We start from the raw sequence: 41589 nt of genomic DNA on the forward strand, positions 1-41589 counted from the left end.
AGACGTCCACCACCGGGTCGGTGACCTCCGCCAGCACGTAGAGCGTCTGACCCCGCCACAGGGTGCGCACCGTCGCGGTCGCCCCGTCGGTGCCGGATACCTGCTTCGCCGTGGTCACCGTGGCGGCCTGCGCCCAGGCCGCGTCCACCGCGCCGTCGATGACCGGCGCGGTCGCTGCCTGCCGCACCGCCACGTACGACAGCTCCTCCACCAGGGTCAGGGTGCCCACCGCGCCCGGGGTGTTCCAGCCGGAGGTGCTGCCGTCGTCGCTGACCCGCACGTCGAGGGTGACCGCGTCGCTCCGGGTGGCGTCGCTCAGCGGCAGGTGGGCGACCAGGTGGTAGCCGCCGTCACGGCCGGTCGCCACGGCCGGTACGTCCCCGCTGCCCTCGCGGTCGACCCGGTAGGTCTCGCCGTCGAGGACGAAGCTGACCCGGTCGCTCCCGTCGACCGTGCTGTCGTCCACCGTCACGTACGCGGTCAGGTGGTCCGGCGCCCAGCGCAGCTGGAACCGGGCCTTCTCCGCCACCTTGTGCAGCGGCAGCTGGCGCCAGGTCGGATCCTTCGGCGCGGCGGCGGTCAGCGGCACGTCACCGGCGAAGACGTTGGCGGTGCGCAGCCGCGCGGGCAGCTCACCGTCGACCACCCCGTGGTACGCGGGCTTGGCCCGCAGGTTGTCGTCGAAGACCAGCGGGGCGCCGTTGCCGGAGCGCCACGAGCGACCGTCGGTGAGCCCCCAGACCGTGACGGCCAGCAGATCCTCGGCGTACGCCCGGAAGATCCGGAAGGCGTCCCGGTAGTAGTAGCCCTGGTCGATCAGCTTCGCCTGGGTCACCGGGGTACCGGTGGTGACGTCGAGTTCGGTGACCGCCTGGACCACCGGCAGGTCCGCGAAGGACTCCAGCGCGACCTCCAGGTCCCGCACCGGCGTGGCCAACGAGACGTGGAACTGGTGACCCACCCCGTCGACCGGTACGCCGCGCGCCAGCAGCCGCTGCACCAGCGCCTTGTACCGGGACTGCTTGCCGCTCTGCTCGGTGTTGTAGTCGTTGATGAACAGGGTGACCGGACGATCGGCGCCCTCGGCCGCGTAGACGTCGTTGAACGCCTCGTCGGCGTACTCGAACGTCAGGTCGATGAAGTTCTCGCCGAGGATCCGGTACCACTCGCTGCGGCGCAGGCCGTCGGCGTACTCTCCGCTGTCGCTGACCACCTCGTTGATCGCGTCGAACGCGTACAGCGGGTTGGTGGCGGAGCCGAACGCGCCGTACCGCTCGCTGAGCGACCCGGCGACGTCGAAGATGTGGGTGCGCAGCCGTTCGCGCAGCACCTGCTGGTCGGCCGCCGACGTGCCGAGCGGCTGCCCGGCGGCGTTGGTGAAGAACCAGTCCGGAGTCTGGCTGTGCCAGACCAGTACGTGGCCGTAGACCCGCAGGTCGTTGTCCCGGGCGAAGTCCATCATGGCCAGCGCCTGCTCGTGCGGGCGGAAGGTGCCCTCGGCGTCGTACCAGGCCTCGGGCTTCATGTGGTTCTCCGGCGTGATCTGGTTGAAGTGCCGGGTCAGCAACTGGGCGGCGGCGCCGACCGTCTCCCGGCTGTCGATCGCCACACCGACCGGGAAGTCGGTGGTCTCGTGGATGCCGGTGAGGTCCTCGACGACGGGCGGCTCGGGCACCCGCACGACGATGTCGTCGACGAGGAAGTCGCTGGTGTTGCCGACCACGTCCGAGCCCTGCCAGCGGGTCTCGAAGTAGAGTGACGCGCTGTCCGCGGCGGGCATGGTGAAGCGCGCGGTCACCCGCGTCCACCCGGTGTTGGTCACCGTCTCGAACTGGGCGAGGGTGCTGAACGACTGGCTGTCGCCGGTGGCGCTGGCCAGGCTGAGCCAGATCTGGTCGGTCGGCTGGCCCTCGGCGAACCGCAGCCAGGCGTCGAGTTCGTAGCTCACCCCCGCCTCGAACAGCCCGGTCACGTCGCGGCCCAGGCCGGCGCCCTGGTTGACCCGGTCGCTGACCAGCGCGGCGGAGGCGCCACCGTGGGCGACGTCGGTGAGCGTGACGGTCGGGGCGCCGGGGCCGCTGTCGCGTGGGCCCCAACCGTCCAGCCCGGCCTCGAAGTCGGTGTCGACCACGACGGTGCCCGGCGTCGGCCCGCCACCGCCGTCCGGCGCGGTGATCGACACGTCGTCGAGGAGGAACGGGGTGTCGCCCTCGGCCTCGACGTAGAGGGTGGCGGCGCCGAGCCCGTCGGGCAGCGTGTAGTCGCCGCCGATGCGGACCCACCCGTCCGCGGTGGTCGGCACGGCGGCGCCGATCCAGGTGTAGGTGTTGTCGCCACCCGCGGCCGGGGTCGACTCGACGGTGAAGTGCACCCCGGCGCTGCCCGCGGTGCCGGCGGGCAGCTTCACCCAGGCGCTGACCGTGTACCGGACCCCGGGTCGCAGCAGCGTGGTGGCGTTCGTCGCGGGGCCCTGCCAGTTGGCGGTGCGGCCGGTGACCGACAGGCTGTGGTCGCTCTCGTGGCCTTCGTCGGCGATGGCGAGGGTCACGTCACCGCGCGGCCCCCAGGGCGCGTACGAGCCGGCTTCGAAGTCGTTGTCGAGGGCGACCTGCGCGGCGGCCGGTGCGGGGGCGACGGTGATCGCGGCGACGAGGGTGGCGGCGCAGAGCGCGCCGAGAGTTCGTGATCGGCGGCGGGTTCGTGGGGACGGTTTCCAGAAGCGCATCGGCGGATTCCCTGTCGCTGTTCGGCGAATGGCGGAGGCGGTTGGTGCTGGTGACCCGGGACGGATCCAAGCGCGTGCATGTTATGCCGAGCCGAAACGGATGGCTACAACTTCCGGAAGTTTCCGGAAGAGCGGAACCGGGCCGGCGGTGCGGTCGCCTCTGGTAAGCAACCCGTAGCGGGCCGGTCCGGTGCCGGCCCGAACCAGGGACGGGGGAGCGGGTGACCGGTGGTGCCGACCGTGATCGGGGACTGCTGTTGGCCGGGGTGCTGCTGGGCGCGGCGGGGATCTTCGACGCGGTGGCGGGCATCGGTGACCTGACCGCGCCCCGGTACGTCTCGGTCGGTGCCGGCGTGGTGCAGCAGCACCCCATCACCGGCTGGGCCTGGCTGCACCTGGTCGTCGGTGGGTTCACCACGCTGGCCGCGGCGCTGCTGCCGCTACGGCGGCGCTGGTCGGCCGGGCTGGCCCTGGTCGCGGTGGTGGCCTTCGTGGCGGTGCACCTGTTCTTCCTCGCCTACCACCCGATCCAGACGGTGATCTCGCTCGGGCTGGCGTTGGCCGCCGCCCGGCTGGTGGTCAGGCAGCGGCGGGCGCCGCCGGGCATCGAGCGCGCCTGGTAGGGCCGGCGTGCGGAGTCCCGGGCCGGCGGGGGTCAGCGGGTGGGCAGGCAGACCTGGCCGGTGAAGGCCGGATCCGGCTGCCGGAACTCGGCCCAGGCGGGATTGGCCGCGATGGCCAGCGGTGGCGCCTGCCAGGCGGCGCCGAGCCGCTGCAGGAGGCCGTACTCGTCCAACTGATGATGGACCGGTTCGCCGGAGAGGAAGGCGATCAGGCGGTCCTGGACCAGCCCGCGGTCCAGCAGCCCGCCGTGCACGCCGGGCATCTGGAAGACGGGGATGTCGGTGTAGTCGCCCGGTGGTGCCTCGGCCGCGGTGGTGGTGGGGATGAAGGCGACGATCCGTATCCCGGGTACCGGGCACATCAGCTGGTTGCGGTAGAACGGTGCGTTGTCGATCAGGGAGCGGATGAACGGCTCGTCCGGTGTGGTCTGGGGCCCGCCGACCAGGCGCATCAGCCCGAACACAATCCGCAACTGCCACCCCGTCACCACCCCCCATCCGTGGTTCTGCCCTGGCGGCGGGTAGTAGGCGCGTCCGGCGTTGATCAACGGACTGAACATGACCAGGGTGTCGACGGACGGGTGCGGCTCCGACTGGAGGTACGTACGGGCGACCATCGCGCCCTCGCTCTCGCCGATCAGGGCGACCTGTCGGCCGGTGCGCTGGTGCAGCCGGGTCACCTGCTCGTCGAGCAGCCGCACGCTGTCCGCCACCGAGATGCTGGTGTCGGTCGGCCGGTACGGCCGGGGCTGCCCGTCCGGGCCCAGCCCGCGGTAGGAGAAGCGCTCGGCCCGGTCGTCCGGCGGCTGCTCCCCGCCGTAGGCGGAGCCGTAGCCGGCCAGCACGATGACGGCGTGTTCGACCTCCGGTGGCAGCGGCCGGTCGAGCACCACCGCCTCGGTCCGCAGGTCCTTGCCGGGCACCCGGTCCACCAGCACCGGGATGATCAGGGGTACCGCGAGTGCGGCCAGCGTCGCGATGGGGGTTGCGGGCACCCTGGTCCACCGGGTCGAGGGGGCGAGCAGCGCCGAGCGGATCGTCCGGTTCCAGAGCAGTCCGTTGACCACTCCGGCGGTCGTGGCGACCGGCACCGCCCACCAGCCCGGCACGCTCCAGCACAGCGCCCCGGCCAGGGTGAGCACCACGAAGTTCAGCAGCGACCAGCCGACCAGCGAGATCGACGGCAGCCCCCGCCACCAGGGGCCCACCACGGCGGCCCGTTGCAGGAACGGTGCCAGCAGGAACATCGGCAGCAGGGAGGCCAGCAGTACCCAGGACAGCGCCACCACCGAGGCGGCCACCGAGGTCAGGGCCCACGGCGCGATCAGGAACGCGACCAGTACGGCGAGTCCCAGGTTGCGCCGCAGTAACCACCTGCCCGGTGGCCGGGGTACCCCTTCCGGCCACGCCAGCATCACCAGCACCGTGTGGAACGCCCCCCGGGCCGCCACCAGGGCGGCGAACCAGATCAGGAACGCCGGCCACGAGTTGTGGTAGACGAACAACCAGCGGAGATCGTGGTACGTGTCGTACGGCCAGACCGCGGCGGTCTGCGGGGCCAGGCCCTCTGCGGCGACGAAACCCAGGGACACCACGACGATCGCCTCGACCGTCGGGGCCGTGGCCGTCAGCAGCAGTAGTCCACCCAGTCTCCGGTTCGCCCTCCGCACCACGCCTCCTTCGCCGCCGTCTCCCTCGCAGACTTCCGCACCGGGGGCCGTCGCGTCGGCGAGTCCGGCAGGATCGCCGTCGGCCGGGGAGCGCGCCCGTGCGACGCCGCCGGGCGTCGAGAAGCCACCGGCGGTGGCCCTCCGGCCGCTCGCCGGGGACGAGCGGTCGGGTCTCGGCGGCGGTGAGCGGTCCGGGTGCGCCGTTCGTTCGCCAGGTTTGTGCGACCCGCCGGATTTGTTGTTCGGCTGAGAGAAACAGCAGGTCAAGGCTTTGTCTCGAAAAAAGTTACTGAACGGTAGCTCATTGACTAAGGATCAACGCCCGACTTAGCGTTCCCCTCAATCGAACGGCGTACGGCTCAACCGAACGGGATCCGATCGGTGGGGCGTACGTCGTCCAGACGGGAGGCCGCGGGCATGGCCAACGACGGACAGCTTCGATCCCTACTCACCCCGGTAAGCCTGGGTCCGGTGCGACTGCGCAACCGGGTCTTCGTCCCCGGTCACACCACGAACTTCGGGTACCGCAACCAGCCCACCGCGCGGCTGGCCGCGTACCACGCCGAACGGGCCCGCGGCGGCGTCGGAATGATCATCACCGAGGCGATCCGGGTGCACCCCACCAGCGCCGGCCGCAGCATCAGCCTGGGCAGCTTCAGCGACGCGGTCATCCCGGCCTACCGGGCCGTGACCGACGCGGTGCACGAGCACGGCGCGCGGATCTTCGCCCAGATCATGCACGCCGGGCGGCAGGCCAACGGCGACGCCACCCGGACCGCCGCCTGGTCGTCCTCACCGGTGCCCTGGGCGGGCGGAGCACACGTACCGCATGCCATGGGTAGACAGGACATCGCCGTGGTGGTCGAGGCGTTCGCCGCGGCGGCCCGCCGGATGCGCAGCGCCGGCTTCGACGGCCTGGAGGTCCACGCCGGACACGGCCACCTGCTGCAACAGTTCCTCTCGCCACACACCAACCAGCGCACCGACGACTACGGCGGGAGCCTGGACAACCGGCTGCGGCTCACCCGCGAGGTGTTGACCGCGGTGACCGCCGCCGTCGACCTGCCCGTCGGGCTCCGGATCAGCGCCGACGAGTTCCTGCCCGGCGGGCTGGACCCCGACGCGATGGTGGAGATCGTCGCGCGGCTCCGCGCCGACTTCCCGCTCTGCTACGTCCACGTCAGCCACTCCGCCTACCACGGCAGCTTCACCCTGGCCACCCAGATGGCGGACATGAGCTTCGGCCACGCGCCCTTCCGGCACCACGCGGCCCGGTTCAAGCGTGAGTTCCCCGACCTGCCGGTGCTGGCCGTGTGCCGGCTGGACAGCCTGCCGGAGGCGGCCGAACTGGTCGCCGCCGGTGCGGCCGACCTGGTCGGCCTGGCCCGCCCGCACATCGCCGACCCGCACCTGGTCGCCAAGGCCAGCCAGGGACGCCAGCACGAGGTCCGCTCCTGCCTGGCCTGCAACCAGGGCTGCATCGGCCGGCTGGAACAGAGCCTGCCGATCTCCTGCGTGGTCAATCCCGAGGTCGGCGCCGAGCGGGAATGGCGTACCGCCTGGTCCGAGCTGGGCGGCGCGCCGCGCCGCCGGGTGCTGGTCGTAGGCGGCGGACCGGCCGGACTCGCCGCCGCCGTGGCCGCCCGGCGCGCCGGGCACCACGTCGACCTTGCCGAGGCCGGCGACGCCCTCGGCGGGCAGGTCGCCCTCGCCGCCCGGGTACCCGGCCGGGAACGGCTCGGACTGCTCACCCGGGATCTCGCCGCCGAGGCAGACGCGGGCGGGGTGCGGATCCGGCTGGGCTGGCGGCCCGGCCTCGCCGAGGTGCTCGACGGCGGATACCACGCGGTGATCGTGGCGACCGGCGCCCGGGCGGCCCGGCGGCCACTGCCCGGCGGACCACCCGTGCTCGACCTGCCGCAGGCGGTGACGCGGCTGGTCGCACCGGCCGACGACACCCCGCTCACCGGCGCGTACGTCGTGCTCGACGACGAGGGAACCTGGGCCGCCGCCTCGCTCGCCGAGGGCATCGCCCGGCGCGGCGGTCGGGTGCACCTCGTCTCGCCCTCCGCCGGGATCGCCACCCGGATCACCACCTACTCCCGGCTGGCCCTGCTGAAGCGCCTCGCCGACCTGCGGGTCGCGGCGCACCCGATGCGCAGCCTCCGCGTCGTCGACGCCACGACCGTGGCGCTCACCGGCCCGCTGGCCCACGCCGAGGTCACCGTCACCGACGTCACCGCCGTGGTCGACGCCGGCTCGGCGGTCGCCGTGGACGACCTGTACCGGCAACTGGACGCCCTGCCCGAGGGCCCCTCCGTCCACCTGGTCGGCGACGCCAACGCGCCGCGTACCGCCCTGGAGGCGGTGTACGAGGGTCGCCTGGCCGGCGCCTTTCTCGGCCGTCACGACACACCCGCCGCCGAACTGGTGACCCATGCCCACTGACCCGTGCCGTACGCCACCGGCGTACCGGCCCCCCGCGTGAACCGCACCGGAACCCGACCCCGGTCGGGCCGACCCGAAGGAGTGCACTTGCTGGACATCGAGAAACGACTCACGCTGGACGAACGCTCCGCCGTGGACTTCGTCCTCGGCCTGCGCAAGCGCTGGGCGGACACCGTCTACCCGGCCCTCACCCGCGAGTACGCCGCCACCGGCGAGCCGGCCGCGGACATCGCCACCGCCGGCCGCGCGCTGCGCGAGCTTCCGCTGTACCCGTGGTTCTCCCACCTGGAGCGGGTGCAGCAGAAGATGCTGTGGAAGACCGCCGGTGACGCCGTCCTCAGCCGCCGCGACGAGCTGGCCGACCAGCTCGCGACGGTGCCGGCCGAGCCGCTGGGCTCACTGCGCCTGGACCCCGACCTGGAACTGCCGGACTGGTACACCGACTACGACATCCACATCCAGCCGGGCAGCTTCTTCTCCGACGACATGTCCGCCTACGTCTACGAGTTCGGCGCCCGCATCGTGATGCTGCGCGACAACGACGGCTACAAGTTCCACAGCCTGTTCAGCACCACCGCCCTGCCCGACCTGCCGGGGGCGACCCGGGTGGTGGACATCGGCTGCGGGTTCGGCAAGAGCACCCGCCCGCTGGTCGCCCGCTACCCGGACGCCCAGATCATCGGCATCGACCTGGCCGCGCCCGGGCTGCGCCTGGCCCACGCCGAGGCGGAGGCGGCCGGGCTGGCCGTCGACTACCGGCAGGGCGACGGGCGGGCCACCGGCCTGGAGGCGGGCAGCTGCGACGTGGTCACCGGGACGATGGTGCTGCACGAGATGCCGACCGACGCGATCCGGGACACCATCGCCGAGGCCGCCCGACTGCTCAAGCCCGGTGGGGCGCTGCGCTTCCTGGAGTTCCAGCTCACCGGCGACCCGCTGCGCGACGCGACCGTCTACGAGCACGCCGAACGCAACAACGAGCCGTTCTTCCACGCCCTGTTCGGCTCCGACCTGCTGGCGGTCTGCGCCGAGGTGGGGCTGACCGACGCCAGTTGGACGCCGTTCGACGAGCGGCGCAACGGCGTACAGCCGGAGGGCTGGGGCGACCGCGCCGAGTGGCACTTCCCCTGGGCCGTGCTCTCCGCGACCAAGCCGGAGGCATGATGAGCAGCGAGTTCGACTACTTCGGCGACCCTCGCTTCGGCAAGCTGTTCGACCTGGTCCTGCAGCTCTCCACCGAGCTGCACGTGACCCGGCAGCGGCTACGGGTGGTGGAGGCCCTGCTGGTCCGCCGCGACCTGCTCACCGCCGGTGAGGTCGACGGCTTCGACCCGCAGGCCGACGAGGCGCAGCTGCTCGACACCGAGCGCGACGCGTTGCTGGTCCGGCTGATGCGCATCCTCACCGAGGACGGGCCCGCCGAACACCCGCTGCGCAGCCAGTGGGAGGCGGCACTGAACGGCAAGAGCGGCTGATGGACCCGACGCGACCGGCCGGCCTGGTCGACCACTACCTGCAGCTGTGCGAGGACCGGCAGCTCGAGGCGGCCGGCCGGCTGCTCGCCCCCGGTGCCCGACTGGTGTTCCCGGGCGGACGGCGGTTCGGCTCCCTCGCCGAGATGGCCGCGGCGTCGACCGGCACCTACCGGTGGGTCCGCAAGCACCGCGACCGGTACCTGGTCGGCGCCGACGGCGACGACACCACGGTCACCTCGCTCGGCCGGCTGTACGGGCAGTGGCCGGACGGCAGCACGTTCGACGGGATCCGCTACGCCGACGTGTTCCTCCTCCGCGACGGGCTGATCGTCGAACAGCACGTCTTCAACGACCTGGCGATGGCGGTGGCCGACCGGCCGACCGCGATCACCTGAGCAGCACCACCCGCACCACCAGGTGGTGTCCGGACCGCCCACCGGCGCCCGGCCGCCAGTAACCCCGTCCGCCGGCCCGCCGGCGGACCAGCCCACCCGGCGCCGCCGGTGGGACACGTCCTCGACCCGGCCGGCGCCGTCGGCCGGACACTCCTCGACCCGACCGGCTCCGCCGGTCGCAACTTCCTCGACCAGGGCCGACTCCGTCGGCCCGACATTCCTATCCCTGAACTCTTTGACGAGGTGTTCGAGATGAAGCAGAAGTGGGGTTTGCTGCCGGCGGCGCTCGTCGTCGCGGTGGCGCTGGCCGGCTGTGGGGGATCCGGCAACGAGCCGAGCGGCGAGCAGGGCGCACCGGCGGAGTTGACCTTCGCCATCGCCTCCGCCGTGATCGGCCCGAAGGAAGAGGTCGCCATGTTCGCGGTGGCCAAGGAACTCGGGTACTTCGCCGAGGAGAACCTGACCGTCGAGACCATCAACACCGACGGGTCGGTGGCCGCGCTCCAGGCGGTCGCCACCGGCAGCGCCGACGTCACCGCCGCCGACAGCGGATCCATCCTCGGCGCGGTGGAGAAGAACGTGCCGGTCAAGGCGATCGGCGGGCTGGTGCAGAACTGGCCCTGGGTGATGGCGGTGAAGCCGGACAGCACCATCACCGGCGGTGCCGACCTGCGCGGCAAGAAGATCGGCGTGATCAGCCTGGCGTCCGGCTCGGCACCGTACGCCCGGGCCTACGTCGCCGCGGCGGGCCTCGACCCGGCCAAGGACGTGGAACTGCTGCCGGTCGGCGTCGGCGCCCAGGCCGCCGCCGCGCTCAACGACGGTCAGGTCGACGTGCTGGCGCTGTACACCCAGGCGTACGCGGTGATCGAGAACTCCGGCACGACGCTGAAGTACCTGGACAACCCGGACGCCCTCAACGGGATCCGCTCGCTGAGCTTCGCCGTCGGGGCACGCGGCCTCGACGACAAGAAGGACGTGTACACCCGCTTCCTGCGGGCGGCGTACAAGGCGATGTTGTTCTCGGCGAACAACCCGGAGGCCGCCATGCGCATCGGCTACCAGGTCTTCCCGCAGATCCTCGCCGGTAAGTCGGCTGACGAGCAGCTGGCCAACGACGTCCGCAGCCTCCAGGCGTGGCTGAAGACGGCCACCCCGGCCACCGGCGAACCCAAGGACTTCGCCGACTGGGGCGCCATCAGCGAGCAGGAGTGGACCAAGACCCAGGCGTACACGAAGGAGGCCGGGCAGATCACCGGCGACGTGCCACTGGCCGACGTGTGGGAGCCGGGCCTGCTGGCCGGGGCGAACGACTTCGACAAGGCCGCGGTGCTCGACAAGGCCGCGAACTACACCAAGTAGCGGCAGCGGACGCGGAAGGGAAGACGATGGCCATCAAGGCGATGGGTCGCCGGATGCAGCAGCCGGCAGCGGTGTCGGAGGACTCCTGGATCGAGGTAGTCGGTCTGGACAAGCGGTACCAGCCGCGCCGGTCGGCACCGACCCAGGCACTGCGCGACATCAACCTGACCGTGCGGCGCGGGGAGTTCGTCTCCGTCGTCGGACCGTCGGGTTGCGGCAAGACCACCCTGCTGAAGATCCTCGCCGGCCTCAGCCCGAAGACCGACGGTGCCGTGCGCATCGCCGGCCGGGAGGTGAGCAAACCCCTTCCCGAGGTCGGGATGGTGTTCCAGGCACCCACACTGCTGCCCTGGCGCACCATCTTCGACAACATCATGGTGCCGGCGGAGATCCAGAAACTGGACCGCGACAAGCACCGGGAACGCGCCCAGCAACTGCTGGAGCTGGTCGGCCTGACCGGCTTCGAACGGAAGTACCCGCACGAGCTGTCCGGCGGGATGCAGCAGCGGGCCGGCATCTGCCGGGCCCTGGTGCACGACCCGGCCGTGCTGCTGATGGACGAGCCGTTCGGCGCGCTGGACGCGATGACCCGCGAGTACATGAACGTCGAACTGCTGCGGATCTGGCGGGAGAGCGGCCAGACCGTGGTGCTGGTGACCCACTCCATCCCGGAGGCGGTGTTCCTCTCCGACCGGGTGGTGGTGCTCAGCCCGCGCCCCGGCCGGATCGCCGAGATCGTACCCATCGAACTGGACCGCCCACGCGAGCTGAGCGTGATGTCCTCCGACCGGGCCGGGGTCTACGTGGACCGGATCCGCAACCACTTCAACGCCGCCGGCGTCATCGACTGACAGGGGGACCAGATGCCTACCACCGAAGTGGCGGACCAGACCCCGCACACCCGCGCCCCGGCGCCGCAGCAACCCACCCGACGCCGGTTCGACCTGCGGGAACGGCCCCAGCTGTGGCTCGTCCCGGCGGTGTTCGTGGTGGTCGTGCTGGCCTGGGAGTACGGCACCCAACTGCTCGCCGTCGACGAGTACGTGCTGCCCCGCCCGTCGCAGATCGTCGAGGCGCTGCAACGCCAGCTCACCGACGAACAGTTCTGGGGCCACCTCTGGGTGACCACCCAGGAGGCGCTGCTCGGCTTCGTCATCGGTGTCGGCGCGGCCGTCCTGCTCGGCACCTTCATCTCCCAGATCAAGGTCGTCGAGGCGACGCTCATGCCGTACATCGTGGCCTTCCAGACCGTGCCCAAGGTCGCCCTGGCGCCGCTGTTCGTCCTCTGGTTCGGCTTCGGCCTGACCAGCAAGGTGGTGATGGCCGCGGTCATCTCGTTCTTCCCGATGCTGGTCAACGTCATCGAGGGACTACGGGCCGCCGACGCCGACCGGATCCAGATGCTCACCGTCTTCGGCGCCAGCAAGACGCAGATCTTCCGGATGGTGCGGCTGCCCAGCGCCCTGCCGTTCATTTTCGCCGGACTGGACATCGGCATCGTCTTCGCCATCCTCGGCGCGGTCGTCGGCGAGTTCATCGGCGCCAAGGAGGGCCTGGGCTACCTGCTCCTACAGACCAACTACAACTTCGACATCGCCGGCATGTTCGCCGTGCTGGTGGTGCTGTCGGTGATGGGCCTGCTCGCCCACTTCGTGATCCGACTGCTGCAACGCCGCCTGGCGTTCTGGGCCGAGGACACCAAGGTGATCGGGGCATGAACCCGAACCGGTTCGACGGTCGGGTGGCGCTGGTCACCGGCGCGGCCCGGGGCATCGGCGCCCGGATCGCCGCCACCCTCGCCGAACGGGGCGCCACCGTCGCCGGGGCCGACATCGCCGACGACTGGACCCACGAGCCGGCGGGAGCGGCGCACAGCAGGCACCGCGTCGACGTCCGCTCCGCCGGCTCGTGTCAGGACCTGGTGGCCGAGGTGCTGGACCGGCACGGCCGGCTGGACCTGCTGGTCAACAACGCCGGCATCGTCCGGCGCGGACCGGCGGCCACCATGTCCGAACGCGACTTCACCACCGTCCTGGACGTCAACCTGACCGGCACGTTCCGGATGTGCCAGGCTGCCTACCCGGCGCTGCGGGCCGCCCGCGGCGCGGTGGTCAACCTCGGCTCCACCAACGGGCACATCGCCGTACTCGACACCGTCGGCTACTGCGTCAGCAAGGCCGGGGTGCTGCACCTGACCCGGGTACTGGCCCTGGAGTGGGCCGCCGACCAGGTCCGGGTCAACGCGGTCGGCCCGACCATCGTGCCCACCGACATGACCACCGACGTCCGCGGCGACGCGGCGTACCTCGCCGACAAGCTGGCCACCATCCCGCTGGGACGGATGGCCGAACCCACCGACGTCGCCAACGCGGTCGCCTACCTGCTCAGCGACGCCGCCGCGATGGTCACCGGCCAGACGATCTTCGTCGACGGCGGCGTGACCATCCACTGACCCGCCATCGTCCCCACCAGCGGGAGGAACCATGACCCGACCCGACACCGCCGCCGCGCTCGCCGCGGTCGACGCCCACTTCGACGAGTTCGTCGAGGAACTGCAACAGCTCTGCCGCATCCGTAGCCGCCGACCCGAACCCGAGGAGATGGTCCGCACCGCCGAGTTCATCGCCGCCTCGGTACGCCGCTGGGGCGGGCAGGCCGACGTCGTCGACTGGGCGCACTCGTACCCGTACGTGCTGGCCGAGGTCCCCGGTGCCGGCGACCGGTCGCTGCTGCACTTCACCCACTACGACGTGGAGGTGGAACCGGCCGGCGACGACGCCGACTGGATCAGCCCCCCGTACGCGGCCGAGATCCACGACGGCCGGCTCTACGCCCGCGGCGTGGCCGACGACAAGGGCGCGCTGATGTCGCGCATCCACGCGGTGGCCGCCTGGCGGCTGGCCGGGCTGACCCCGCCGGTCACCAGCCGGTTCATCTTCGAGGGCAAGAAGTGGCTGCACAGCCCGGGCCTCGGTTCCTTCGTCACCGCCCACGCCGACCGGCTGACCAGCGACGGCACGCTCTGGGAGAACTCCTGGGTGGACGCACAGGACCGGCTGCTGCTCAAGCTCGCCGAGAAGGGCGTGCTCTACCTGCGGCTCACCGCGCGTACCCTGCCCCGGGACCTGACCAGCCAGAACACCGCGCTGCTGCCGGCGGCGACCGCCCGGCTGGCCGCCGCGCTGGCTCGCCTGCAGGAACCCGACGGCACGGTAACCGTGCCGGGCTTCGCCGACGACGTACGACCGCTCACCGACGCCGAACGCGACCTGCTCGCCGACGTGCACTTCGACGGGGACTTCCTGCGCCGCCGCGCCGGAGTGGACACCTTCACCGGTGGCCTGGACGACCAGCAGGCGGCCGAGGCGATCCGCACCGTGCCGACCCTCACCGTCACCGGCATCTCCGGCGGCGACATGCGCGACGACGTCACCCTCGGTATCCCGGCCACCGCCGCCGCGAAGCTGGAGATCCGGCTGGTGCCCGGTCAGGATCCCGACCGGGTGCTGACCGCCATCCGCGAGCACCTGGCCGCCACCGGCTTCGGCGACCTCGAGATCGAGGTGATGGCGACGAGCCACCCCAACCTGACCGACCACCGTGACCCGTTCGTCGCGCTGGTCGCCGACGCGGCCCGCCGGGTGTACGGCACCGAACCGGTGATCGAGCCGTACACCCAGTGGATCGGCAACCAGGGTGTGCTCGCCGGCCGCCCGATCGTCGGGGTCGGGGTGTCCCGGGCCGACTCCGGGGTGGACGGCCCCAACGAGAACATCCGCCTGGACGACTACCGGGCGGGCATCAAACACGTGGTGGAGGTCATGGCGGCGATGGCGGTGCAGGAATGACCCGGGCACGCGGAACCGGCCGACGCGGCTACGTCGACGTGCCGTGGGGCCAGGTGCACTACCGCACGGCCGGCGCGGACGACGCCCCGGTGCTGCTGATCGTCCACCAGTCGCCGCTCTCCTCGGCCACCTACGACGCGGTACTGACGCCGCTGGCCGACCGGGGACTGCGGGTCGTCGCCCTGGACACCCCCGGCTTCGGCATGTCCGACCCGCCGCCGCGCCCCTGGTCGATCCCCGAGTACGCGGCCGGGCTGTGGCAGGCCGCCGACGCCCTCGGCCTGGGCCGGGTGCACCTGCTCGGGCAGCACACCGGCGCGATCGTCGCCGCCGAGGCCACCCTGCGCGACCCGGGCCGGGTGCACCGGCTCCTCCTCCAGGGCCTGCCGCTGTACGACCAGGCCGAACGGCAGCAGAAGAAGACGTCGTACGCCCCGGGCTACCGTCCCGACCGCGACGGCAGCCACCTGCGGGTGATCTGGGAGCGGGTGTACGGCCTCTACCCCCGGCTCACCCCGGCGGAGGCGGACCGGCAGGTCGCCGAGTACCTGCTGACCGGCCCGGACTACGCCACCGCCTACCGGGCGGTCTTCGACCACGAACTGGACACCGACGCGCTGGGCCGCACCGGCGTGCCGACGGCACTGCTGCACGGCGACGTCGACCTGGTGCACCGGTTCACCCCGGTCGTGCGGGCCGCGTTGCCGCACGCACCGCTGGTCACCATCGCCGACGGCACCGACTTCGTCGCCGACGAACAGCCCGAGGCGTTCGCCGACGCCGTCGCCGCCCAACTCGGCGTGCCCGGGGAGCCGGTCCGGTGAGCGGCGCGACGGTCCCGGTCGAGGTGATCTACACCGCGTCGGTGCGGGTCAGCGGCGGACGGGGTGGCCGGGCCGAGTCGCTGACCGGCACCCTCCAGGTCGACCTGACCCGTCCCGCCCAGCGGGGTCCACAGGCGCCCGGCACCGATCCGGAGGAACTCTTCGCCGCCGGCTACGCCGCCTGCTTCGACAGCGCCCTCGCCGTCGCGGCCAGGCTGGAAGGGGTCCGCACCGGCCCGACCAGCGTGACCGCCTCGGTGTCGTTGGGCCCCACCGACGACGGCCGGTACGCCATCGCCGTGACGTTGGTGGTGTCCGCGCCCGACTGCCCACAGGACCAACTGGACCTCGCGGTGGCCGCCGCCGACCGGCTCTGCCCGTACTCCAACGCCCTACGGGGCAACACCACCGTGACGATCCAGGCCGATGGACGGCGCTGACCCGCGCGGGACCGCACTGGTGACGCCGACGGCGCCACCGGGCGGCACCACGCCCACCACACCGCTGGCCCTGGCGACCGGCCTGGTCCTGCTCTACCTGGTGTGGGGGTCCACCTACCTCGGCAACCGGATCGCGCTGGAGACCCTGCCGCCGCTGGCGTCCACCTCGGCCCGGTTCCTGGCCGCCGGTGCGGTGCTGTTCGCGGTGGTCGCGGTGCGGCGTGGGGCAGCCGGGCTGCGGCTGCCCCGCCACGAGTGGGCCGCCGTGGCGGTGACCGGGACGCTGATGGTCGGCGCCGGCAGCGCGCTGCTCGCCATCGGCCAGCAGCACGTCCCCTCCGGACTGACGTCGCTGCTGGTCGCCGGGATGCCGGTCTGGGTACTGCTGATCCGCTTCGGCACCGGGCAGCGTCCGGCGCCGCTGGCCGTCGCCGGGGTGCTCGGCGGGCTGGCCGGGCTGGTGCTGCTGCTGGTCGCCCCGACCGAGCGGTGGCATCTGGCCGGGATGCTCACCATCGTGGCGTCCACCCTGGTGTGGGCCGCCGGCTCGATGCTGGCCCAGCGGCTGGCCATGCCCGCCGACCATCTGGTCGGCACCGGCTGGCAGATGGTCGCCGGCGGTACCGGGGTGGCGATCGCCGGCCTGTGCACCGGCGAGTGGGCCGAGCTGCGGTTGGCCGCCGTGTCCGGCCGGTCCTGGCTGGCCTGGACCTACCTGATGGTGGTCTGCACGGTCCTCGGCTTCAGCGTCTACACCTGGCTGCTGCGCCGCGCGCCGCTGCAACTGGCCGCCACCTACGCCTACGTCAACCCGGTGGTCGCGGTACTGCTCGGCATGGCGGTGCTGGACGAGCGGCTGACCGGCCGGCAACTGCTCGCCGGAGTCGTGGTGCTCTCCGCCGTGGCGCTGGTGGTCGCCCGGGAACGGCCGCGACGATGGGCGGGCCTGCCGCCGGCCACGCCCGCACCGCCGTGAGTCGGCCGCCGGCTCCGCAATCCGGGTACGCAGACAGTGAGGACAGACATGACCACGACGACGCTCGCCGAGCGGGACGACACCCGCGTACGCTCCGGCCTCGGCCGGGCCCTCGACGTCATCAACATCATCGCCGAACGGGCACCGGAGACGCTCGGCGTGTCGACGATCGCCCGGGAACTGTGCCTGCCCAAGGCGGTGGCGTACCGGATCCTGAAGGAACTGGTGGCCGACGACTTCCTCAGCTTCAACGAGGACACCAAGCGTTACCGGCTCGGCGCCGGCGCGCTCGCGGTGGGCCTGGCCGCGCTGCGTGCCCTGGACGTGCCGGACACCGCCCGTCGCTACCTGGTCCGGCTGGTCCGCGACAGCGGCGAGACGGCGACCCTGTCGGTGCGGCAGGGCTGGCTACGGGTCTACATCGACCAGGTGCTCTCACCGCACGAGGTACGCATGTCGGTGTCGCTGGGCACCAGCCACCCGCTGCACTCCGGATCGTCGTCCAAGGCGATCCTGGCCGCGCTGCCCGAGGTCGAGGTCGAGGAGTACCTCGCCCAGCCGATGCGGTCGGTCACCTCGGCCACCATCACCGACCCGCTGGCGTTGCGCGCCGAACTCATCCGGGTCCGGCAGCAGGGTTACGCGGTGAGCATGGGGGAGCGGCAGAGCGGGGCGGGCAGCGTCGCCGCGGCGGTGCGGTACGGCACCGGGCAGATCTTCGGCTCCATCTCACTGTGCGGGCCGCAGGACCGCTTCACCCCACAGGTCTGCGCCGCGCACGGCGCACTGGTCGCGGCGGCGGCGCACGAGATCTCCGCCGAACTGGGTTACCGGGTGCCGGCCGCCCGCAGCCCCGCCGACCAGGACTAGTCAGCCGGAACGACCACACACCGCCGGGCGGGGGAATCCCCGGCCCGCCCGGCGCCGACACCGATTCCGGGGGAAGGGGAGGTGGGTCCGGTGACCGACGGACCGCTCACCGGCGTACGGGTCCTGGACGTCTCGACGATCCTGGCCGGGCCGCTGTGCTGCCAGATCCTCGGCGACTTCGGCGCCGACGTGATCAAGATCGAGCACCCGACCGCCGGCGACAGCATGCGCGGACACGGCAAGGCCAAGGACGGGCACCCGCTGTGGTGGAAGGAGATCTCCCGCAACAAGCGCACCGTCGGGCTGAGCCTGTCCACCCCGGAGGGCGCCGCGCTGCTGCTGCGGCTGGCCGAACACGCCGACGTGCTGGTGGAGAACTTCCGGCCGGGCACCCTGGAGCGCTGGGGCATCGGCCCGGCGGACCTGCACCGGGTCAACCCCGGCCTGGTCATCGCCCGGATCACCGGCTTCGGCCAGACCGGCCCGTACGCCGGCCGGGCCGGCTTCGGCACCCTGGCCGAGGCGATGAGCGGGTTCGCCCACCTCACCGGCACCGCCGACGGGCCACCCACCCTGCCCGCGTTCGGACTGGCCGACAGCATCTGCGGCATCGCCGCCTCGTCGGCGGTGCTGATGGCGCTCTGGCACCGGGAACGCACCGGCGGCACCGGCCAGGTCGTCGACCTCAGCCTGCTGGAACCGATCATGGCGGCGGTCGGTCCCGGTCCCACCGTCTACGACCAGTTGGGCGTCGTCGAACAGCGACACGGCAACCGGTCCACCCACAACGCCCCCCGCAACACCTACCGCACCAGCGACGGCGCCTGGGTGGCGGTGTCGACCAGCGCCCAGGCGATCGCCGAACGGGTACTGCGGCTGGTCGGCCACCCCGAGGTGATCGACGAGCCGTGGTTCCGCACCGGTGTGGGCCGGGCCGCGCACGCCGACGAACTCGACTCGTACGTCGGCGACTGGATCGGCCAGCGGACCCGCGACGAGGTGAGCCGGGCGTTCACCGAGGCGGGCGCCGCCGTCGCCCCGGTCTACGACGCCCGGGACATCGTCGAGGATCCGCACGTCCGGGAGACCGGCATGCTCGCCGTGGTCGACGACCCCGATCTCGGACCGATGCGGATGCACAACGTGATGTGGCGGATGTCGGCCACCCCCGGCCGGATCCGCTTCACCGGGCGCGCCCGTGGCGCCGACACCGACTCCCTGCTGATCGACGAACTCGGCTGCGACCCGGCCGAGATCGCCGACCTCCGAGCCCGCGACATCGTCTCCTGACGTCGCCGACCCTGCTGAAACGCGAGGAACCGTGACCATCACCGCAAGGCCCGCCGATCGCCTGCTCGACGCCGTACGCGGCGGCGCGCAGATCTACGACCTCGGCCGGCTGCTCACCATCGGCATGCCGCAGTCACCGAACCACCCGGCGTACTGGCTCAGCATGCCCCGCCGGCACGGCGACATGGTCCGCGCCGACGGCGGTTCGGCCGCGAACGACCTGCTGGTCATGGGCACCCACGTCGGTACGCACGTGGACGCCCTCGCCCACGTCTCCCAGGACGGTCGGCTGCACGGCGGGGCCGACGCGGCCCAGGCGCAGACCGGCGGCCGGTTCACCGAACTCGGGGTGCACACCGTGGCACCGATGCTGCGCCGCGGGGTGCTGCTCGACATCCCGGCGGTGCTCGGCGAACCCTGCCCGGCCGGGTACGAGATCACCCCGGACGACCTGGCCACCGCGGCGACCCGCCAGGGCACCCCGGTGGAGCCGGGCGACGTGGTGCTGATCCGCAGCGGCTGGGGTCGGCACTTCGACCACGAGGACCGGCGGGTCTACGTCGGACACGACTCCGGGGTGCCGGGTGTCGGCGAGGCCGGGGCGCGGTGGCTCGCCGCGCGGCAGGTGCACGCCGCGGGCGCCGACACCATCGCCTTCGAGTGCCTGCGACCGGGACAGGGCCACACCAGCCTGCCCGCGCACCGGGTGCTGCTGGTCGAGCACGGCATCTACCTGATCGAGACGATGGCCCTGGAGGAGATCGCCCGCGACGCCGTGCACGAGTTCACCTTCGTGATGACCCCGTTGCCGTTGTACGGCGCCACCGGCTCGCCGGTGCGGCCCCTGGCGGTGGTCGGCCGTGGCTGAGCGGACCCTCGGGCAGCAGCTGGCCGCCTTCGCCGTGGACACCCCCGCCGCCGACCTGCCGCCCGAGGTGGTCGACAGCGTCCGCCAGCGGGTGCTGGACGTGGTCGGGCTCTGCGTGGCCGCGTACCCGCTGCCGACCAGCCGGGCCGCCCTGGCCTACGTACGCGAGCAGGGCGGCCGGGGACAGGCCCGGGCGATCGGACTGGCCGAACCGGTACCGGCCGCGCTGGCCGCCTTCGCCAACGGCGTGCTGGCCCACTCGCTCGACTACGACGACACCCACCTGCCGTCGGTGCTGCACCCCAGCGCCTCGGTGGTACCGGCCGCGCTGGCCGCCGCCGAGGCCACCGGGGCCAGCGGTCGGGAGACCGTCGCCGCCATCGCCGTCGGTATCGAGGTCTGTGTCCGGCTCGGCATGGCCGGCTACGACCGCGCCGCCGGCAACTCGGTCTTCTTCGAGCACGGCCAGCACGCCACCTCCATCTGCGGCACCCTCGGCGGCGCGGTCGCCGCCGCCCGGCTGTTCGGGCTGGACGCCGGGCAGGCCCTGGACTCGCTCGGCGTGGCGGCGTCGATGGCCGCCGGCCTGATCGAGGCCAACCGCACCGGCGGCACGGTGAAGCGGATCCACTGCGGCTGGGCCGCGCACGCCGCGGTGAGCGCCGCCGCGCTGGCCCGGCACGGCATCACCGGCCCGCCGACGGTGCTGGAGGGCCGCTTCGGCTTCTTCCAGGCGTTCCTGCGCGGCGAGTTCGACCCGGCGGAGGTCGTCGACGGGCTCGGCACGAAGTGGGCGGTGCCGGGCATCTTCTTCAAGCCGTACCCGGCGAACCACTTCACCCACGCGGCGATCGACGCCGCCATCGCGCTGCGGGAACGGGGACTGGCCGTCGACGAGATCGACACGATCACCCTGGGCGTACCGACCCCGGTGATCCGCACCATCGGCGCGCCGATCGAACGCAAGCAGGCGCCCCGCACCGGTTACGAGGCACAGTTCAGCGGCCCGTACGCGGTGGTCGCCGGACTCTACGGGGGCGGCGTCCTGGGCGTCGGCCCGGACGACTTCACCGACGCCCTCGCCGTCGACCCGGACCGGCGGGCGTTGATGGCGCGGGTGCAGGTAGTACCCGACGAACGGTGCGACGCGATCTTCCCGTACCAGTTCCCGGCGGTGCTGCGGGTACGCACCCGCGACGGCCGGACCTGGACCGAGGAGGTGCTGGCCAACCGGGGCGGGCCACAGCGTCCGCTCTCCACCGCCGAACTGGCCCGCAAGTTCCACCACAACGTCGCCGGACGGCTCGCGCCCGACATCGCCGGCCAGGTCGAGCAGGAGATCGGCCGGCTGGACCGGGCCGCCGACGTGCGCCGGTTGACCGACCTGCTCGCCGTCGTGACCACCACCCCCACCACCCCCACCACCGCCGGTACGCCGGCACCGGCCCGCGCCTGACCGCTTCGAGGAGTGTGACGATGAGTTCCTTCGACCTGTTGCTGCGCAACGTCCGCGTGGTCCGGCACGACCGGCCCGACGCCGAGCCGGCCGACATCGCCGTCGCCGACGGCCGGATCGTGCGGGTGGCGCCCGGTATCGACCCGACACTGGCCAGCACCGTCGTCGACGGCGGCGGCCGGCTCGCCTTCCCCGGTGTGGTCGACGCCCACCAGCACTGGGGCATCTACAACCCGCTGAGCGAGGACACCGGCTCGGAGAGCCGGGCCAGCGCCCAGGGCGGGGTGACCACCGCGCTGACCTACATGCGGACCGGCCAGTACTACCTCAACCGGGGCGGGCGGTACGCCGACTTCTTCCCCGACGTGCTGGCCGCCAGCGCCGGCCGCTCCTACATCGACTACGGCTTCCACCTGGCGCCGATGATGAGCGAGCACATCGACGAGATCCCCGAGCTGGTGGACCGGTTCGGCGTCACCTCGTTCAAGATCTTCATGTTCTACGGCAGTCACGGCCTGCACGGCCGCTCCGCCGACCAGAACTCGTTCCTGATGATCCCGGAGGGCCAGCGGTACGACTACGCGCACTTCGAGTTCGTGATGCGCGGGGTGCAGGCGGCCCGGGAACGCTTCCCCGAACTCGCCTCGGAGATCTCGCTGTCCCTGCACTGCGAGACCGCCGAGATCATGAGCGCCTACACCCGGAAGGTGGAGCAGGAGGGCAAGCTCAGCGGGCTGGAGGCGTACCACGCCTCCCGGCCGCCGCACTCCGAGGGCCTCGCCGTCTCGATCGCCTCCTACCTGGCCCACGAGACCGGCCTGCCCACCATCAACCTGCTGCACCTCTCCTCGGCCAAGGCCCTGGACGCGGCGCTGCGGATGGCGCAGGCGTTCCCGCACATCGACTTCCGCCGCGAGGTCACCATCGGGCACCTGCTCGCCGACATCACCACCGCGCACGGCCTCGGCGGCAAGGTCAACCCGCCGCTGCGCCCGCGCGAGGACGTCGAGGCGCTCTGGGGGCACCTGCTCCAGGGCCGGGTGGACTGGGTCGTCAGCGACCACGCCTGCTGCCGCGACGAGCTGAAGTTCGGCAACCCGCGCGACGACGTGTTCCTCGCCAAGTCCGGCTTCGGCGGCGCCGAGTACCTGCTGCCCGGGCTGCTCACCGAGGGCCGCCGTCGCGGTCTGCCGCTCTCCGCCGCCGCCGCGCTCACCTCCTGGAACCCGGCCCGGCGGTTCGGCCTGGCCAGCAAGGGCGCCATCGCCGAGGGCTACGACGCCGACGTCTGCCTGGTCGACCCGGACCACACCTGGACGGTACGCGCGCAGGACTCCGAGTCGACCCAGGAGTACACGCCGTTCGAGGGGTTCGAGCTGACCGCCCGGGTCACCGACACCTTCGTCCGGGGCGAGCACGTGCTGGTCGACGGCAAGGTGACCGGCGAACCGCAGGGCCGGTACGTGCCCCGGGCCGGCCGGTAGGCCAGCGGTGTCCCACGTCGCCCGCAGCTACCTGTACGTCCCCGGTGACCGCGACGAGCTGCTCGGCAAGGCGGCCGGGCGGGGCGCCGACGCCCTCGTGCTCGACCTGGAGGACGCGGTCGCCCTACCGGCCAAGCAGCAGGCCCGGGACACGGTCGCCGGATACCTGCGCGCCGCGCCGGCCGGGGCGACCCACTGGGTACGCGTCAACAGCGACCAGTTCGAGCGGGACCTGACGGTCCTCGACGCGTCGACCGCCGGAGTCTGGGTACCGAAGGCCGAACCGGAGCTGCTGCACGAGGTCGACCGGGCGCTGCTGGCCACGGAGGCCCGACTCGGCCTGCCGGAGCGGACGTTGCGGGTGGTGCCGCTGGTCGAGACGGCCCGGGGCGTGCTGAGCTGCGCGCAGCTCGCCGCCGCGCCCCGGGTGCTGCGGCTGGGCATCGGCGAGGCCGATCTGGCCGGCGAACTCGGCCTGCAACCGGACGCCGACCGCACCGAGTTCGCCGCGATCCGCTCGCAGGTCGTGGTGGCCTCGGCGGCCGCCCGGATCATCCCACCCGTGGGTCCGGTCGAGACCACCCTGCGTGACCTCGACCGGCTGGACCGGACCAGCCGTGCCCTGCTGCGGCAGGGTTTCCGGGCCCGCACCGCCGTGCACCCCGGCCAACTCGCCACCATCAACGCCGTGTTCACACCCGACGCCGGGGAGGTGGCGACCGCCCGCCGGGTGCTCGACGCGATGGCCCGGGCCGAGCGGGACGGCTCGGGGGTGGCCGTGGACGACGACGGTCGGCTGCTCGACCGGGCGGTGGTCCGGGGCGCGGCGGAGGTGCTCAGCCGAGCCGACGGGCAGCGATAGCCCGCCGGGGTCGAGGCAGCCCACGGCCCCGCGCACGCCGCCGGCCGTGGCGGTCAGGCGGGCCGGCGCAGGATGCTCACGGCGAAGTCGGCGTCGGCGCGCCACGGGCGCAGGTCCCAGGTGGCGAAGCGGTGCTCCAACAGCAGCCCGGCACCGGCCGCGTCGGCGTCGAAGTCGACCAGCGGGTAACCCCGCTCGGTGCCGAAGCCGACCGCGACCACGCCGTCGGGTCGCAGCTGGGCGGCCACCCGGCCCAACACCGCGCGCTCGGTACCGGCGGCGACGAAGGCCATCACGTTGCCGGCCAGCACGGCCGCGTCGAAGGGTTCCGGGTGGCCGGCCGCCGCCAGGTCCAACTCCGCCAGGTCGGCGACCAGCCAGCGGGGCCCAGGGTGGTCGGCACGGGCCGCCTCGATCAGCACCGGGTCGGCGTCGACCCCGACCACCGTGTGGCCCCGGGCGGCCAGCTCGGCGCCGACCCGGCCGGTACCGCAGCCGGCGTCCAGGATCCGCGAGCGCGGCGGCACCAGCGTGTCGAGCAGTCGTGCCTCCCCGGCCAGGTCGGCGCCCTCGGCCGCCAACTGCCGGAACCGGTCGACGTACCACTGGGAGTGGTCGGGACCGGTGTCGGTGGCCCAGCGGGTCGGGTTGCCGGCGGCGGTGCGGTGCTCACTCATCGGACCACCGTAGCCAGCGACGTTCAGGGCAGCCGGGCCACCGTCACGAACTCGTTGTAGGTGAACACCCGGCCGGTGACGCGCGGGAACGGGAACGAGTACTGACGCAGCACGGTCAGGCCGAGTGCCCGGCAGTCCTGCGCCGCCTCGGCGAAGCCGACGAACCGCACGTGGGACGCGTCGCTGCGGTAGCCGCGTTCCTGCGGGGTGATGAAGACCGCCCGGCCGCCGGAGCGGACGAAGGGCAGATACCCGGCGACCACCTCGCGGGCCTGTTCGGCCGGCATGTGTTCCAGCAGGTGCGCGGCGAGCAGCGAGTCGAAGGCGTCCGGGCGGGCGTACTCGGAGGCGAGGAACTCCTGCGTGGTGTACGCCCGAAGGCCCAACGCCCGGCTGTGCGCCACCGAGGTCGGGTTGTGGTCCACCCCGACCGCCCCCTCGCCGAGGTTGACCAGGTTGCGGCCGAGACCGGAACCCACGTCGAGGGCGCGCCCCAGTCGCAGCCGCCGCAGATGCCACCGGTACGGCGCCTGCACGTCCAGGATCCGCTTCCACCGCGCGCCACCGAGCTGCTGCAACCGTTGGGTGTAGTCCTCGCCCTCGGTGCCGGTGGGACCCTGTCGCGCCTGCCTCATCCGGGGCTCCTTCGCCTCGTCGTGCCACTCGACCCGCGGCGCCCCCGTACGCATGGACGGCGCGGTCGATCGAACGCCTTCGACCGATATGCGCCGGTTCCTAGCCTATCCCGTGATCGACGTCACCGGGAGACGGCAACCGGACCGGTACCGGTGCGACCCGACCGGCGTCGCCGTCGACCTCGACCGGCACGCCGTCCGGCGGCGCCGCCATCGCCTCCCGGACCCCAGTACGACGGGCAGACCCAGGGGCCGCCAGGAGAACGCCAGCAGCCTGGCCGTGGAGCTGGCGCAGACCGGCGCCCGGGTGCTGGCCGAACTCGGTGACCTGGCCGGCGAACTGGTGCCGCTGACCGCGGCGCTGACCCGGTTCGGCGGGTACGCCGAGCGGTTCGCGGCGGCCCTGGACCGCGCCCGGGCCGGGCAGCGGCAGTGGGTGGCCGGCGTCGGTGTCGCCTCCTGCCACGCCGTGTGGATGGAACTGCACGAGGACCTACTGGCCACGCTCGGCCTGGCCCGTGGCGGGCGACCGGAGAGTCGGTAGGTTCCCTGGGTGGCCACTCGACACCTCTACCTGGTACGGCACGGTGCCGCCGACGAGTTCGGCGAACTCCGGGAAGCCGGCTACCGACAGGCGGACCTGCTCGGCCGGCGGCTCGCCGGGCTGCCGATCGACACCGTCTGGCACTCGCCGCTGCCGCGCGCCGCGGCGAGCGCCCGCACCCTGGCCCGGCACCTGCCCGGCGTGCCCGTCGCCGAGGCCGCCGAACTCGTCGACCACGTGCCCTACGTACCCGGCCCGGCCGAGACACCCCCGGCCTGGGTCGACTTCTTCACCGGGTTCGACCCGGCCGAGGCCGCGGCGGGCCGCCGCCTCGCCGAGGCGTTGCTGGCGCGGTTCACCGAGGCACCCGAGGCGGGGCAGGCCGACACGTACGAGGTGCTGGTCACGCACGCCTTCCAGATCGCCTGGCTGGTCCGGGACGCGCTGGCCTGCCCACCGGTCCGGTGGCTCAGCCTGGGCAGCGCCAACACCGGACTCACGGTGCTCGAGTACCGCACCGGCCGGGCACCCCACCTGATGATGTTCAACGACCTGAGCCACCTCCCCGGTGAGCTGCGCTGGACCGGCTTCCCGACCGCCGTACGGCCCTGACCAGCATCAGCCGGGCGGTGGGGCGGGCGCGGCGAGGGCCGGACCGGCCGGGTCCTATCCTGGAGCCCAGCGCTACCGGGATGTGACACATGGTGAAACAGGTTGTTCCGTCGGTCGGGCCGGGGGAGAACCCGACCGTCGAGTCCGCACCGCGGGACCGCGCCGCGCTCGTCGCGCTGGCCCGGGCCACGCTCGACGGCAACTGGGAGCACGACCACACGGTGCCCTCCCGCACCCTCTACCCGCACCAGTGGAGTTGGGACTCGGCGTTCATCGCGATCGGCTGGGCCCACGCCCGTCCTGAGCGCGTCTGGTCGGAGCTGACCAGCCTGTTCGACGCCCAGTGGCGCGACGGGCGGGTGCCGCACATCGTCTTCAACCCCGCCGTCTCCGACGCCGCCTACTTCCCCGGGCCGGGTTTCTGGGCCACCGGATCGGTCGACGCGGCGCCGCCGACGGCCACCTCCGGGCTGGTCCAGCCGCCGGTGCACGCCCTGGCCGCCTGGCACGCCTACCGCCGGGCACCGTCCGATCAGGCGCGTGCCGCGCTGGCCCGGCTCTACCCCCGACTGGTGGCCCAACAGCACTACCTGGCCAGCCACCGTGACGTGGGCGGCGCCGGGCTGGTCAGCATCGTGCATCCGTGGGAGTCCGGACTGGACAACAGCCCGGCCTGGGACGATCCGATGGCCGCCGTGCCGGCCGAGGCGGCGGTGCTGCGGGCGTACCGGCGCCGCGACATCGTGCACGCCGCCGCCGCGCACCGGCCCACGGACCTGGACTACGCGCGGTACGTCGCGATCGTCACCGCCTACCGCGCGGCCGGCTACCGCGACGGCGACCTGGCGCACCGGCATCCGTTCCTGGTGGAGTGCCCGTTGTTCAACGCGGCGCTGGGCGCCGCGGAACACGCCCTGGCCGGCATCGCCGGTGAGATCGGCGCCGATCCGGGGCCGCACCGGGAGCGCGCGGCCCGGATCACCGCGGCCGTGGTGGACCGCCTGTACGACCCGACGACCGGTACCTTCCACCCGCGTGACCTTCGTACCGGTCGGCTGACCGCGGCCCGCACGGTGCTCGGGCTGACGCCGCTGATCCTGCCCGACCTGCCGGCGCGGCAGGTCGAGGCGGTTCTCGTCGAGGCCCGCTCGGCCCGGTTCGGGCTGGCCACGGCGATGCCCCGACCGCTGCCCAGTCACGACCGCACCGCCGTCGACTTCGAGCCGCAGCGCTACTGGCGCGGCCCCAGCTGGATGAACATCAACTGGCTGGTCCGGCAGGGGCTGCTCGGGCACGGGCACGCCGCGCTGGCCGCCGGACTGGGTGCGTCGATGGTGCAACTGGCCGCCGTCGCCGGATGCCACGAGTACTTCCATCCGGACACCGGCGCCGGCCTCGGCTCCCCGGCGTTCAGTTGGACCGCCGCCCTCCTGCTGGACATCCTCGCCGAGGACTGAGCAAGGGCACCTTGGTTAACGCCCGGTGCACAGCCGGGGCCCCCGGCTGACACCTTGACCGAGCAGTGTCGCGGACCACGGGCGGGATGCGCCCGGCAGGTAGGTTGCTGGCCAGGGGCGGCCCCGCGCGGCGCGACGGCGCCGCAACGACCCGGATGGACGGAGGGGTGATGAGTCGGGACAGCTACGACGAGCAGCTCGACCGACTCACCGGCATGCTGGCGACGATGAGCCGAGACGCCGGTGCGGCGATCCGGGGTGCCAGCGCCGCCCTGCTCGACGTCGACCGGGGCGCGGCCGAGGCGGTGCTGGCCGGCGACGCGGTGCTGGACCGGCGGCGGGCCGAGGCGGAGGCGATGATCCCCGAGCTGCTCGTCCGGCACCAGCCGGTCGCCTCCGACCTGCGCCTGGTGGTGTGCGCGCTGCGGATCGCCGGCGCCCTGGGGCGGATGGGCGACCTTGCCGGACACATCGCGAAGGTGGTCCTGATGCGGTACCCGGTGGGGGTCGTCCCGCAGCCGGCGGTACCCGTGCTCACCGAGATGGCCGACGCGGCGGCGCGGATCGCCGACAAGACCGCGCTGGTGCTGGCCACCCGCGACCAGCTCGACGCGATGCAACTCGGGCTGGACGACGACGAGGTCGACGCCGCCCAGGAACGCCTCCTGGCGATGCTCGTCGCCGGCTGGCCGTACGGGGTGGAGTCGGCGATCGACCTGGCCCTGGTCGGCCGCTACTACGAGCGGTACGCCGACCAGGCCGTCAACGTCGCCCGCCAGGTGGTGTACCTGGTGACCGGGACCATCCGGCTCTGACGCGACCGGCTGGGTGACCCGTGCCGCCGCGCCGAGGGCCGGCTGGACTGCGCCGGGAGCGGGGCGGTACGCGCCGCGACGGGTGGCGCATTCCGGGCATCCGGTGCGCTCGGCCGGAGAACGTCACATCCCGTCGCCGGTCGGCCACCACCGGAGCCGCCAAGTTCATGTTTCGTTCACCTGGTTCCGGGGGGCCGGCTACCTGGGCCTCCTAACTTGACTCGCGTACGGCCCGGACGGGCTGATGCACCCCGATAGAGAGGCTTACCTGGTGAACCGCAACGTGCTCTCGCGGCGCGTCCTCGCCGGCGTCGCGCTTGCCGCGCTCGCGCTTACCGGCTGTGCAAGCAACGACAACAGCACGGAGCCGGGCGGCAGCGGCGGCGACAGCGCTTACGCGAACCTGTCCGGCGAGTTGAAGGCGTCCGGCGCCAGCTTCCCCGACGCGTACTACCAAGAGGTCATCGAGGAGTTCAAGGGCGCGGCCGCCAACGTGACGGTCACCTACAACGCGACCGGGTCGGGCACCGGAAAGAAGCAGTTCGGTGAGGGCCTGGTCGACTTCGCCGGCACCGACAGCCTGGTCAAGGACACCGACGGGGTGACCGCCGGTTCGTTCCTCTACGTACCGACGGTGGCCGCGCCGATCACGGTCTCGTTCAACCTGCAGGGCGTCGACAAGCTTCAGCTCAGCCCGGAGACGCTCGCCAAGATCTTCCAGGCCGACATCAAGACCTGGGACGACGCGGCGATCAAGGCCGACAACCCGGGCGTCGAACTGCCCAGTACCCCGGTCGTCGTCGCGCACCGCTCGGACGGCTCCGGCACCACCAACAACTTCACCAAGTACCTGGACGCGGCCGCGGCCGGCACCTGGAAGCTCGGCAGCGGTGACACGGTCAACTGGCCGGCCAGCACCCAGGGCGGCGAGAAGAACACCGGTGTCGCGCAGATCGTGCAGCAGACCAACGGCGCCGTGGGCTACGTCGACCTGAGCGACGCCAAGGCCACCGGCCTGAAGTTCGCCGCCATCAAGAACAAGGACGGCCAGTTCGTCGAGCCGACGCTCGACGGTACGACCGCCGGCCTGGAGGGTGCCGAGATCGCCGCCGACCTGAGCTACAACCCGCTCAACGCCGCCGGTGCCACCGCGTACCCGATCACCGCGCCGACCTTCATCATCGTGAAGACCTCGTACGGCGACGCCGCCAAGGCCGAACTGGTCAAGGGCTTCCTCAAGTACCTGCTCAACGACGGCCAGGAGTTGGCCAAGGAGATCGACTTCGCGCCGCTGCCCGCCTCCCTCAAGGAGAAGGCGCTGGCCCAGGTCGACAAGATCCAGGGCTGATCAGGATCGAGATCGCTAGGGCGGTCCAGCTGGGGACGGGATCACACGATCCCGTCCCTAGCGGAGTACCTGAGCTGGAGTGAAGATGACCTTGACGAACAAGTCCCCCGCCTCCCCCTCGACGCTGACCCGGCGCGGCAGCAGCGCCGTGGGCGACCGCGTCTTCTCCTGGTGGACGCTCGGCACCGGGCTGCTGGTGCTGGCGGTCCTCGGACTGATCCTCATCACCACCGTCCGGGAGGCCTGGCCCGCGCTCGACGCGATGGGCCTGCGCTTCCTCACCGAGCGCACCTGGGATCCGAACCCGGCGACCGGTGACGCCGTCTTCGGCGCGCTGTCGTTCGCCTACGGCACCGCCATCTCGTCGTTGATCGCCCTGCTGTTCGCCGTGCCGATCTCGATCGGTATCGCGTTGTTCCTCACCGAGCTGGCGCCGCGCCGGCTGCGCGCCCCGGCGGTGACCGTGATCGACCTGCTCGCCGCCGTACCATCGGTGGTCTTCGGCCTCTGGGGCATCCTGGTCGTCGCCCCCGCCCTGGTGCCGGTCTACCAGTGGTGCCACGACGTCCTCGGTGGCGTTCCGGTGCTCGGCAACCTGTTCGGCCCGGTGGTCAGCGGGCGCAACTACATGACCGCGGGCCTGATCCTGGCGATCATGGTCACGCCGATCATCACGTCGATCACCCGCGAGGTGTTCAGCACCGTCCCACGGGCCGACAAGGACGCCGCGCTCGCGCTCGGCGCCACCCGCTGGGAGATGATCCGCGGCGCCGTGTTCCCGCACAGCTTCGGCGGCGTGGTCGGCGCGGTGATGCTCGGCCTCGGTCGGGCGATGGGGGAGACCATCGCGGTGGCCCTGGTCATCGGCGGCTCCACCAACATCACCGCCAACCTGTTCGCCCCCGGCAACTCGATGGCCGCCGTCATCGTGCAGCAGTTCGGTGAGTCCACCGGCACCTTCACCGCGGCCCTGATCGGCCTCGGCGTCGTGCTGTTCGCGATGACCGTGCTGATCAACGTGCTCGCCCAGACGGTGGTCCGTCGGGCCGAGGCCCGGATGAAGGGAAGCGTCGCGTGACCGTCACCGCGGCACCCGCCACCCGCCCGACCGCCGACCGGCCCGACCTGACCCGGGCCGCCCTGTCCGGGCGCCGCCGGTTCACCAACCGTCTCGCCACGGCCGCCATCTGGGGGGCCGTGCTGCTCGCCGTCGTCCCGCTGGCCCTGGTGACGTACACGGTCGTCTCCAAGGGCGCCGGGGTGATGAGCCCGAGCTTCCTGACCGAGGACATCCCGAACTCCTACCGCCGGGTCGGCGGCGGCATGGCACCGGCGATCATCGGCACGCTGCTGATCACCGGTGCCGCCGCGCTGATGGCCATCCCGCTCGGCGTCTTCGGCGCCATCTACCTCAACGAGTACGGCAAGCAGCGCCCGCTGGCCCGCCTGATCCGGCTGATGGCCGACGTGATGACCGGCGTGCCGTCGATCGTGATGGGCCTGTTCATCTACATCGCCTGGGTGCGGCTCGTCGGTCAGTTCACCGGCTTCGCCGGGGCGCTGGCCCTGGCCTGCCTGATGCTGCCGGTGGTCATCCGCAGCAGCGAGGAGATGCTCCGGCTGGTCCCCGAGGAACTGCGGCAGGCGAGCATGGCGCTCGGCGCCCGCAAGTGGAAGACCACCCTCACCGTGGTGCTGCCGGCGGCGATCTCGGGCATCACCAGCGGTTCGCTGCTGGCCGTGGCCCGGGCGGCCGGCGAGACCGCCCCGATCATCATCGTCACCGGCATCGCCTTCTCGCCCAACTGGAACCTCTTCGACGGCTCCAACACGGCGCTGCCGGCGCAGATCTTCCGTAACGCCAGCACCTCGTTCCCCGCCGCCCAGGACCGGGCCTGGGGCGCGGCCCTGACGCTCATCGTGATCGTGCTCGGCTTCACGATCATCGCCCGTTTCATCTCGAGCCGGTTCGCCATCAAGGAGCGCTGACATGGCCAGCAACGACACCGACCTGACCACCCGCCCGTCCGTCGCGGTGCACGCCCCCGGCAGCACCGCCGCCGGCGCCGAGACCACCACCGCGCCGGTGATGCAGCTGCGCGACGTCAGTGTCTACTACGGCAGCTACGAGGCGGTCCGCGGCACCAGCATGCCGATCCAGCAGAACCAGGTCACCGCGATGATCGGGCCGTCCGGCTGCGGCAAGTCCACGGTGCTGCGGGCACTCAACCGGATGAACGACCCGATCCCCGGTGCCCGGGTCAGCGGCGACGTCCTGTACCACGGCCAGGACCTGTACGCCAGGGACGTCGACCCGATCCAGGTCCGCCGCCGCATCGGCATGGTGTTCCAGAAGCCCAACCCGTTCCCGAAGTCCATCTACGACAACGTGGCGTACGGGCTGCGGATCAACGGCATCAAGGGCCGGCTCGACGACCACGTGGAGGCGGCGCTGACCCAGGCCGCGCTCTGGGACGAGGTCAAGGACAAGCTCCGCAAGAGCGCCCTGGCCCTGTCCGGTGGTCAGCAGCAGCGGCTGTGCATCGCCCGGACCATCGCGGTCAAGCCCGAGGTCATCCTGATGGACGAGCCCTGTTCGGCGCTCGACCCGATCGCCACCGCGAAGATCGAAGACCTGATGTTCGAGCTGACGAACGACTACACGATCGTGATCGTCACGCACAACATGCAGCAGGCGGCCCGGGTCAGCCACTACACCGCCTTCTTCACCGCCGAGGTGGACGACAAGCAGGTGCGCCACGGCCGGCTGGTCGAGTTCAGCCAGACCGGCAAGCTCTTCACCAATCCCGCCGACAAGCGTACGGAGGACTACATCACCGGTCGCTTCGGCTGAGGCCGTGGGCGGCGGTCGATGGTGGGTCGCGGCGGTGCCCGGCGGCACCGGGACGCGGCCACCGGGGCCGCCTCTTCTGTCCAGCAGTGCGGTGGACCGTCCGACCCGACGAGCCGAACGTCGTGCCGGGCCTGAACCTGAACCGGAGTCGGGGTGCGATGAACAATCTCGTCGAGGTCACCAGGAGTGACCACCGATCCGACGGGCGTTTCGTGCTGCTCGTGGTGGACGACGACGAGGGCGTCGGTGCCGCGCTGGTCGCGCAACTGGCCGACCACCGGGTACGCGGACACCACTATCCGCACGCCGCCGAGGCCCTGCTGGACGCGGGCGCCCTGCAACCGGACGCCGCGATCGTCGCCGCCGGGCTGACCACCATGAGCAGCACCGAACTGGTCCGGCTGCTCGCCCGCCGGGCCGGCATCCCGACCGTGGTCGGGGTGGGTGACGACGACGGCGGGGTCGCGGTGGCGGCGCTCAAGGCAGGCGCCACGGCCGGCGTCCGGCGCCCGTACCGGGCCGAGGAGGTGCTGCCGATCCTGCGGGCGATCCGCCCGGAGACCGCCGGCGCCCTCGACCCGCCGATCGAACTCGGCGGGCTGCGGGTGGACCCGGCGACGTTCGAGGTGAGCCAGCACGGCCAGATGGTGGCGCTGCCGTTGAAGGAGTTCCGGCTGCTCTACTACTTCATGAGCCACGCCGAGCGCACCGTCACCCGCGAGCAACTGCTCGCCGCCGTCTGGGGTGCCGTCGCCGACGACACGTCCAACACCCTGACCGTGCACATCAAGCGGCTGCGCCGCCGGCTCGCGCTGGACGGCGACCAGGCTCCGATGATCGTGACCGTACGCGGGCTGGGCTACCGGTTCGTACCCGCCACGGCGACTCCCTCAGCCTCGTGAACAGCGAGCCCGGCCCGCCGTCCGGAATCACCACGACCGGGACCGCCCCGGAGGGGATGGTGCTGGTGGCGGTGCCGCTGGCATACGTGCCGCAGGTGGCCCGCCTGCTGGCCGACCTCGACGCCCGGCAGCGGATCCCACCGGTGCCGCGACACCGTCCGGCGCCGGAGCGCCGGGTGACGGACTGGACCGTCGACGAGTTGCGCCGGCTGGGCCAGGGCCGCAGCGCCACCCACCGTACGGTGGCCGTCGTGCTCGACGCGCTCGCGGCCGAGCCGGGCCGGCAGTTCACCGTGCGCGAGCTGAGCCAGGTCACCGGACGGCCACGACAGAAGATCATCGGGGCGATGGCGGGGCTCACCCGGTTGCTGAAGGCGCACCATGACTACGCCGGGCGGGGCCTCCCGTTCGAGCGGGTGGCCGGCCGGTCGGAGGCGCCCCGGGAACTCGCCTACCGGCTGGACGCCGAGCGGGCGGCCCGCTGGCGGGAGGCCCGCCCGTCCCGGTCGGCCGGGAACCGGTCGCCGTAGGTGGGTCCGGCCGGCACCGAGCGGGTGTCGGGGGAGCGGTCGTTTACCGCCGGTGGGCCGGGGTAACCAGCGCAGCGCTCACGACGGGAGGGTGCCGTGCGGTTTCCCCTGTTCGTCGACGCGGTGTCGCGTCGCTCCGGCCTGTCGCCCGAACTGTCCGCGGTGGTGGCCCGCGCGGTGCTGGGCACCGTGGCGGAGCGGATGACCGGCGGCGCGTCCAGCGACCCGACCGGCTACCTGCCGCAGGAGTTGAGCGGCGGACCGGCGTCCCCGATCGCACCCGAGGAGTTCCTGCGCCGGGTCGGCGAGCGGGCCGGGGTGGACGAGCAGACGGCGGGTGTCGGCGCCGCGGCGGTCTTCGCGACGTTGCGCGAGGCGGTCACCGTCGACGAGTTCCGGGAGCTGGTCGCCCGGCTACCCGGCGCTGCCGGTCCGATCTTGGGTCCGGACGACGGGCACCCGTAGCGCGCCAGCCCCGGCCGCCCTGGACCTCGCTGCCGCCGCACCGCTGCCGCCCGCGCCGGGCTGCCAACCGGGGCCGCCCTGCCGGTGGGCCGTCCGGCGAGTACCGATAGGCTGCCCGCCGTGGCAGGTCTGTTGAGGAGTGTGGCGGCCCGCGTCGGCGCGGTGATCCCGACGCCCCGCCGTTCCGGGCCGAGTCCGGCCAAGGTCGCGCGGCCGCGCCAGGTCACCGCCCTGCAACGCCGGGAGCTGTCGTACGCCCCGGAGCCCGACGGGCAGGCCGACCCGGGGGAGATCGTCTGGACCTGGGTGTCCTACGAGGACGATCCCCGCCAGGGCAAGGACCGGCCGGTGCTGGTGGTGGGACGGCACAGCCGGACGCTGTTCGGGCTGATGCTCTCCAGCCGTGACCGCGACGGCGAGCGGCACTGGCTGGCGCTCGGGCCGGGCGAGTGGGACCGGGACAAGCGACCCAGCTGGGTACGGCTGGACCGGGTGCTGACCATGCGCGAGGACGGTATCCGACGCGAGGGTGCGGTGCTGGACCGGCCCCGCTTCGACCGGGTCTGCCAGGCGCTGCGCGCCGGCTACGGCTGGCACTGAACCGCGCCGACTCGGCCGCCCTTGTGCGACGTGCGCTACGGCCGTCCTGAGTCGCCCCGGGCGCCGACTGCTCCGCGCGCCGGATGTCGCCGACGCCAACGCCCGCGGCCGGGCCGTCAGCACTCGGCGAGGTGCGCGGTGTCCCGCAGCACGCGCCGGGACCGGGCCGCCCCGATGCCCTTGGCCTGGTACATCGCCGCGTCGGCGCGGTCGAGCGCCTCGGTCAGCCCGGTGCCGTGCACCGGTGCCAGCCCGACCGAGGCGGTCACCCGGAGCGTGGCGGTACCCAGCGGGATCGGCGCGGCGAGCATGTCGCACAACCGGCGGGTGGCGTGCTCGATCCACCGGTGGTCGACGGTCGGGGTGACCAGCAGCCCGGCGAACTCGTCGCCGCCGAGCCGGGCCACCAGGTTGTCACCGGCGAAGGCGGCGAGCCGCTCGGCGACGCTGATCAGCACGTGGTCGCCGGCCGCGTGGCCGTACCGGTCGTTGATCTGCTTGAAGTCGTCGAGGTCCAGCACGACCGCGACCAGTGGACGGCCGGCGCCGTCGGTCAACAGGGTCGCGGCGAGCCGGTAGAAGGCGCGGCGGTTGGGCAGCCCGGTCAGCGGGTCGTGGCTGGCGGCGTGCCGTTCGGCGGTCAGCTCGGCCTGTAGCCGGCCGATCTCGGCCTCGGCGCGGACGGCCCGGCGTCCCAGCTGCCAGGAGGAGAGCAGCGCTCCCACGGCGCAGATGCCGGACGCGACGGTCAGCGGATCCGGCACCAACCCTCTCCCTTCGCCGTGACGCGTGCCCAGCACCGGCCGACGGGGTCGCAGACACCTCGTTTCCCCTGTTGGCGGCCAGGTTTGCGTAACAGATCGTGAGCGGATGGGCACCGCGTACATGCGCTATCATGCTCGCTGTCCAATGCAGATGCAATAGCAGATGCACGTGCATATCGCCCGATGTCCACACCGTCCCCTCGTGCCGCTACCGCTCCTCCCACGGCGCCGGCGCCAATCGGAGAGAACACACCCATGCCGCAGCAGCCGCCAAACGGTGTCCCCGTCCACCAGTTACCGCCCCTCGCCTGGCAGAAGAGCCGGCGCAGCAATCCCAGTGGAAACTGCGTCGAACTGGCGGAGTTGCCCGGGGGAGCGGGGATCGCGATGCGAAACTCCCGGCACCCGGAGGGGCCGGCGCTGATCTACACCGTCGACGAGATCGCGGCGTTCGTGCTCGGCGCCCGTGACGGCGACTTCGATCACCTGATCGGCTGACCTCGCATCCCATTGACGGGATTAGCCGCGCCGGGACGGAGGTTCACCTCACTCATGGTTCATGGCATGCTTACACGTCGGTCGGGCCGGTCCAGCGGCGCGACCGCGGACGGCATGCGGAGGACGGCAGGTGACCATGGTTTCCGCCGAGGAGGGCCCGGCGGCGGGCCCGACCGTGCTGCGGATGCTGCTGGGTGCGCAACTGCGGCGGCTGCGGGAGTCGCGTGGCGTGACCCGCGAGAACGCCGGCTGGGAGATCCGCTCCTCCGAGTCGAAGATCAGCCGGATGGAACTGGGCCGGGTCGGCTTCAAGGAACGCGACGTCGCCGACCTGCTCACCCTCTACGGCGTCACGGTCGAGCAGGAGCGTGCCGCGCTGCTCAAGCTGGCCCGCGACGCCAACAATCCGGGCTGGTGGCACCGGTACGGCGACGTGCTGCCCTCGTGGTTCCAGTCCTACCTGGGCCTGGAGGCCGCCGCGGCGCTCATCCGCAGCTACGAGGTCCAGTTCGTGCCGGGGCTGCTACAGACCCGCGAGTACGCCCGCGCGGTGGTGCTGCTCGGTCACGGTCAGGCCGGGCCGAGTGAGATCGACCGCCGGGTGGATCTGCGGATGCGGCGCCAGGACCTGTTGCGCCGACCGCGTCCACCCCGGTTGTGGGCGGTGGTCGACGAGGCGGCGCTCCGGCGTCCGATCGGCGGGCCGCAGGTGATGCGCGGCCAGCTTCAGGCGCTGATCGAGGCGACCCGAACCCCGAACGTCCGGCTGCAGGTCATCCCGTTCGCCGCCGGTGGGCACGCCGCCGCCGGTGGTGCCTTCACCATCCTGCGCTTCGGTGACCAGGATCTGCCCGACATCGTCTACATCGAGCAGTTGACCAGCGCGCTCTACCTCGACAAGCGGGAGGACCTCGAGTTCTACGCGGTGGCCATGGAGCGGCTCTGCGTCGAGGCCGAGCCGCCGGAGCGTACGCCCGAGATCCTCGAACGGATGATCGCCGACCTCGACGCCGAGTGATCCCACCGGGTACGCGCACCGAGCGTGAGGGTGGGTGGTGCGCCGGCGGGCGGACCAGGCAGACTGGGCGACGATGTCGCCGCTGACCCCCAACCTCCGGTTGCACGACCGCTACGTACTGCACGACCGCATCGGCCTCGGAGGCATGTCCGAGGTGTGGCGGGCCGACGACGAGATCCTGGGCCGACCCGTCGCGGTCAAGGTGCTCGCCCGGACGCTCGCCGTCGACCCGGAACTGCGGGCCACCATCCGGCGCGAGGCCCGCGCCGCGGCCCGACTCACCCATCCACACGTCACCCAGGTGTACGACTACGGCGAGGCCAGGCTCCCCGGTGGGATCGTGCCGTACCTGGTGATGGAACTGGTCGACGGGCGCAACCTCGCCGATCGACTGGCCGACGGGCCGCTGCCCTGGCCGGCGGCGCTGCGGATGGGCGCGCAGGTCGCCGCGGCGCTGGCCGCCGCGCACCAGATCGGGGTGGTGCACCGCGACGTCAAGCCCGGCAACGTCATGCTCACCGAGACCGGCGCCAAGGTACTGGACTTCGGCATCGCCGCCCTCGCCGGGCCGCTGCCCGCCGCCCAGGCCGGACCGGCCGCCGAACCCATCATGGGTACCCCGGCGTACACCGCACCGGAGCGGTTGCGGGCCGAGGCGCCCAACCCGGCCAGCGACGTGTACGCCCTCGGCGTGCTGCTGTACCGCACCCTCACCGGTGACCTCCCGCTGCCCGTGCAGAGCTGGGAGGACGCGTTGGTGGCGCACGCCAACCGTCGTCCGGTGGCGCCCCTGAGGCTGTCGGGGCTGCCCGCCGACGCCGCCGACCTGGTGCTGGCCTGCCTCGACCCCGACCCGAGCCGACGGCCCACCGCCGGGCAACTGGCCGCCCGGTTCCGCGACGCCGTCAGCGGGGTGGCCGGCCCGTCCACCACGGTGCTGCCGATCATCGCCACCACCGCGACCCGGTCCAGCTCCACCGTCACCGCCGACGACGAGCCGGCCGGGCCGGGCACGCATCCGCCGACGCTCGTCGACCGCACCGGCACCTGGCCCGGCACCGCCGCGCCGAGGGCCGGTTCCCGGTCCACGAGTCCCCGGCCGTCCGCCGGCCGGGCGCGCGCCGACGGACCCCCCGGGCGGCGGCCCGGTCGGCCCCGCCGCCCGGGACCGGCACCGGCCAACGCACTGGTCGCGGCCGCCCTGGCCCTGTTCGTGGTGCTGGGCGGGCTTCTCTGGCTCGGCAACCGCGGCGACGAGTCGGCCACGGCCGCCGCCGGTGCCACCCCGCCGACCACCTCGGTCGCACCGTCCCCGACCCGGCCCGCCCTCACCCCGTCGACGCCGTCGACCGAACCGGTGGACCTGCGCGGGCTCGCCACCGAGTTCATCGCGACGCTCACCGAGGCGCAGCTCACCGACGACGTCGACCGCAAGGCCGCCGACCGGCTGCGCAAGGACCTCGCCAAGCTCGTCGCGGGCAAGCCGAAGGACCGCGAGAAGCGGATCGACGACCTACGCGAGCGGATCGAGGACGAGGCCGAGCACGGGCGGATCCCGGCCGAGTTCGCCGCCCGGATGGACGACCTGCTCGACCGCCTGGAGGCCAACCTGCCCGAGGACGACTGACCGTCCTCAGGTGAGCGTGGCGCGGACGTACTCACCGGGCTCGGTACCGGCGCGGGCCAGCACCGAGCCGTCCGGCGCCCAGATCCCCGAGCGGCCCGCCGGCTCGGCGAAGCCGCCGCCGGTCGGGCTGGCGAAGCTGGCCACCGCGACGAAGATCCGGTGTGTGGTGGCGATCCGCGACGCCCGCTCGTCCACCATCGACCGATCGCTCGCCAGTTCCGCCACGGAGGCCAGGTATCCGTCGACGCCGAGGGCACAGGTGGCCGCCGCGTGCTCCGCGACCGAGGTGTCCTTGCAGATGGCCAGGCCGAGCCGCCAGCCGTCGACGGTCAACACGACCGGCTCCGGGCCCGGCGTGAACCGGCGGGCCTCGACCGCACCGAGCCACACCTTGCGGTACACCACCCGGACACCGGTGCCGTCCACCGCGAGGGTGGCGATGTGCTCGCCGACCACCGGCGCACCGACCAGGGCCAGGGTTCCGGTCGCCGCGCAGGCGTCCACGAGCGGTGCCAGCCGCGGATCGCCCGGGTCGACCGGCGCGGCGTCCAGCTCGTAGCCGGTCAGGGAGAGTTCCGGAAAGACCACCACCCGGGCCGCGGCCGCGCCGACCAGCGCCGCGTGCGCGGCCGCGTTCGCGGCGACGTCGTACGCGCGGCAGGCCGGCTGGGCGACGGCGATGTCGAGGGGACCACGGATCGACTCCTGCACCCTGCGGAGCCTACGAGTCCGGCCTCCGGAAAGTCGATACCGGCGTAACGCGTCCCAGGTTCGGTTCGTAGCGTGTGGGCATGATTCGAGCCCCACACACCCTGTCCGGTGCTGAGGTCGTCGGCCAGTCCGCGCCGCCCGAGGACGGACTGGTCGGCTTCGTCACCGACCTGATGGAGCGACTCGGTGCCCCCGGGGCCGGGCTGGCCGTGGCGCTGGAGAACCTCTTCCCACCGATCCCGAGCGAGGTGATCCTGCCGCTGGCCGGGTTCGTCGCGGCCCAGGGCCGGATGAGCCTGGTCGGGGCGATCTTCTGGACCACGCTCGGGTCGGTGGTCGGCGCGCTGGCGCTGTACTGGATCGGCGCCGCGCTCGGGCGGGAGCGGACCCGGGCGATCGCGGCCAAGCTGCCGCTGGTGAAGCTGAGCGACATCGACCGGACCGAGGAGTGGTTTCTGCGGCACGGGGTGAAGGCCGTCTTCTTCGGCCGGATGATCCCGATCTTCCGGAGCATGATCTCCATCCCGGCCGGGGTGGAACGGATGCCACTGCTGACCTTCGCCGTCTACACCACGCTGGGCAGCCTGATCTGGAACACCGTCTTCGTGCTGGCCGGCTACCTGCTCGGCGACAACTGGCACCTGGTCGAGGGGTACGCCGGCATCCTGCAGAACCTGGTCATCGTCGGCTGTGTGCTCGGGCTGGGCTGGTTCGTGGTCACCCGGCTGCGCCGGTCCCGCCGGGCCGGCGGGCTGCGGGCCAACGACTCCGGGGCCGGGCTGACCGACGCCGCGCCGACCGGCGTACCGGACCCGCAGGGCCGTGGCACCATCTACCGCAGCGCCTGGGCCGACGACCAGCGCGACCGGGGACCGGGAGAGGGCTGATGCCGTGGTGACCAGCGACGGGCCGCAGTGGGCCGACGAGGTCGGGGTGGTCGAACTGCCCGGCGGGGTGCGGGTACGTGGCCGGCGGATCGCTGACGTGGTCTCGCCGGCCGACTTCGGCCTGCTGCTGGCACCCGGGCCCACCCCCTCGTGGGCGTACCGGCGGGTGCGGTGGCCCGACTTCTGGGTGCCGACGGACCGGGCCGACGCCCTCGACGCCCTGGGCGAGGCGCTGCGCCGCGGGTACGCGGGCGAACGGGTCGAGGTCGCCTGTCGGGGCGGGACCGGTCGTACCGGCACCGCCCTGGCGGCCCTGGCCATCCTCGACGGGCTGCCCGCCGAGCAGGCGGTGGGCTGGGTCCGGGCCGTCTACCGGCCGGGCGCGGTGGAGACGCCCTGGCAGCGCCGCTGGCTACGCCGGCTGCGCTGAGCCACGCGCAACGCCACGGGCGGGACCGAGCCGCTCGGCCGCCGGAGACGGCGCCGCTCGGCCGCCGCTGCCGTGCCGCTGCTCGCCCCGGCGGGCAGGGTCGGGCATCCGTACGAGCGGGCGCGCGGCGGGCGGGGCCGAGGCCCACCACCCACCGCGCGCCGTCGACCCGTGCCGGGTCAGCGCGCCACGCAGGGCCGGGCCAGGTTGACCAGCTCGGCGGGGCGGTTGCCGTCGACCCGGCCGATCGCGGTGGCGATCCGGTTGATGGCGGCCACCCGCTTGTCCTCCAGCGGGCCGACGATGGCGTTGCGGACGAAGTTCGCGCCACCCTCGGGCCGGACCGCCAGCTGCGCGAGGCGGGCGTCGGCCTCGGCGATCTGCCGGTCCAGGTTGGCCAGTTCACGCTGCACCTCGGCGGCGGCCTGGTTGGGCACCGCGGGCAGCCGGTCGGCCACGCTCGGGCAGCTCACCTTCTGCGCGACGCCGGCCCCACCGTTGTTACCCGCGTTCCCGTTGCCCGCGTTCCCGTTGCCCGCGTTCCCGTTGCCCGCGTTCCCGTTGCCCGCGTTCCCGTTGCCCGCGTTGCCGTTGCCCGT

At 72.8% G+C, this 41589-nt stretch carries 42 protein-coding genes and 1 pseudogene (1 of these 43 running past the window's edge); 36 read left to right on the forward strand and 7 right to left on the reverse strand.

Annotated features, from left to right (window positions below):
• A protein-coding gene (locus tag D2L64_RS15455; protein ID WP_119577113.1) for an endo-1,4-beta-xylanase crosses the window boundary here: on the reverse strand, positions 1-2725 show its 5' portion. 644 nt of this gene lie to the left of the window's left edge; 2725 of the gene's 3369 nt are visible here — the first part of the coding sequence; its start codon is at positions 2723-2725; its stop codon lies off the left edge, out of view.
• A gap of 221 nt (positions 2726-2946) precedes the next feature.
• Here D2L64_RS15455 and D2L64_RS15460 point away from each other — a divergent pair, with 221 nt between their 5' ends.
• On the forward strand, positions 2947-3348 hold the full coding sequence (locus tag D2L64_RS15460) for a DUF7144 family membrane protein (RefSeq protein ID WP_119577116.1): 402 nt from the start codon (positions 2947-2949) through the stop codon (positions 3346-3348).
• Between the two features lie 32 nt (positions 3349-3380).
• On the opposite strand, the gene D2L64_RS15465 is transcribed toward D2L64_RS15460, so the two are convergent.
• Positions 3381-5018, reverse strand: coding sequence for a hypothetical protein (locus D2L64_RS15465; protein WP_233558967.1), 1638 nt, complete (start codon positions 5016-5018; stop codon positions 3381-3383).
• A gap of 417 nt (positions 5019-5435) precedes the next feature.
• Here D2L64_RS15465 and D2L64_RS15470 point away from each other — a divergent pair, with 417 nt between their 5' ends.
• From D2L64_RS15470 to D2L64_RS15555, 18 genes are all read left to right on the forward strand, one after another.
• Positions 5436-7466 (forward strand): oxidoreductase, encoded by a 2031-nt coding sequence (locus D2L64_RS15470; RefSeq protein WP_119577121.1) that lies wholly within the window; start codon positions 5436-5438, stop codon positions 7464-7466.
• A gap of 81 nt (positions 7467-7547) precedes the next feature.
• Positions 7548-8630, forward strand: a complete 1083-nt coding sequence (locus D2L64_RS15475) for a class I SAM-dependent methyltransferase (protein ID WP_233558974.1) — start codon at positions 7548-7550, stop codon at positions 8628-8630.
• On the forward strand, positions 8630-8941 hold the full coding sequence (locus D2L64_RS15480) for a hypothetical protein (RefSeq protein ID WP_119577123.1): 312 nt from the start codon (positions 8630-8632) through the stop codon (positions 8939-8941). Before D2L64_RS15475 ends, D2L64_RS15480 begins: the two co-directional genes overlap by 1 nt.
• On the forward strand, positions 8941-9336 hold the full coding sequence (locus tag D2L64_RS15485) for a nuclear transport factor 2 family protein (RefSeq protein WP_119577125.1): 396 nt from the start codon (positions 8941-8943) through the stop codon (positions 9334-9336). Before D2L64_RS15480 ends, D2L64_RS15485 begins: the two co-directional genes overlap by 1 nt.
• A 252-nt stretch (positions 9337-9588) precedes the next feature.
• Complete coding sequence (locus D2L64_RS15490) at positions 9589-10698, forward strand: ABC transporter substrate-binding protein (protein ID WP_119577193.1); 1110 nt, start codon at positions 9589-9591, stop codon at positions 10696-10698.
• A 26-nt stretch (positions 10699-10724) separates the two neighbouring features.
• Positions 10725-11549, forward strand: a complete 825-nt coding sequence (locus D2L64_RS15495; RefSeq protein ID WP_199714544.1) for an ABC transporter ATP-binding protein — start codon at positions 10725-10727, stop codon at positions 11547-11549.
• A 12-nt stretch (positions 11550-11561) separates the two neighbouring features.
• The gene (locus D2L64_RS15500; RefSeq protein ID WP_119577127.1) at positions 11562-12416 is read left to right on the forward strand and encodes an ABC transporter permease; all 855 of its coding nucleotides are present in this window, start codon (positions 11562-11564) and stop codon (positions 12414-12416) included.
• Positions 12413-13150 carry an SDR family NAD(P)-dependent oxidoreductase gene (locus D2L64_RS15505; RefSeq protein ID WP_119577129.1) on the forward strand — a complete coding sequence of 246 codons (738 nt, stop codon included), beginning with the start codon at positions 12413-12415 and terminating at the stop codon, positions 13148-13150. The genes D2L64_RS15500 and D2L64_RS15505 overlap by 4 nt, the downstream gene beginning before the upstream one ends.
• A gap of 31 nt (positions 13151-13181) precedes the next feature.
• Positions 13182-14546 carry a M20/M25/M40 family metallo-hydrolase gene (locus D2L64_RS15510; protein WP_119577131.1) on the forward strand — a complete coding sequence of 455 codons (1365 nt, stop codon included), beginning with the start codon at positions 13182-13184 and terminating at the stop codon, positions 14544-14546.
• A complete protein-coding gene (locus D2L64_RS15515; protein WP_119577133.1) occupies positions 14543-15370 on the forward strand; it encodes an alpha/beta fold hydrolase in 828 nt (275 codons plus the stop codon). Before D2L64_RS15510 ends, D2L64_RS15515 begins: the two co-directional genes overlap by 4 nt.
• Positions 15367-15810 carry an Ohr family peroxiredoxin gene (locus D2L64_RS15520; RefSeq protein ID WP_119577135.1) on the forward strand — a complete coding sequence of 148 codons (444 nt, stop codon included), beginning with the start codon at positions 15367-15369 and terminating at the stop codon, positions 15808-15810. Before D2L64_RS15515 ends, D2L64_RS15520 begins: the two co-directional genes overlap by 4 nt.
• Positions 15797-16786: an EamA family transporter gene (locus tag D2L64_RS15525; protein ID WP_119577137.1), complete on the forward strand. Its 990-nt coding sequence runs from the start codon at positions 15797-15799 to the stop codon at positions 16784-16786. Before D2L64_RS15520 ends, D2L64_RS15525 begins: the two co-directional genes overlap by 14 nt.
• 48 nt (positions 16787-16834) lie before the next feature.
• On the forward strand, positions 16835-17656 hold the full coding sequence (locus D2L64_RS15530) for an IclR family transcriptional regulator (RefSeq protein WP_119577139.1): 822 nt from the start codon (positions 16835-16837) through the stop codon (positions 17654-17656).
• Between the two features lie 90 nt (positions 17657-17746).
• Entirely contained in the window at positions 17747-18946 is a 1200-nt protein-coding gene (locus D2L64_RS15535; RefSeq protein ID WP_119577197.1) for a CaiB/BaiF CoA transferase family protein, read from the forward strand.
• Positions 18947-18977: 31 nt separating this feature from the next.
• Entirely contained in the window at positions 18978-19814 is an 837-nt protein-coding gene (locus D2L64_RS15540; RefSeq protein ID WP_119577141.1) for a cyclase family protein, read from the forward strand.
• Positions 19807-21270: an MmgE/PrpD family protein gene (locus D2L64_RS15545; RefSeq protein ID WP_119577143.1), complete on the forward strand. Its 1464-nt coding sequence runs from the start codon at positions 19807-19809 to the stop codon at positions 21268-21270. The genes D2L64_RS15540 and D2L64_RS15545 overlap by 8 nt, the downstream gene beginning before the upstream one ends.
• A gap of 20 nt (positions 21271-21290) precedes the next feature.
• Complete coding sequence (locus tag D2L64_RS15550) at positions 21291-22754, forward strand: dihydroorotase (protein ID WP_119577145.1); 1464 nt, start codon at positions 21291-21293, stop codon at positions 22752-22754.
• A 7-nt stretch (positions 22755-22761) separates the two neighbouring features.
• Positions 22762-23616: an HpcH/HpaI aldolase/citrate lyase family protein gene (locus D2L64_RS15555; RefSeq protein WP_119577147.1), complete on the forward strand. Its 855-nt coding sequence runs from the start codon at positions 22762-22764 to the stop codon at positions 23614-23616.
• A 53-nt stretch (positions 23617-23669) separates the two neighbouring features.
• Here D2L64_RS15555 and D2L64_RS15560 read toward each other — a convergent pair whose 3' ends face one another.
• Both D2L64_RS15560 and D2L64_RS15565 read right to left on the reverse strand, forming a co-directional pair.
• Positions 23670-24293, reverse strand: a complete 624-nt coding sequence (locus tag D2L64_RS15560) for a class I SAM-dependent methyltransferase (RefSeq protein ID WP_119577149.1) — start codon at positions 24291-24293, stop codon at positions 23670-23672.
• Between the two features lie 23 nt (positions 24294-24316).
• Positions 24317-24928 carry a methyltransferase domain-containing protein gene (locus D2L64_RS15565; RefSeq protein WP_119577199.1) on the reverse strand — a complete coding sequence of 204 codons (612 nt, stop codon included), beginning with the start codon at positions 24926-24928 and terminating at the stop codon, positions 24317-24319.
• Between the two features lie 280 nt (positions 24929-25208).
• On the opposite strand from D2L64_RS15565, the gene D2L64_RS15570 reads away from it, so the two are divergent.
• The 12 genes from D2L64_RS15570 to D2L64_RS15625 all read left to right on the forward strand — a co-directional run bounded on the left by D2L64_RS15570 (position 25209) and on the right by D2L64_RS15625 (position 35055).
• Positions 25209-25472 carry a hypothetical protein gene (locus D2L64_RS15570; RefSeq protein ID WP_233558968.1) on the forward strand — a complete coding sequence of 88 codons (264 nt, stop codon included), beginning with the start codon at positions 25209-25211 and terminating at the stop codon, positions 25470-25472.
• A gap of 9 nt (positions 25473-25481) precedes the next feature.
• The gene (locus D2L64_RS15575; protein ID WP_119577151.1) at positions 25482-26084 is read left to right on the forward strand and encodes a histidine phosphatase family protein; all 603 of its coding nucleotides are present in this window, start codon (positions 25482-25484) and stop codon (positions 26082-26084) included.
• 89 nt (positions 26085-26173) lie between these two features.
• A complete protein-coding gene (locus D2L64_RS15580; protein ID WP_233558969.1) occupies positions 26174-27541 on the forward strand; it encodes an MGH1-like glycoside hydrolase domain-containing protein in 1368 nt (455 codons plus the stop codon).
• Positions 27542-27711: 170 nt separating this feature from the next.
• Positions 27712-28356: a phosphate signaling complex PhoU family protein gene (locus tag D2L64_RS15585; protein ID WP_119577153.1), complete on the forward strand. Its 645-nt coding sequence runs from the start codon at positions 27712-27714 to the stop codon at positions 28354-28356.
• A 271-nt stretch (positions 28357-28627) separates the two neighbouring features.
• Positions 28628-29704, forward strand: a complete 1077-nt coding sequence (gene pstS, locus D2L64_RS15590; protein ID WP_119577155.1) for a phosphate ABC transporter substrate-binding protein PstS — start codon at positions 28628-28630, stop codon at positions 29702-29704.
• Between the two features lie 85 nt (positions 29705-29789).
• Positions 29790-30782 (forward strand): phosphate ABC transporter permease subunit PstC, encoded by a 993-nt coding sequence (gene pstC / locus D2L64_RS15595; RefSeq protein WP_233558970.1) that lies wholly within the window; start codon positions 29790-29792, stop codon positions 30780-30782.
• On the forward strand, positions 30779-31693 hold the full coding sequence (gene pstA / locus D2L64_RS15600) for a phosphate ABC transporter permease PstA (protein WP_119577159.1): 915 nt from the start codon (positions 30779-30781) through the stop codon (positions 31691-31693). Before pstC ends, pstA begins: the two co-directional genes overlap by 4 nt.
• Before the next feature lies 1 nt (position 31694).
• On the forward strand, positions 31695-32558 hold the full coding sequence (pstB, locus tag D2L64_RS15605; protein WP_119577161.1) for a phosphate ABC transporter ATP-binding protein PstB: 864 nt from the start codon (positions 31695-31697) through the stop codon (positions 32556-32558).
• Positions 32559-32716: 158 nt separating this feature from the next.
• On the forward strand, positions 32717-33460 hold the full coding sequence (locus D2L64_RS15610; protein ID WP_119577203.1) for a response regulator transcription factor: 744 nt from the start codon (positions 32717-32719) through the stop codon (positions 33458-33460).
• A complete protein-coding gene (locus tag D2L64_RS15615) occupies positions 33457-33990 on the forward strand; it encodes a hypothetical protein (RefSeq protein ID WP_233558971.1) in 534 nt (177 codons plus the stop codon). The genes D2L64_RS15610 and D2L64_RS15615 overlap by 4 nt, the downstream gene beginning before the upstream one ends.
• Positions 33991-34086: 96 nt before the next feature.
• Positions 34087-34455 carry a DUF2267 domain-containing protein gene (locus D2L64_RS15620; RefSeq protein ID WP_119577163.1) on the forward strand — a complete coding sequence of 123 codons (369 nt, stop codon included), beginning with the start codon at positions 34087-34089 and terminating at the stop codon, positions 34453-34455.
• Between the two features lie 120 nt (positions 34456-34575).
• Positions 34576-35055 (forward strand): type II toxin-antitoxin system PemK/MazF family toxin, encoded by a 480-nt coding sequence (locus D2L64_RS15625; protein WP_119577165.1) that lies wholly within the window; start codon positions 34576-34578, stop codon positions 35053-35055.
• Between the two features lie 116 nt (positions 35056-35171).
• Here D2L64_RS15625 and D2L64_RS15630 read toward each other — a convergent pair whose 3' ends face one another.
• Complete coding sequence (locus D2L64_RS15630) at positions 35172-35819, reverse strand: GGDEF domain-containing protein (protein WP_119577167.1); 648 nt, start codon at positions 35817-35819, stop codon at positions 35172-35174.
• A gap of 255 nt (positions 35820-36074) precedes the next feature.
• On the opposite strand from D2L64_RS15630, the gene D2L64_RS15635 reads away from it, so the two are divergent.
• From D2L64_RS15635 to D2L64_RS15645, 3 genes are all read left to right on the forward strand, one after another.
• Positions 36075-36317, forward strand: a complete 243-nt coding sequence (locus tag D2L64_RS15635) for a DUF397 domain-containing protein (protein WP_119577169.1) — start codon at positions 36075-36077, stop codon at positions 36315-36317.
• 184 nt (positions 36318-36501) lie between these two features.
• On the forward strand, positions 36502-37335 hold the full coding sequence (locus D2L64_RS15640; RefSeq protein ID WP_407663111.1) for a helix-turn-helix domain-containing protein: 834 nt from the start codon (positions 36502-36504) through the stop codon (positions 37333-37335).
• 73 nt (positions 37336-37408) lie between these two features.
• Complete coding sequence (locus tag D2L64_RS15645) at positions 37409-38962, forward strand: serine/threonine-protein kinase (RefSeq protein ID WP_119577207.1); 1554 nt, start codon at positions 37409-37411, stop codon at positions 38960-38962.
• 6 nt (positions 38963-38968) lie between these two features.
• On the opposite strand, the gene D2L64_RS15650 is transcribed toward D2L64_RS15645, so the two are convergent.
• The gene (locus D2L64_RS15650) at positions 38969-39661 is read right to left on the reverse strand and encodes a carbon-nitrogen hydrolase family protein (RefSeq protein ID WP_119577209.1); all 693 of its coding nucleotides are present in this window, start codon (positions 39659-39661) and stop codon (positions 38969-38971) included.
• Positions 39662-39753: 92 nt separating this feature from the next.
• Between D2L64_RS15650 and D2L64_RS15655 the strand changes: the two genes are divergently transcribed.
• Both D2L64_RS15655 and D2L64_RS15660 read left to right on the forward strand, forming a co-directional pair.
• Positions 39754-40560 (forward strand): DedA family protein, encoded by an 807-nt coding sequence (locus tag D2L64_RS15655; RefSeq protein ID WP_119577211.1) that lies wholly within the window; start codon positions 39754-39756, stop codon positions 40558-40560.
• Between the two features lie 4 nt (positions 40561-40564).
• Complete coding sequence (locus D2L64_RS15660) at positions 40565-40990, forward strand: protein-tyrosine phosphatase family protein (RefSeq protein WP_233558972.1); 426 nt, start codon at positions 40565-40567, stop codon at positions 40988-40990.
• Between the two features lie 179 nt (positions 40991-41169).
• Here the strand turns inward: D2L64_RS15660 and D2L64_RS15665 are convergent.
• A pseudogene (locus D2L64_RS15665) lies at positions 41170-41589 on the reverse strand (hypothetical protein); the annotation flags it as partial.

The organism is Micromonospora radicis, assembly GCF_003583405.1.
Lineage (GTDB): Bacteria > Actinomycetota > Actinomycetes > Mycobacteriales > Micromonosporaceae > Micromonospora > Micromonospora radicis.

Coding starts and splice junctions, on each gene's coding strand:
- D2L64_RS15635 (WP_119577169.1), top strand. CDS start 36,075: ATGCCGCAGCAGCCGCCAAACGGTGTCCCCGTCCACCAGTTACCGCCC.
- D2L64_RS15580 (WP_233558969.1), top strand. CDS start 26,174: ATGGTGAAACAGGTTGTTCCGTCGGTCGGGCCGGGGGAGAACCCGACC.
- D2L64_RS15485 (WP_119577125.1), top strand. CDS start 8,941: ATGGACCCGACGCGACCGGCCGGCCTGGTCGACCACTACCTGCAGCTG.
- D2L64_RS15640 (WP_407663111.1), top strand. CDS start 36,502: ATGCTGCTGGGTGCGCAACTGCGGCGGCTGCGGGAGTCGCGTGGCGTG.
- D2L64_RS15480 (WP_119577123.1), top strand. CDS start 8,630: ATGAGCAGCGAGTTCGACTACTTCGGCGACCCTCGCTTCGGCAAGCTG.
- pstB (WP_119577161.1), top strand. CDS start 31,695: ATGGCCAGCAACGACACCGACCTGACCACCCGCCCGTCCGTCGCGGTG.
- D2L64_RS15510 (WP_119577131.1), top strand. CDS start 13,182: ATGACCCGACCCGACACCGCCGCCGCGCTCGCCGCGGTCGACGCCCAC.
- D2L64_RS15560 (WP_119577149.1), bottom strand. CDS start 24,293: ATGAGTGAGCACCGCACCGCCGCCGGCAACCCGACCCGCTGGGCCACC.
- D2L64_RS15500 (WP_119577127.1), top strand. CDS start 11,562: ATGCCTACCACCGAAGTGGCGGACCAGACCCCGCACACCCGCGCCCCG.
- D2L64_RS15495 (WP_199714544.1), top strand. CDS start 10,725: ATGGCCATCAAGGCGATGGGTCGCCGGATGCAGCAGCCGGCAGCGGTG.
- D2L64_RS15550 (WP_119577145.1), top strand. CDS start 21,291: ATGAGTTCCTTCGACCTGTTGCTGCGCAACGTCCGCGTGGTCCGGCAC.
- D2L64_RS15565 (WP_119577199.1), bottom strand. CDS start 24,928: ATGAGGCAGGCGCGACAGGGTCCCACCGGCACCGAGGGCGAGGACTAC.
- D2L64_RS15515 (WP_119577133.1), top strand. CDS start 14,543: ATGACCCGGGCACGCGGAACCGGCCGACGCGGCTACGTCGACGTGCCG.
- D2L64_RS15655 (WP_119577211.1), top strand. CDS start 39,754: ATGATTCGAGCCCCACACACCCTGTCCGGTGCTGAGGTCGTCGGCCAG.
- D2L64_RS15490 (WP_119577193.1), top strand. CDS start 9,589: ATGAAGCAGAAGTGGGGTTTGCTGCCGGCGGCGCTCGTCGTCGCGGTG.
- D2L64_RS15505 (WP_119577129.1), top strand. CDS start 12,413: ATGAACCCGAACCGGTTCGACGGTCGGGTGGCGCTGGTCACCGGCGCG.
- D2L64_RS15585 (WP_119577153.1), top strand. CDS start 27,712: ATGAGTCGGGACAGCTACGACGAGCAGCTCGACCGACTCACCGGCATG.
- D2L64_RS15610 (WP_119577203.1), top strand. CDS start 32,717: ATGAACAATCTCGTCGAGGTCACCAGGAGTGACCACCGATCCGACGGG.
- D2L64_RS15525 (WP_119577137.1), top strand. CDS start 15,797: ATGGACGGCGCTGACCCGCGCGGGACCGCACTGGTGACGCCGACGGCG.
- D2L64_RS15645 (WP_119577207.1), top strand. CDS start 37,409: ATGTCGCCGCTGACCCCCAACCTCCGGTTGCACGACCGCTACGTACTG.
- D2L64_RS15470 (WP_119577121.1), top strand. CDS start 5,436: ATGGCCAACGACGGACAGCTTCGATCCCTACTCACCCCGGTAAGCCTG.
- pstC (WP_233558970.1), top strand. CDS start 29,790: ATGACCTTGACGAACAAGTCCCCCGCCTCCCCCTCGACGCTGACCCGG.
- D2L64_RS15530 (WP_119577139.1), top strand. CDS start 16,835: ATGACCACGACGACGCTCGCCGAGCGGGACGACACCCGCGTACGCTCC.